This window comes from uncultured Alsobacter sp. (assembly GCF_945952055.1).
In the GTDB taxonomy this organism is placed as follows: domain Bacteria; phylum Pseudomonadota; class Alphaproteobacteria; order Rhizobiales; family Beijerinckiaceae; genus Alsobacter.
On the sequence record NZ_CAMFHB010000049.1, the window covers coordinates 1 to 47180 of the forward strand.

The following is a 47180-nucleotide window of genomic DNA, read 5'->3' on the forward strand; positions in this document are numbered from 1 at the left end:
CGGTGACGCCGGCGCTGCACACGCCGCTGATGTCGGTCACCAACGCGATCTCCTCGGTGATCGTGGTCGGCGCGCTGCTCGCGGTGGGCGTGGACGCGGGAGCCCCGGGCGACGACGGACCGCTCTGGGCCCGCATGCTGGGCTTCGTGGCGCTCATCCTCGCCAGCGTGAACATCTTCGGCGGCTTCCTGGTCACCCAGCGGATGCTCGCCATGTACAAGAAGAAGGGCTGAGGCCGATGAGCGCGAACGTCGCAGCCCTTCTCTACCTCGTCGCCGGCGTCCTGTTCATCATGGCGCTGCGCGGCCTGTCCTCGCCGGCCTCCAGCCGCCAGGGCAACCTGTACGGCATGGTCGGCATGGCCATCGCCATGGTCACGACGCTGATCCTGTCGCCGCCTCACGGCGTCATGGGCTGGGCCCTGCTCATCGTCGGCCTCGGCATCGGCGGCGGCGCCGGCGCGGTGGTGGCCAAGCGCATCCCCATGACGGCGATGCCGCAGCTCGTCGCGTTCTTCCATTCGCTGGTCGGCCTCGCCGCCGTGATGGTCGCCGCCGGCGCGCTGTATGCCCCGGCCGCCTTCGGCATCGGCGCGCCCGGCCAGATCCACGGGGCCAGCCTCGTGGAAATGGTGCTCGGCGTGGCCATCGGCGCCATCACGTTCACCGGCTCGGTGATCGCCTTCCTCAAGCTCGACGGACGCATGAGCGGCAAGCCGATCATGCTGCCGCAGCGCCATCTCATCAACATCGCGCTGGCGCTGCTGCTGCTGGTGCTGATCGTGATCTTCGTCCGCACCGAGAGCCACACGGTCTTCTGGCTGATCTGCCTGGCGAGCTTCCTTCTCGGTGTGCTCATCATCATCCCGATCGGCGGCGCGGACATGCCCGTCGTCGTGTCGATGCTGAACTCCTACTCGGGGTGGGCTGCGGCCGGCATCGGCTTCACGCTCGGCAACCTCGCGCTCATCATCACGGGCGCGCTGGTCGGCTCCTCCGGCGCGATCCTGTCCTACATCATGTGCAAGGGCATGAACCGCTCGTTCATCTCCGTCATCCTGGGCGGGTTCGGCGGCGAGACCGCCGCGGCCGCCTCGGGCGTGAAGGAGACGCGCCCGGTCAAGCAGGGTTCGGCCGACGACGCCGCCTTCATGATGAAGAACGCGTCGAAGGTCATCATCGTGCCGGGCTACGGCATGGCGGTCGCCCAGGCGCAGCACGCGCTGCGCGAGATGGCCGACAACCTGAAGAAGGAAGGGGTGGAGGTGAAGTACGCCATCCATCCCGTCGCCGGCCGCATGCCGGGCCACATGAACGTCCTTCTCGCCGAGGCCAACGTGCCCTACGACGAGGTGTTCGAGCTCGAGGACATCAACTCGGAGTTCTCGCAGGCCGACGTGGCCTTCGTCATCGGCGCCAACGACGTCACCAACCCCGCGGCGAAGACCGATCCGACCTCGCCGATCTTCGGTATGCCGATCCTCGACGTCGAGAGGGCCAAGACCGTGCTGTTCATCAAGCGCGGCATGGGCTCGGGCTACGCCGGCGTCGAGAACGAGCTGTTCTTCAAGGACAACACGCTGATGCTTTTCGCCGACGCCAAGAAGATGGTCGAGGACATCAACAAGGCGATGGCGCACTGAGCCGGCAGCGTCGGCAGCAGCAGTCATGGGATCGGGGCCGCCTTCGGGCGGCCCTTTTTCGTTCGAGGGGCCGGTCGTCGCGACGGCCCTGACGGCGCGCGCGTCAGTCCTTGCGGGCCAGCACCACGAGGTGCTCGACCATGGCCTGGCTGATCGCCTCGAAATTGGCGGTGAGGCTTTCGAAGGACCCGATGAAGGACAGCACGCGAGGATCCTCTTCGCCGACGCTGTTCTTGAGCGCATCGAGGAACTGCGAGTGGGCCGTGATGACGTTGGCGGTGGCGTCAAGCAGGGCGGCCGTCCGGGTGGAGAAGCCTTGCCGGTCGATATCAGGTGTCATGATGCGAAGCCCAGGCTGCAATCATGGGAGAACACCGCACGCGCAATCCTTCCGTTCGGGGGTCTTGAACCACGAGAGGTACCGTCATTATACCACTCGCGACGAAAATGAGGATCAATCCTGTAACGCCCACCGAAACATCTTGATCATCCGACGGTGACTTGTCCACCAACGACATGACAAAAGTTAATACACGCGGCTCACGGGCATTTGAATGTAAGGTCACCTAACAATCGGTGATTGCGCAACTGACAGGGACTCGTCGGCGGTCCTATACTGAATGCGAAAGCGGGGCAGGAAGAAACGCATGGCGCGGATCGATGACGATGAAATACGCGCAATGGCGTGTCTCGACCGCCTGAAGCTCCTGCTCGACCGCTATGGCCGCCGGGTGGGCACCCCTTATTTCGTCGCGCGCGGCAAGGATGAGGGCGGGCATCACCTGAGAGTGACGCTTCTGCCCGTGGCGTCCCATCGCGGCGCCGTGCCGCCGCCGCCAGCGCCGGCCAAGCGTGGCCGCGACGATCTAACCGATCTCATCTCCGAGTTCCAGACCCTGTCCGAGGTCGTCGGCGCCCAGCACCAGCAGATACTGGACCTCATCGACGTCCTGGCCGGCATGGACGCCAAGGACACGAAGCCCGCTGCCTCGAATGACGATCTCTCGGCCGTTCTGGAGGAGTACAGGGCCTCGGCCAGGCGCCAGCACCTGAGGGTGGTCCGCACCGAGCAAGAAGAGGCCAGCGACTGAAGCGCCGGCCTCCGAACCGCGGGCTGCGGGTCAAGCCAACCGATGAGCGTTGTCGCGCGCGTAGTCGGCGAGGGTCCGCCCGGGACGCCCCGAAAGGCGCTCGACCCCGTCCGTGACCGCTGCGGTCCAGCCTTCGCGAACCGGATAAAAGATCGCGGCGAGGAACGTCGCATAGGCGGACGGCACGCCGCCGGCCACGAGATTGGCAACGAACGTCGGATCGTCGGTCGGCTCGTAGCGGATCGGGCGTCCGGTCGCCTCGGACAGCACCGCCGCGGCCTCCGCGTAGGACAGGGCCGCCGGACCCGTGAGATCGATGGCCTGCCCGTCGAATTGGCTCTGGGTGAGGGCGCCGGCCGCCGCCAGCGCGATGTCCCGCGCGTCGATGAAGGCACTCCGCCCATCGGCTGCGGGAACCGCGATGCGGCCCTGACGGATGTCGTGCACCCAGAACAGGTGGAAGTTGTCGGCGAACCAGTTCGGCCGAAGGATGACGTGGGGGACGCCCGACCCCTCCAGCCTGCGCTCGACCTGTCGCAGCGGGATCGCATCGTCGGTGTTCACGCCGAAGGCGGTCTGCAGCACAACCTTGGCGCCACGCTCCACCGCCGCGTCGATGACCGGGTTCAGGACCGCGGGCGCATCGACGGTGCCTGTGGGCGCCAGGACGTAGACCGCGTCGGCACCGTCCAGCGCGGGGCCGAACGTGGCGGGGTCCGCATAGTCGAAGCGCACCGGGATGGCGCCGGCCACCGGAGATCCCTTTCGCGATGCGGCCCGCACCGTTGCGCCGGCCTCGGCAAGGGCCCGCACCAGCGGCACGCCGACATTGCCCGTGCTTCCCAGAACCAGAATGGTCTTGCTCATCGACTGCTCCCACGTTTCAAGGACGAGGTTTCTATCGGAAACCAGTTTCCGATAGAGAGCAGGTAGCCTAGGGTGAGCGGTGCCGCAAGAACGCACCGGAACGTGACCAAGTCACCGGGCGGTAACTGGAAGGAGCAGGCCATGCCTGCAGGCAAGCGCTTCGACTGCTACATGGACGGCTGTCCGACGCGCATGGTGCTCGATCGGATCGGCGACCGCTGGGCCGTCCTGATCCTCGCGCTCCTGGCGGCCGGACCGCGCCGCTTCAATCAGTTGCGAAGGGACGTTCCCGGAATCTCGGCGAAGATGCTGTCCCAGACACTGAAGGGGCTGGAACGTGACGGCCTGGTCGAGCGCGAGGTGTTCGCGACGGTGCCCGTGACGGTCGAGTACCGGATCAGCGAACTCGGCCTGACGCTGCGCGCCATCATGGCCGACCTGACGCGCTGGGCCGAGGCCAACATCGAGCGGGTGATGGAGGCCCAGCGTCGCTACGACGCGGCGGCGTAGGCGGTCAGCGGCGCAAAGGCACGTCAGGCGCCCAGACATACCCCTCGTCGTCGAGGATGTGGCACTCCCGCAGGCCATGGGGCTTGTCCATGGCGCCGGCCAGGACCGTGAAGCCGTGGGCCCGCGCCGCCGCCTGGGCCGCGTCGGGATCGCAGCCATGGAGCCGCAATTCGGCGCCGACGCCGCGGGCATCGCCGGCGGCCAGGCTTCCGTGCAGCGGATGGTCGAGATAGGTGTGGTCGGCGTGCAGCATCCACTTGGCGCCGCCATGCCTCAGCACCGCGAAGTCCGCGTCGGCATAGACCACCGCGGCGCCGAGGACCTCCCTGGCGAACACCAGGGCCCGATCCATGTCGCGGACCAGGAGGTTCACGGAGAGCCCGGACAACGTCGCCCCGTAGGCCGGGGCGGGCATGAAGGGCTCGCCCGTGCGCTTCTTCATGACCTCACGCGTCCTTCGCCATCTCGCGCAGCTTGAACTTCTGGATCTTCCCGGTCGAGGTCTTGGGAAGCTCGGTGAAGACGATGTGGCGCGGGCACTTGTAGGCGGCGAGATGCTGCCGGCACCAGGCGATCAGGTCCTCCGCCGTGGCCATGTGCTCCGGCTTGAGTTCGATGAAGGCGCAGGGCGTCTCGCCCCACCTGTCGTCGGGCTTGGCGACCACGGCCGCGGCCTGCACGGCGGGATGCTTGAACAGCGCGTCCTCGACCTCGATGGAGGAGATGTTCTCTCCGCCCGAGATGATGATGTCCTTCGAGCGGTCCTTGAGCTGGATGTAGCCGTCGGGATGCTTGACGCCGAGGTCGCCGGAGTGGAACCAGCCGCCCGCGAAGGCCTCCTGCGTCGCCTTCGGGTTCTTGAGATAGCCCTTCATCACGACGTTGCCGCGGAACATCGCCTCGCCCATGGTCTGGCCATCGGCGGGCACCGCTTCCATGGTGGCGGGATCGATGATGTCGAGGGCCTCCAGCGCGAGGTAGCGGACGCCCTGCCGCGCCTTCCTGGCGGCCTGCGCGGCCGGCTCGAGGTCGTTCCACTCCGCATGCCAGTCGTTCACCACGGCCGGCCCGTAGGTCTCCGTCAGCCCGTAGAGATGCGTGACGTTGAAGCCGGCCGCCTTCATCGCCGCCAGGACGGCTTCCGGCGGTGGCGCCGCGGCCGTGAAGAACTCGACCACGTGCGGCAGAGGCTTCTTCTCCGCGGCCGGCGCGTTGAGCAGCGTCGACATGACGATCGGCGCGCCGCACAGATGCGTCACCTTGTGCGTCGCGATGGCGTCGTACATCGCTGCGGCCCGGACCTGCCGCAGGCAGACATGGGTCCCGGCCACGACCGAGATCGACCAGGGGAAGCACCAGCCATTGCAGTGGAACATGGGCAGCGTCCACAGGTAGACGGGATGCTTGCCCATGCCGCAGGTCACGACATTGCCCTGCGCCAGCAGATACGCGCCGCGGTGATGGTAGACGACGCCCTTCGGGTTCCCCGTGGTGCCGGACGTGTAGTTGAGCGATATCGCATCCCACTCGTCGAGCGGATGGCGCCGGGCAAAGACCGGTTCTCCCTCGGACAGGAACGCCTCGTATTCGAGCTCTCCGAGCCGTTCGCCGGGGCCGGTGAACTCGGGATCGTCGTAGTCGATCACCAGTGGCTTCACCTTGGCGAGCTCGAGGGCGGGCTTCACGATCTTCGCGAACTCCCGGTCGGTGATCAGCACCTTGGCTTCGCCGTGGTCGAGGGAGAACGCGATGATGGCCGCGTCCAGCCTGGTATTGAGCGTGTTCAGCACCGCGCCGGTCATCGGCACGCCGTAGTGGCACTCCAGCATGGCGGGCGTGTTGGCGAGCATCACGGCCACCGTGTCGCCGCGTCCGATGCCGCGCCTGGCCAGCGCCGAGGCGAGACGGCAGGCGCGCGTGTGGAAGTCCTTGTAGGACCGGCGCAGCGCGCCATGGACGATCGCCGTGCGCTCCGGAAACACCTGCGCGGCCCGCTCGAGGAAGGTGAGGGGCGTCAGCGGCTGGAAATTCGCCGGATTGCGGTCCAGATCGGTGTCGTAGGGCGACGCGGCCATGAATGAGGTCCCTCCCGGTGTTGGCGGAACCCTAGAGCATGCTGCGAGAAGGTGGAATCCGGCTTTTGGCGAGAGGCATGCGTCCACGCCGACGGCCGGTGGCGATCGGACGAAGGTCCGAGGGCTCCGGACTTTTCCGTTCATCGAAAGTCGCTCTGACGCGCGACGGTCCGCAATGCTACGCAGCAGCACAATGAAGGGATGAGACACCCGTCTACCGGCAAGGGAGAGCGTCATGTCCGCAGCCACCGCCTATCACGAGACCTATGCTCGCTGGCGCAAGGAGCCGGAGGCGTTCTGGGGCGATGCTGCGTCCGCCATCGACTGGATCCGCCAGCCCGATGCCGTGTTCGATGCCGCCGAGGGGGCCTATGGCCGCTGGTTTCCCGGCGCCCTCTGCAACACCTGCTGGAACGCGGTGGACCGGCATGCCGCCTCGCGGGGCGAGCAGGCGGCGCTGATCTACGACAGCCCGGTGACGGGGGCGAAGCGCACGCTGACCTACCGGGACCTGCTCGGCGAGGTCGAGGCCCTCGGCGCCGTGCTGCAGGACATGGGCGTCGCCAAGGGCGACCGCGTCATCGTCTACATGCCGATGATCCCCGAGGCGGTGATCGCCATGCTCGCCTGCGCCCGCATCGGGGCGGTCCATTCCGTGGTGTTCGGCGGGTTCGCGGCCAAGGAACTCGCGACGCGCATCGATGATGCGAAGCCGAAGGCCATTCTCACCGCCTCCTGCGGCATCGAGCCGAACCGCGTGGTGGCCTACAAGCCGCTCCTCGACGAGGCGATCGCGCTCTCCTCCTCCAAGCCCGATGGCGTTCTGCTGTTGCAGCGCGCCCAGGCGGCCGCCGGCATGGTCGAGGGGCGGGACCTCGACTGGGCGCAGGCCGTCGCGGCGGCGAAGGCGGCGGGACGGAAGGCGCCCTGCGTTCCCGTGGCCTCGACCGACCCGCTCTACGTTCTCTACACGTCCGGGACCACCGGCAAGCCGAAGGGCGTCGTCCGCGACAATGGCGGGCACATGGTGGCTCTCGCCTGGTCGATGGCGAACATGTACGGCGCCAGGCCGGGCGAAGTCTTCTGGGCGGCGTCCGACGTCGGCTGGGTCGTGGGCCACAGCTACATCGTCTACGCCCCCCTGCTGATCGGAGCGACGACCGTGGTCTACGAGGGCAAGCCGGTCGGCACGCCCGATGCCGGTGCGTTCTGGCGGATGATCTCCGAATACGACATCCGGATCCTGTTCACGGCACCGACCGCGTTCCGGGCGATCAAGAAGGAGGATCCTCGGGCCGAACTCCTCGCACGCTACGACATGAGCCGCTTCCGGGCCCTGTTCCTGGCGGGCGAGCGGGCGGACCCGGACACCGTGGCCTGGGCCGAGCGCATCCTCGGCGTTCCCGTGATCGACCACTGGTGGCAGACGGAGACCGGCTGGCCGATCGTCGGCAACCCGCTCGGACTGGGCGGGCTGCCGGTGAAGCACGGGTCCCCGACCGTGCCGATGCCCGGCTGGGACGTGCAGGTGGTCGACGAGGGCGGCAAGCCCGTCCCGCCCAACACCATGGGATCGATCGTCGTGAAGCTGCCTCTGCCGCCCGGCGCCCTGCCGACGCTCTGGCAGGCGGACGACCGGTTCAAGGAGAGCTATCTCTCCGCCTTCCCGGGCTTCTACAACACCTCGGACGCCGGCTTCGTCGACGAGGACGGCTACCTGTTCATCATGGGGCGCACCGACGACATCATCAACGTCGCCGGCCACCGGCTCTCGACCGGGGGGATGGAAGAGGTCCTGGCGTCGCACCCGGACGTCGCCGAATGCGCCGTGATCGGCATCAAGGACGCGCTCAAGGGCGAGCAGCCCTGCGGGTTCGTGGTGCTCAAGAGCGGCGTCAACCGGTCGCCGCTCGAGATCGAGAAGGAGATCGTCCAGCTGGTGCGCGACAAGATCGGGCCCGTGGCTGCCTTCAAGATCGCGATCACCGTCAACCGGCTGCCCAAGACCCGTTCGGGCAAGATCCTGCGCGGCACGATGAAGAAGATCGCCGACGGCGACACGTGGTCAATGCCGGCCACCATCGACGACCCGGCCGTCCTCGACGAGATCGCCTCGGCGCTCCACGGCAAGGGCGTGGTCTGACGGTTGCGCGTCGCGCGGGAATCGCGACGCCCGGCGCGGCGCGAGTTCAATCGGCCGTTCGTTTCGGCAGGCTCTCCGGCATGCTTGGCTTGCGGGCGTCAGCAACCCTGCGCCCGGAGATCCGCCATGCGCCGTCTCGTCCTCGCCTTCTCGATCCTCGCGATTGCCGCCACCCCGACGCTTGCCGCCAAGCGCGAACCCTGCTCCGGCAAGAAGGGCGGGGTCGATCGCTGCGAGGCGGGCAAATTCGTCTGCAAGGATGGCTCGAAGAGCACGTCCAAGAAGGTCTGCGAGCGCTGAGGGCGCCTGCGGCGACCGCGTTGCCCGGTCAGTCGCCTCGCCACTTCCGCGCGGCTTCCTCGGAGCGGGCCCTGTCCTCGGGCTTCATGTCGCGCAAGATCTGGTCGAGGAACCCATCGGCGACACCGCGCTCGTTGGCGAGCAGGTGCCACTTCCCGGCCTCGATCAGGTTCTTCGAAACGCCGCGGCCCGAGGCGTAGAGGCGCGCCAGCCTGTTCTGCGCCACCGCATTGCCGCGCTCGGCCGCGCGCTGGAAGTAGCGGGCGGCCGCCTCCTCGTTCTTGGGGACCACGTCCCCGTTGAAGAGCATGATGCCGTAGTCGACCTGTGCCGCGGCGCTGCGGTTCGCCGCCGCGCGGGCCATCCACAGCAGCATCTCGCTGGGGTCTTTCTCGACCCCGCGCCCCTGCCTGTAGAGGAGCGCCATGGCGTACTGCGCCTCGGACTCCGAGGCATCGGCAGCGAAGCGCATGAGCGACGCCGCGCGGCGGTCGCTCTCCGGCTTGTTGTCCTCGAGGAGCAGGAGCCCCATGGCGTAGGCGGCGGCGGGAACCTTGTCGGCCGCGGTGGCGAGCAGACGGCGCCCGCCGGCGCTGTCCTTCGGCACGCCGCGGCCGTCGAGCATCTGCATCGCGAGGGCGTAGGATGCCTGGGGATCGCCCCGCTGCGAAGCCAGCCGGTACCAGTCGGCGGCCTTGCTCCAGTCCTGCCGGACGCCGAAGCCGTTGGCGTAGAGCTCGCCGATCAGGGTCATGGCCGCCGAGTCGTTCGGGTCCGCCTCGATGCGCCGGGTGGCTTCGCGAAAGGCCGTCAAATACAGCCCGCGCTGGTAGGCGGCGTAGGCGAAGTCGACGTCGGGACGGGTGCTCGCCTCCGGGGCCTGCAGTTCGGCGGGGGCGGCCGGAGGCGCCAGGGACTGAGGCGCCGTCGGGGAGGCAGGCGTTCCCGTCTGGGCTCTGGCGAGCCCCGCGAGGAGCAGAAGGCCGGCGGCCGCGAGACCTGCCCGACGTCTCATCGCTCGATCACGGGAGCCGCCTCGATCGCGGCCAGCGCCTCGCGCACACCCGCCTCCGGTCCATCCGGATGGTTGAAGACGGCGTCACCGACGGCGACGAACTCGCACCCGGTGGCCGCCATCGGCTCGACGCCCTCGAGGCTTTCGACATGGGCGACGCAGGGGGTCTCGAAGACTTCCGCCCACCATCCGGCCCGCTCGAGGACGGCGGGGAAGGGCGGTGCGGTGCCATCGCGACGGGGTTCGCCGAACATCACGTAATCGACGCCGGCCTCCGCCGCTTCCATCGCATCGTGCCGGGCCCGCAGGCCCCCGACACCCACGATGCGTTCCTGCGGCCGGAGCGTCTCCAGCGCGTCACGAAGGCCTTCCAGCCCGGTGAGGTGAACGCCGTCGGCGCCGGACCGGGCGACCAGGGCCGGTGCGTCCTCCAGCAGCACGGCGGAGCCGTGCTCCTGCGCCACCGGGACGATCGGCTTGAGAAGCTTGATCACCGTGCGGTCGTCCAGCCGGGGAAGGCGGACGATGATCGCGTCGATGCGACCGCCGCGGGCGGCCGCGGCAAGCTGGTCGGCGAGCGCGCCCGGCCACTCCGCCCCTTCGGAGGGGGCGGGGGTGACGAGCACCAGGCGGGCGCGTTCGCTCATGTCGATGCCTCGAAGAATCGGCGCAGGATTACTCTGCCGCCTTCGCCGTGGCAAAGGTCGGATCGAGCTTTCCGGCCGAATAAAGCTTCGCCATGTCGGCGAGCGTGTGGATGCGGCCGATCTTCGACGCCTTGCCGGCGGTGCCGAACTCCTCGAGCCGCTGCTTGCACAGCTTGGTCATGGCGTCCATGGCGGGCTTGAGATACTTGCGCGGGTCGAACTCGCCGGCATGCTCGGAGAGCACCTTGCGGATCTGGCCGGTCATGGCCATGCGGTTGTCCGTGTCGATGTTGATCTTGCGGACGCCGTTCTTGATGCCGCGCTGGATTTCCTCGACCGGAACGCCCCAGGTCTGGGGCATCTTGCCGCCGTACTGGTTGATGATGTCCTGGAGATCCTGCGGGACCGAGGACGAACCGTGCATCACGAGATGCATGTTCGGCAGCAGCCGGTGGATTTCCTCGATGACGTGCATCGCCAGGATCGCGCCGTCGGGCTTGCGCGAGAACTTGTAGGCGCCGTGCGACGTGCCCATGGCGATCGCCAGCGCATCCACCTTGGTGGCCCGCACGAACTCGACGGCCTCCGCCGGGTTGGTCAGCAACTGGTCGTGCGAGAGCTTGCCCTCGGCGCCGTGGCCGTCTTCCTTGTCGCCCATGCCCGTTTCGAGCGAGCCCAGAACGCCCAGCTCGCCCTCGACCGAAATGCCGCCCAGATGGGCCATGTCGACCACCTTGCGGGTGACGCCGACATTGTACTCCCAGTCGCCGGGGGTCTTGCCGTCTTCCTTCAGCGAGCCGTCCATCATGACCGAGGTGAAGCCGGCCTGGATGGCGGTCATGCAGGTCGCGGCGTTGTTGCCATGATCGAGGTGCACGCAGACGGGGATGTGCGGGTAGATCTCGGTGACCGCGTCCATCATGTGCTTCAGCATGATGTCGTTGGCGTACTGGCGGGCGCCGCGCGAGGCCTGGATGATGACCGGCGCATCGACGGCGTCGGCGGCCGACATGATCGCCAGCGCCTGTTCCATGTTGTTGATGTTGAAGGCCGGAACGCCGTAGCCGTGCTCGGCGGCGTGATCGAGAAGCTGCCTCAGCGTGATGCGTGCCATCGTGGTCTCCCTCGGCTCCCTGGGTGCCGTCCCCTATACAACCGCGGCCCTGACTAGAGCATTTTCATCTGCGGCAAAATCACCCGGAAGGCAAAGTCCTTCGCCCAGGCTCTCGTTCCTTCGACGAACTCAAGTCAACCTTACCGACGGAAACAAGGCCGGGCCGCGCGTGAGTAACGCGCGGCTGGGGCGGGATTGGGGCATCGCGCCAGGCGGCGCCCCGTGCGGAGCTCCCGCATCGGGGCCGCATCGGTCACTCCGAGCTTTCGAGCGCCGTGAGCCTGCGGTCGAGCTCGGCGATCTCGAGCGACCATTGCCCCGCCATCGCCTTGCCCATGAAGATCAGGCCGGAAACCTCGGCGGAGTGCCGCCTTCCGACCCCCTCGAGCCTGTCCAGGCTCTCGTCCATCGCGTCGAACCGGCGGTGGATCATGTCGAGCCGGGCCACCGTCTCCTGCCGCATGGCGGCCAGTTCGGCTTCGATGCGCGCAAGACTGTCGCGCTCGGACGTACCCGCAAGGCCGGTCATGCAGTGCTCCTGAAAAACGAGGTTCTGAAACACTGCAAGACTAGACGCGACCCGATGTCGCTTCAAGAACGAAAAGCGAACATTCTCACCGCTTGCGCAGAACCTCGACCCCCGGCAGCGGCTTTCCCTCGAGCCATTCGAGGAAGGCACCGCCCGCCGTGGACACGTAGGAGAAGTCGTCGGCCACGCCCGCATGGTTGAGCGCCGCGACGGTATCGCCGCCCCCCGCCACCGACAGGAGCTTGCCCGCGCTCGTCAACCGTGCCGCCTCGCGGGCTACCGCCACCGTGCCGGCATCGAAGGGCGCCAGTTCGAAGGCACCGAACGGCCCGTTCCACACCAGGGTGCTCGCCGCGGCGAGCCGCGCGGCGACCGTCGCGACGGAGACGGGTCCGATGTCGAGGATCATCTCGTCGGACCCGACCGCGTCGACCGACACGACCTTGTTGGCCGCGTGGGCCTTGAATTCGCCCGCCACCACCGCATCCACCGGCAGGACGATGTCGCACTTGGCCTGCGCGGCCGTTTCCAGGATCGACCGGGCGGTGTCCAGCAGATCCTTCTCGCACAGCGACTTGCCGACGGCCTTGCCCTGCGCGGCCAGGAACGTGTTGGCCATGCCGCCGCCGATCACCAGGATGTCGACCTTCTTCACGAGGTTGCCGAGGAGTTCGAGCTTGGTCGAGACCTTGGCGCCGCCCACCACGGCCAGGACCGGCCGCTTCGGCGCCTCGAGCGCCTTCGACAGCGCCTCCACCTCCTGCTGCATGGTGCGGCCCGCATAGGCGGGGAGCACGTGGCCCAAGCCCTCCGTCGAGGCGTGCGCACGATGGGCCGCGGAGAACGCGTCGCTGACCCAGACGTCGCCGTTGGCCGCGAGCGCCTTCACGAAGGCCGGATCGTTCTTCTCCTCCTCCTTGTGGAAGCGGGTGTTCTCCAGGCAGAGCACGTCGCCCGGCTTCATGGCGTCGACCGCGGCCTTGGCGGCGTCTCCGATGCAGTCGTCGGCGAAGGCCACCGGCCGGCCGAGATGCGCGGCGAGGGCCTGGGCGACCGGCGCCAGCGTCTCCTTGTGATCGCGTCCCTTCGGCCGGCCGAAATGCGCCAGCAGGATCACCTTGCCCTTCTTGTCCGCGATTTCGCGGATCGTCGGCAGGATCCGCTCGATCCGGGTCGCGTCGGTGACCTTGCCGTCCTCCATGGGGACGTTGAGGTCCACGCGCAGCAGCACGCGCTTGTTGGCGAGGTCGGCGTCGTCGAGGGTGCGGAAGGCTGTCATCTCAATCCAAATCTCACGAGGGCTACACCGGCGCCCCATGTAGCAATCAGGGCGACAACAAGCATCCACCACGTTGGCAGCATCGCGATGCGACCGCGCAATTCCGCGACGTCTGATCTCATGACGGCCATATCGGACCTGATCGCCGTCAGATCTGCAGATTTCGGCAGTTGTGCAACGGTGCCTTCAATCCTTGCGCACATCACCTCGAGCCGCTGGAGCGAGGCTTCTTGGCGTTCGGACCGCGTTTCCAGGGCCTTGAGGCGCATCTCGATCATCGGATCCTCGGCGGCGATCATGGCATCCTCGAAACGTTCGGGTGAAAAGCGATCCTTGAAACAGGAGCCATGATAGCAACCCGGTCAGAAAAAATGAATGCGCGGCCGTGCCGGCGTGAAAACGAAAACGGCGCCGTCCGTGAGGACGACGCCGTTGGAAGACCGTAAAACCGCGCTGCGCGTCAGATCAGCTTGCCGAGGGCGACGGCCGTGTCGGACATGCGGTTCGAGAAGCCCCACTCGTTGTCGTACCAGGACAGGATCGACACCAGCGTGCCCTCCATGACCTTGGTCTGGTCCATGTGGAAGATGGACGAGTGGCTGTCGTGGTTGAAGTCGATCGAGACGTTCTTGTCGTTGGTGTAGCCGAGCACGCCCTTCAGCGGGCCGTCGGCCGCCGCCTTGATGGCCGCGTTGATCTCGTCCTTCGACGTCGCGCGCTTGGCGATGAACTTCAGGTCCACGACCGACACGTTCGGGGTCGGCACGCGCAGGGCGAAGCCGTCGAGCTTGCCGTTGAGCTCCGGCAGCACCAGGCCCACGGCCTTGGCCGCGCCGGTCGAGGTCGGGATCATCGACAGCGCGGCGGCGCGGCCGCGGTAGAGATCCTTGTGCATCGTGTCGAGCGTCGGCTGGTCGCCCGTGTAGGAATGGATCGTCGTCATCATGCCGCGCTCGATCCCGACCGCGTCGTGCAGGACCTTGGCGACCGGGGCGAGGCAGTTCGTCGTGCACGACGCGTTGGAGATGACGAGGTGATCCTTCGTCAGCTTGTCGTGGTTCACGCCGAAGACGACCGTGAAGTCGGCGCCGTCGGCCGGGGCCGAGACGATGACGCGCTTGGCGCCAGCGGTGAGGTGGGCCGCGGCCTTGTCGCGGGCCGTGAAGATGCCCGTGCACTCCATGGCGATGTCGACGCCGAGGTCGCGGTGGGGGAGGGTGGCCGGATCCTTGATCGCGGTCACCTTGATCGGCCCGCGGCCGACATTGATCGTGTCGCCCTCGACCGTGACCGTCGCCGGGAAGCGGCCATGCACCGAGTCGTAGCGCAGCAGGTGGGCGTTGGTCTCGACCGGCCCGAGGTCGTTGATCGCCACGACCTCGATGTCGGTGCGACCGGACTCGATGATGGCACGAAGCACGTTGCGGCCGATGCGACCGAACCCGTTGATGGCTACACGAACCGCCATGGCTTTCTCCTCACGTCATCCTGGAACACCGGCAAACGCGGCGCTCGTCGCCGCGTTGCGTCGAAAACGACAATCGCGCCCTAGAGGCGGGCTGCCGCCTGCTCGGCCACGGCCTCGGCCGTGATCCCGAAGTGCTTGTAGAGCTCCTTGTAGGGCCCGCTGGCGCCGAAGCCGGTCATGCCGACGAAGATGCCGTCCGACCCGACGATCTGGTCCCATCCCATCCGCACGCCGGCCTCGATGGCGACCTTCACCGGCGCGTCGCCGACGACGGCCGAACGGGAGGCCGCGGGCTGGCTGGCGAAGAGCTCCATGCACGGAACCGACACGACACGCGCCGCGATCCCGCGTTCCGCAAGGAGCTTGTGGGCCGCAACGGCGATCTCGACCTCGGATCCGGAGGCGAAGAGGCTCACCTGCGCCTCGCCGCCTGCGGCGGCGACGATCTCGTAGGCGCCGGCCGCCGAGCGGTTCTGCGCCGACCCGTCGGTCCGGAAGGGGACGAGGTTCTGGCGGGTGAGGGCGAGCACGCTCGGAGCGCCCTGCGATTCCAGCGCGAGCTGCCAGCATTCCGCCGTCTCGACCGGGTCCGCGGGGCGGAACACGAGCAGGTTGGGCATGGCCCGCAAGGCGGCGAGATGCTCGACCGGCTGGTGCGTGGGGCCGTCCTCGCCCAGGCCGATCGAGTCATGGGTCATGACGAAGATCGACCGGATGCCCATCAGCGCGGCGAGGCGGATCGCCGGACGGCAATAGTCCGTGAACACCATGAAGGTGGCGCCCGCCGGGATCAGGCCGCCGTGCAGGGCGATGCCGTTCATGGCCGCGGCCATGCCGTGCTCGCGGATGCCGTAGTGGATGTAGCGGCCGGCGAGCGTGCCGGGCTGAACCACCGCGAGGTTCTTCGTCTTGGTGTTGTTGGAGGGCGTCAGGTCGGCCGACCCGAGGACCAGCTCGGGCACCGCCTCGGTCACCACCTCGAGGACCAGCTCCGACGCCTTGCGGGTGGCGATGGTCTGCGGCTCGGCGGACAGCTTGGCCTTCAGGCCTGCGACCGCGGCCGGGAACGACTGCGGCAACGCTCCCGCCATGCGCCGCTCGAATTCGGCGCGCTGCGCCGGATCCAGCGCTGCGAGCCGCTTCTCCCAGGCGGAGCGCGCGTCGCGCGACCGCGCACCCGCCTCGCGCCACACGGCCAGGACGTCCGACGGCACGGAGAAGGGTTCCGGCGACAGGTTGAGCGCAAGCTTGGCGCCGGCGAGTTCCTCGGCGCCCAGGGGCTCGCCATGGGCCTTGGAGGTGCCGGCCCGCTTGGGGGCACCGTAGCCGATGATGGTCTTGCAGGCGATGAGGCTCGGACGGTCCGAGGCCTGCGCACGCTCGATGGCGGCGGCGAGCGCCTCGGCATCGTGGCCGTCGACGCGCTCGGCCCGCCAGCCGGCGGCCTCGAAGCGCTTCACCTGGTCTACGCTGTCGGACAGCGACAGCGGCCCGTCGATGGAGATGCCGTTGTCGTCGAAGAGCACCGTGAGACGCGACAGGCGCAGGTGGCCGGCGAGGGCGATCGCCTCCTGGGAGATGCCCTCCATCAGGTCGCCGTCCGAGGCCAGCACGTAGGTGCGGTGATCGACGATCTGCGAGCCGAACTCGGCCGCCAGGATGCGCTCGGCCAGCGCCATGCCCACGGCCGTGGCGATGCCCTGCCCGAGAGGACCGGTCGTGGTCTCGACACCGGGCGTGTGGCGGAATTCAGGGTGCCCGGGCGTGAGTGAGCCCAGCTGGCGGAAGCGCTTGAGCTCGTCGAGCGTCACGGCCTCGTAGCCGGTGAGATGCAGCAACGCGTACAGCAGCATCGAGCCGTGGCCGGCCGACAGCACGAAGCGGTCGCGGTCGGCCCAGCCGGGATTCTGCGGATCGAACTTCAAGAACCGCGTGAAAAGGACCGTCGCGATGTCGGCGGCGCCCATGGGCAGGCCAGGATGGCCGGACTTCGCCTTTTCGACCGCATCCATGGACAGGCTGCGGACTGCATTGGCGAGCGCGACGTGATGTTCGCGAAAAGTCATGATCGAAGGCCCCAAAAAGGTTGGCGGACTGATAACACCTCGCCGGGTCGAGTCAATTGATCCACTCGGCGGACGCCCACTCGCGTGCCGCGCCACCCGTCCGCGCGTCCGTTCCGGCACGAGGATAGGGCGGACTTTGCGTCCTCCCGATGACGTCGACGAATACAGGACCGGCCGGCACGCCGCGGGCGACTCTTGCCGCAGCCTGTGAAAGCATTCTTGTCCGTCCGCCGGACAGTATCGCCAGCAACTCTCACGTAAGGCGGGCAGTTGTGACGAATATCAACTTCACGTGTCGCTGTGCATGATGTTTGAGTCACCATTGACGCCTCCCTTAAGCAGGCGATAAATGTTTAGCGACAACGCTCTGGAGGGGCTGTGATTCTGAAGGGTGCGCTGGCCGCCGTACACCACGATGGCATCGGCGAGGTTGACTTGAACTCTGCTGTCGTCGACCAGGCGCTTGCTCGCCTGGGCGCCGCGCTCGGCGTCCTCGAGGCCGCTGCCTCGCGCCGGCTCGAGGCTGAACGCTCGAAGAGTTCCCTGGAGACCGAACTGGCCCTCATGCAGGACGACCGCGCCCGGCTGGCCGTCGAGCTCGATGGCGCGCTGGCCCGTGCCGGCCGCCTGGACGCGACCGTCGAAGAACTGGCCCGCCGGATCGATCGCGCCATTCACAACGTCCGTGGCGTCCTCGATGGCGATGCCGGCCCCGGCCAAGAAGAAACCTAGGGAAAGCCCGCTCCATGGCCCAGGTCACGGTCACCATCGCCGAGAAGGTCTATCGCATCGCTTGCGACGATGGGCAGGAGGATCACCTGCGCAGTCTCGCCGCCGAGGTGGACGGCAAGATCGGCCAGATGCGCCAGACCTTCGGCGAAATCGGCGACAACAGGCTGACGGTGATGGCGGCCATCACGTTCGTCGACGAGCGCGAGGAACTGCGCGCGCGCATCGCCGCCCTCGAGACGGAGGTCGCCCGCCTGGGCGAGGCGAGGCAACTCGTCGAGGAGGCGGTCGGGCGGACCGAGCGGGACGTGGCGGCGGCCGTCATGGATGCCGCGCAGCGGATCGAGGCCGTGGCCCAGCGGCTGGCCTCGCCCGCCGCGGCCTGACGGACCCTACGCCGTTGAGCTCGCCGCACCGCTTCACGCTGCGCGTTTACTACGAAGACACGGATTTTTCCGGCGTGGTCTATCACGCCTCCTATCTGCGTTTCCTCGAGCGCGGGCGCACCGAGTTCATCCGCGATATCGGCATCGACCAGGCCGCGCTCCACCGCGACGAGGCCTTCGCGTTCATGGTCCGGCGCATGACCATCGACTGGCTGCGCCCGGCGCGGATGGACGACGTCCTGGTCGTGGAGTGCGAGCCCTTGCGCCTGAAGGGCGCGTCGCTCGACCTCGCTCAGCGCGTCATGCGCGGCGACGAAGTGCTCCTGACCGCCCAGGTCCTGGTGGCTGGAGTTGTGGCGGGACGTCCCGCACGCCTTCCTCGTGTGCTCGCCGAACGCCTTTCGGCCTTCGCAAGCGCGGCAAGCGACGGCACGACCAGCGAATTGAGCCGGGCGTAACCCTCCATTAACCCTGACGAGGCCTTAACTCGTCCCTGAGAGTGCTCGGATCCCGGGGAGACCCGGCCCGCGCCCTTGTTTCGCCGGATTCGGACGCGACTGACACGTGCTCTGCCGACAGGTGTCCGACCCGCGTCCGGGAAATGCCCCGGCGGCCAGGCCGTGCGCCGACGCAAGACGGCGTCGCAGGACGAAAGGATCATGCCGATGAACCCGACCGACGTCGTCACGCAGGGCCTTGGTGCCGCAGGGGGAGAGATCTCCCTGATGTCGATGTTCTGGGGCGCGCACTTCGTCGTCAAATTCGTGATGCTCGGCCTCCTGGCAGCCTCCGTCTGGTGCTGGGCCATCATCGTCGACAAGACGCTGCTGTTCGCCCGCACCCGCAAGGCCATGGACCGCTTCGAGGAGGTCTTCTGGTCGGGCCAGTCCCTGGAGGAGCTCTACCGCGTGCTCGCCGACCGGCCGACGGCCAACATGGCGGCGGTGTTCGTGGCGGCCATGCGCGAGTGGAAGCGCTCATTCGAGGGGCCGAGCCGCTCGGTCATGGGCCTGAGCCAGCGCATCGACAAGGTGCTCGACGTTTCGATCCAGCGCGAGGTGGAGCGGCTGGAATCCAAGCTGCTGGTGCTGGCCACCATCGGGTCATCGGCGCCGTTCATCGGCCTTTTCGGCACGGTGTGGGGCATCATGACGTCGTTCCGCTCGATCGCGGCCTCCAAGAACACGTCGCTCGCCGTCGTGGCGCCCGGCATCGCCGAGGCGCTCTTCGCCACCGCCATAGGCCTCTTCGCCGCCATTCCGGCGGTCATCGCCTACAACAAGCTGCAGGCCGAGGCGGCCAAGCAGCAGGGCCGCCTGGAAGGGTTCGCCGACGAGTTCTCCGCGATCCTGTCGCGGCAGATCGACGAACGCATCGCAGCCTGACCCCGACGAGGAGCCGATCCCCGTGGCCATGAGCACAGCCGCCGCAGGCACACAAGGGCGCCGCCGTCGAGGCGGGCGCCGCCACCGCCCGATGTCCGAGATCAACATGACGCCGTTCATCGACGTCATGCTGGTGCTCCTCATCATCTTCATGGTGGCCGCGCCGCTTCTCACGGTGGGCGTGCCCCTTGACCTGCCGCAGACCACCGCAGCGGCGCTCAACGTCGACAAGCAGCCGCTCAAGGTGTCCGTGGCCAAGGACGGCAAGATCTATCTCATGGAGACGCCCATCAAGCTGGACGAGATCGTGCCGAAGCTGCAGGCCGTCGCCAAGACGGGTCAGGAAGAGCGCATCTACGTCTTCGGCGACGACACGATCGCCTATGGCCGGGTGGCCGAGGTCATGGCCACCATCACGGCCGCCGGTTACAAGCGCGTCGCGCTCGTGACGGCGCCGGCCCAGAAGAAGTGACCAGGGCGGCAGGACCGGAACGGTGATCAGCCTTCCCCGCGTCAGGATCGATTGGACGGAACCGGGCATCGTCGTGTCCGGCGCGGCCCACGTCGCCCTGCTGCTCGCCGCGGTCATCTCGTTCTCCGACACGAAGCCCTTCGACGACGCCCAGGAGGCGGTCGCGGTCGAGGTGCTGTCCCCCAGCCAGTTCTCGCAGATCACCAAGGGTGAGCAGACGGCGAAGGAGGTCAGGCCCGAGCCCAAGCCGCGCGCCGACAAGGTCGCCGACGCCCAGGAGACCAAGCCCGAGGCGGTGGAGCTGAAGCGCGACGTGCCGGCGCCCCCGCCGCGTCCGCAGGAGACGCCGCCCGAGCCCAAGCCCGTCGCGCTGCCGACGCCGCCGCAGCGGCCCAAGGACGTTCAGGACGACCAGAAGGCGAAGGCTGAGGCGGACGCACGCGCCAAGGCGGAGGCCGACAAGGCGGCAGCCGCCGCCGCGGCATCGGCGGCCAAGGCCGAGGCCGCGGCAAAGGCCAAGGCTGAAGCCGACGCCCAGGCCAAGGCGGAAGCGGCGCGCGAGGAGGCCGAGGCCCTGGAGAAGGCGCGTGCCGCCAAGGCGCAGGCCGAAGCGAAGGCGCGGGCCGAAGCCGCGGCGAAGGCCAAGGCGGACGCCGAAGCCAAGGCTCGGGCCGAAGCCGAGGCCGAGCAGAAGCGCAAGGAGGCGGAACTCGCCCGCCAGAAGGCCGCCGAGGCGCAGAAGCTGGCGGCCTTGGCCGAACAGACCAAGGAGCCGCCCAAGCCGGCCGCTCCCAAGCCCGTGCAGCCCAAGCCCGACTCCAAGTTCGACGTCGCCAACATCGAAAAGCTCCTGACCTCGAAGGAGGCGCCGCAGCAGGCGCCCTCGACGGCCAAGGAGGTGAACCGCACCGCGTCGCTGGGTGCCCCGCGCGCCACCGGCGTGAAGCTCTCGCCGTCGCAGCGCGACGGCCTGTCGGCCCTCATCCAGGAGCAGATCGCACGGTGCTGGAGCCCGCCGGCGGGGCTGTCGAATGGCGACATGGCCAAGCCGCGCATCCGTATCCAGATGAACGCGGACGGAACGCTCGGTGCCGAGCCCGCGCTCATCAACTCCTCCAACGATCCGAGCTTCCGCCCGCTCGCCGAAAGCGCCATGCGTGCCGTGAAACGTTGCGCGCCGTTCCGCATTCCTCCCCAGTACGCCGCTGCCTTCGAGGATTGGCGGGACTGGACGCTGATTTTCGACCCGAAGGAGATGCTCTGACATGGAAATGTCGAACCTCTCCCCCACATGGGCACCTACGCCCGTTTTCCCGAATTGACCGACCACGGCAGGACCGATGTTGCGCAAGCCCTCCCTGATCCGTCCCGACCGCCGCCTCGTTCTCGCCGGGCTCGCGGCCCTGGCCGTTCCCGCGCCGGCGCGCGCCGAACTCGTGATCACCATCGACCGCGGCAACTTCCAGCCGCTGCCGATCGCGATCACCGACTTCGGCGGATCCGACCCCAACCTCGGCACGCAGATCTCGGGCGTGATCACCAACAACCTGCGGCGCAGCGGCGTGTTCACGCCCATCGACAAGAAGGCCTTCGTCGAGAAGGTGTCGAGCCCCGACGTGGCCCCCAATTTCGAGAGCTGGAAGGTGATCAACGCCCAGGCGCTGGTGACCGGCCGCATCACGAAGGACCCGTCCGGGCGCCTCAAGGCCGAGTTCCGCCTGTGGGACGTGCTGGCGGGCCAGCAGCTGACCGGCCAGCAGTATTTCACGGACCCCAACAACTGGCGGCGCGTCGCCCACATCATCTCCGACGCGATCTACTCGCGGCTGACCGGCGACAAGGGGTTCTTCGACAGCCGTGTCGTCTTCGTCGACGAGACCGGCCCCAAGGACAACCGCAAGAAGCGGCTCGCCCTGATGGACCAGGACGGCGCCAATGTCCGCTACCTGACCCGCGGCGACGATCTCGTCGTCACGCCGCGCTTCTCGCCCAACAGCCAGGAAGTGACCTACATGTCCTTCGGGGCGGGCGACCCCAAGGTCTACCTGCTCAACATCGAGACCGGGCAGCGCGAGGTCGTCGGCAACTTCCCGGGCATGACCTTCTCGCCGCGCTTTTCACCGGACGGCCAGAAGATCGTGATGAGCCTGTCGCAGGGCGCCTCGTCCAACATCTTCGTCATGGACCTGCGCTCGCGCACGACGACGCGCCTCACCGACACCAACGCGATCGACACGTCGCCGTCCTATTCGCCCGACGCCGGCCAGATCGTGTTCGAATCCGACCGGGGCGGCCAGCAGCAGATCTACCTGATGAGCGCGGGCGGTGGCGCCGCCAAGCGCATCTCCTTCGGCGAAGGCCGCTACTCGACCCCGGTCTGGTCGCCGCGCGGCGACTACATCGCCTTCACCAAGCAGAAGGGCGGCACCTTCGCCATCGGCATCATGAAGCCGGACGGCTCGGGTGAACGCATCCTGACCGAAGGCTTCCACAACGAAGGGCCCACCTGGGCCCCCAACGGCCGCTACCTGATGTTCTTCCGGGACGCGGGTGGCAGCTCGGGCGCGCGCATCTTCATGGTGGACACCACCGGGCGCGTCGAGCAGCCCGTGCCGTCGCCCTCGTTCGCCTCGGACCCCGCCTGGTCGCCGCTGCTGAACTGAGCGGCCGGCGGGTCCTGCGTCCTCCGACGCGCCCGCCCCGCAGGCTGCTCAGAGCCTGTGAACCTTTTGGCGGTCCAGTGAGCACCTCCCTCTCCGCGTCATGGCCGGGCTTGGCCCGGCCACCCACGACTTTCGCGCGGTCCCGGCAAAGTCGTGGATGCCCGGGCCAAGCCCGGGCAGGACGGCGGAGAGATGGCTGCGCGCTGGAAAAGTCAGATGCAACGCCGCACCGGGAATTGACTCTCACCCTCCGAGCAGCCGCCGCAGGCGGCGTGTCGAAGGACGCAGGACCGTTCCGTGCCTCGCCTCAGGCCCGGGCGCCGATGCGCTGGAGGCCGGCGCGGGCGGCGGCGTTGCCCTGGTCGATCGTGAGCGCGCGCTGGTAGTTCTCCTGCGCCTTGGCCCGGTCGCCCTTGCGCTCCCAGGCGAGGCCGAGGCCGGCCCAGCCGTCCGCGCTGCGGTTGTCGACGTTGAGGCCCGCGTTGAAGTCCTCGATCGCCTGGTCCAGCTTGCCGGTCACGACCAGGCTCTGTCCGCGCGCCAGATACGGCGCCGCGGCGAAGGGATCGCGGTCGATGGCGGCGTCGAAGTCGTTGATGGCCTGCGGGTGCTGGCCCTGGCGCTGATAGATCAGGCCGCGCGCATGGTAGGGCTGCGCCGATTCCGGGCTCAGGCGGATGGCCTGGGACAGGTCGGCGAAGGCCTCGTTGAAGCTGTTCTGCGCGCGGTAGAGGTTGGCGCGGCCGAGATAGGCCGGCCCGTAGTTCGGATCCGCCTGGACCGCGCGGTTGAAATCGACCAGCGCCTGGTCGTTGCGGCCCGTCTGGCGAAGCGCCAGGGCGCGGTTGGTGTAGGCCGCCGCCAGGCCCGGATTGATCTCGACCGCCTTGGTGAAATCGCCGATCGCGTCGCTGAAGCGGCCGATGCGGGCGTAGGCGGCGCCACGGGTGTTGTAGGCGTTGGCATCGTTCGGGCTCGCCTTGATCACCTCGGTGAGCGACGAGATGTTGGTCTGCTGCGCGCCCGACCGGTCTTCCGTGATCTCGGCCACCCCGGCGCCGGCTCCGCCGCGCGACACGGTCTCGCATCCCGCCAGGAGCGTCGCCGCCACCACCATCATCAGGGCGGCCGTGCCGCGGCGCGGGAGGGTCGGAAGGGTCGGCAAGTGGGTCGCCTGTCGCATCTGAAGTCCACTCCGGGTTCGTGTTCGCCCCGCTGGTCCGGCCTTTGGCCTCGCCGGAAAATGGGGCGAAAAACAGGAAGCGCCCAACGACCGTGAGGTCGGGGCGCCGTGTGGCCTTCGCCGTCAGGTCGCGGCCTTGGCCGCGAACCAGGTCAGCGCGCGGCGACCTTCGGCTTCGGGGCCGGCAGCAGGCCTTCGCGCTGGGCGCGCTTGCGGGCGAGCTTGCGAGCACGGCGAACGGCCTCGGCCTTTTCGCGAGCGCGCTTCTCGGACGGCTTCTCGTAATGACCCCTGAGCTTCATCTCCCGGAAGATGCCTTCACGCTGCATCTTCTTCTTGAGAGCCTTCAGAGCCTGGTCGACATTGTTGTCACGAACGAGAACCTGCACGCGTCGTTTCCCGGTTGCCTGTGTTCATGGGGACGTCCAACTCGCGCAGGTGCGAGCGGACAGAGCGAGGTCTGCTAGCAGAAACTCCGGGGCATGTCCACGACGAAGCTGCGGATTCTCCCGCAAACACCGAAGTTTCCCGTCCTAGCCGGGAAAAACGCGCGTGGCATGCCCCATCTTCCGACCCGGCCGGGCTTCGGCCTTGCCGTAGAGGTGCAGATGGAGGCCGGGCTCCGCCACCAGGCGTTCCCACCCGTCGGCCTCGTCTCCGATGATGTTGGACATCTCGATCCGCCCGAGGCGCCGGGCCGATCCGAGGGGCCATCCGGCCACCGCGCGGACGTGCTGCTCGAACTGTGACGTCTCGGCACCCTCGATCGTCCAGTGTCCCGAATTGTGAACCCGCGGCGCGATCTCGTTGATGAGCACGCGCTCGCCGTCCGGCCCGGCGAGCACGAACATCTCCACCGCCAGGACGCCCACATAGTCGAGCGCCGTCGCGATGCGGGCGGCGTGCTCGATGGCCGCGTGCGCGGCCGTTCCACCCAGCGTCGCCGGCAGGCGCGTCGCCGCCAGGATGTGGTGGCGGTGCTCGTTCTCGCAGACGTCGTAGGCCACCACGTCGCCGCTGGCCCCGCGCGCCGCGATCACCGAGACCTCGCGCAGGAAGGGCACGAAGGCCTCCAGGATCGACGGCTGCCGCCCCACCGCCTCCCAGGCCTGGGACAGGTCGGTCTCGGGCCGGATGAGGGTCTGGCCCTTTCCGTCGTAGCCGAAGCGGCGGGTCTTCAGGACGCAGGGGCGGCCGAGCGCCGCCACGGCGGCCTCGAGCGTCGCGAGGTCGTCCACCGCCGCGAAGCCCGGCGTGGGCAGACCGATCGCGTTGATGAAGGTCTTCTCCTGGATCCGGTCCTGCGTCACCGCGAGGGCGCGCGGCCCCGGCAGGACGGGAACGCGGGCGGCCAGGAAGGCGGCCGTCTCGGCCGGCACGTTCTCGAACTCGTAGGTGACCACGGACACGGCGGCGGCGAAGGCGGCGAGGGCGGCCTCGTCGTCGTAGGCGGCCACCGTGTGCGCGCCGGCCACCTCGAAGGCGGGGTTGTCGCCGGCGGGCGCGAAGACGTGGACCTTCAGCCCGAGCGGCGCGGCCGCGAGCGCGAGCATGCGCGCGAGCTGGCCGCCGCCGAGGATGCCGATGGTGGCGCCGGGCTTCAGCATGTCAGCTCTCGTCGACGGGGCGTTCGGCGACGGCCGCGGTCTGCCGGGCCCGATAGGCCTCGAGCCGCTCCGTGAGCGCCGGGTCGCCGAGCGCCAACACGGCGGCCGCCAGCAGCCCCGCGTTGACCGCCCCGGCGCGGCCGATGGCCAGCGTGCCCACCGGAATGCCGGCCGGCATCTGCACGATCGACAGCAGGCTGTCCTGGCCCGAGAGGGCCTTCGATTCCACCGGAACGCCGAAGACCGGCAGGCTGGTGAGGGCCGCGGCCATGCCCGGCAGGTGCGCCGCACCGCCGGCGCCGGCCACGACGACCTTGAAACCCTTGGCGCGGGCGCCCTTCGCGAACGCGAAGAGCCGGTCCGGCGTCCGGTGCGCAGAGACAATCAGCGTCTCGTGCCCGACGCCGAGTTCGTCGAGCACCGCGGCCGCGTGGCGCATCGTCGCCCAGTCGGACTGGCTGCCCATGATGATGGCCACAGGCTTTTCGCCCGACATCCGTGCCTCCGTTTGACCGGTTCGCCGGCCCGCCGATAAAAAAGAGCGCGGAGTATAGTTTGCGGCCGACGCGGTGCAAGGCGCCTGCGGCGGTCCCGCACAGGACACGGCAAGGACCCGGCTTGAGCAGCGCTGACGCCCTGGGAGCGCCATCGGAAACGGCGGATGCCGGCGATGTCGAGGAACTGCGGGCGGCCCTGGCCGAGGCCAAGGCCCGCATCGTCCAACTCGAGACGCTGGCCCATGTCGACGAGCTCACCGGGCTCTTGAACCGGCGAGGGTTCCGCCGCGAGATCGAGCGGGCCGCGTCCTACTCGCAGCGCTACGACGTGGCCGTGGTGCTGGTGATGATCGACCTCGACGGCTTCAAGGCCATCAACGACACCCACGGCCACCCGGCCGGCGACGCGGCGCTGGTGCACGTGGCCAAGCTCCTGTCCTCCAGCGTCCGCGCGTCCGACATCGTGGCCCGTCTCGGCGGGGACGAGTTCGCACTGCTGCTGTGGCACGCGGACATGGCGGCCGCCGCGGGCGCCATGATCAAGCTGCAGGCCAAGCTCGGCGCCTCTCCCCTGATGTTCGACGGTGCGCAGATCGGGGTGCGGGCCAGCGTCGGCCTGTCCGCCCTGACCGCCACCCGCCCGATCGAGGAGGCCATCGCCGAGGCCGACCGTCATCTCTATGCGGCCAAGCAGTACCGTCACGCGGGGGGCCAGGAGCCCGGCCAGCCGGGCGGCCGTTGATTTCAGGGATTGCCGGCCCGCCGGGCGGTCGTTGCGTGAGAGCGCGTGAAGCTCTGCCAGTCCAGCTTGCTTCCCCCTCTCCGCGTCCTGGCCGGGCTCGGCCTGGCCATCCACGACTTCAGGATGGCCCCGGCAAAGTCGTGGATGCCCGGGCCGAGCCCGGGCAGGACGGCGGAGGGGTGGTCGCGCAGTCGAAAGGCGGTCTTTGCTGCGGCGGAGGGCGATTCACGAACGCCCGGCCCGCCGGGCGATCGTTGATCGGCCGTCAGGCGATGATGTCCGGCGTCACCTGGTCGGCCAGCGCGATGATCTTGTCCTTGAGATAGAGCTTGCGCTTCTTCAGCCGCTGGATCTGCAACTGGTCGGCGGCCGCCATGCCCTCCAGCGCGTCGATCGCGGCGTCCAGGTCCCGATGTTCCTGGCGCAGGCGCGCCAGTTCGGCCGCCAACTGGGCATCCTGAACGTCAATCGCGTCGTTCGACATGGCTTAGGCTTGGCTCTCGCAGGCGGCCCGCATTCCGCCCGAACGCACTATGGCTGGGCCGCAAGGGTGCGGCAAGCCGCCTCGTCGGATCGCATGCCGTGCCCCTTGGTCACCCAAATTTTGCCGTCTCTTTGGTTTGCCATTCCGTTGCGCCAGACGGTGTGTCACACTCATGTCGCGAAAGACCAATGGAGGTTTCGCAATGGCCTTGCAGTCCCATTTGGTGGAACTCGAGCGTCGGCATCAGGCTCTCGAGAAGGAAATCGAGCAGGAGATGCATCATCCTTCCACCGACGATTTGCGACTAGCCGAACTCAAGCGACGCAAGCTCCAACTAAAAGACGAAATAGAGCGCCTGCGACAAGCTACAGTTAAACCAACGTTGCATTAAACTCGCGATTGTTACGGGGACAGCGTAACCAGAATCATCGCCGCCGCGGGATCCGAAACGGATCGCGGCGGCTTTTGCTTTCAGGGGCCGGCGCCCGAATCGACGCAGCCCCGGCGGGCCACGGGCACCGAATCCGCCGACGCAAACCGCCGCCCCGATGCGGCCATCGTGGTTGTGCATAGGCTCGCGGCGTCCCATGTGGTAGACGCAGCGCCGGGCGCGATGCCCGCACCACACACCAGACGGCCGCCAATGACCACCGCTCCCCTCGACATGCCGCGTCCCGCGGCGCCGCACGCCATGACGCAGGCCGAGCCAGGTCGCCTTCCGTCGCTCGTGGGCCTCACGCGCGCCGGCCTGGGTGAAGCGCTGCTGGCCGCCGGCGTACCCGAGCGCGAGATCCGCATGCGCGTCGGGCAGCTCTGGCACTGGATCTATTTCCGCGGCGCAACCTCGTTCGAAGCCATGACCAACGTGGGCAAGGGCCTGCGCGCGACGCTGGCCACCCGCTACAGCCTCGCCCGCCCGGAGGTCGTGACCGAGCAGGTGTCGGTGGACGGCACGCGCAAATGGCTCATGCGCATGCCGTCGACCGGGCCGCACGACCGCGGCGCGGAAATCGAGGCCGTCTACATCCCCGAGTCCGATCGCGGCACGCTGTGCGTCTCGTCCCAGGTGGGCTGCACGCTGACCTGCACGTTCTGCCACACCGGCACGCAGAAGCTCGTCCGCAACCTGTCGGCCGCCGAGATCGTCGCCCAGCTCATCGTGGCGCGCGATCGCCTGGGCGACTGGCCGGGCGGCGTCCGCCCCACCGACGGCCTCGTGCCGGATGCCGAGCGGGCGGTGTCCAACATCGTCTTCATGGGCATGGGCGAGCCGCTCTACAATTTCGAGAACGTCCGCGACGCCACCGAGGTCCTGTCGGACGGGGAGGGGCTTTCGCTGTCGCGGCGCCGGATCACGCTGTCGACGTCCGGCGTGGTGCCGATGATCGAGCGGGCGGGCGACGAGATCGGCTCGATGCTCGCCATCTCGCTGCATGCCGTGCGCGACGAACTGCGCAACGAACTCGTGCCGCTCAACAAGAAATATCCGATCGCGGACCTGCTCGACGCCTGCCGGAACTATCCCGGCCTGTCCAACGCGCGCCGCATCACCTTCGAATACGTGATGCTCAAGGGCGTCAACGACAGCCTGGCGGAAGCGCGCGAACTGGTGCGGCTCCTGAAGGGCATCCCGGCCAAGATCAACCTCATCCCCTTCAATCCCTGGCCGGGCACGCGCTACGAATGCTCCGACTGGGACCAGATCGAGGCCTTCTCGGAGGTGGTGTTCAGGGCCGGCTACGCATCGCCCGTCCGCACCCCGCGCGGGCGCGACATCCTGGCGGCGTGCGGGCAGCTGAAGAGCGAGACCGAGAAGCTGCGGGCCCGCGCCCGCCTCATGCTGGAGAGCGGCATCGGCGCCGAAGGCTTCTTCATGGGCGCGAGCGACGACTGATCGCCATGCGCCGCTTCTTCATCGTCATCATCGGCCTCGTCCTCTCCGTGGCGGCCGGCATGCTCTTCCTGGCCATCGGGGGCCTCATGTTCCCGGCCACGCGCGAGATTGCCGCCGACCTGACGATCACGGGCGTCCTGTCGACCCTCGGCGCGCTGGCCGCGGCCGATTCACCCGACCGCGTCTGGGGCGTGTTCGTGGTGGCGTTCTGGACGCTCACGGCAGCACTGCTCGTCCTGCCGCCGGTCCTGACCGGCCTGATCGGCGAGGCGGCGGGCGTGCGCAGCTACGTCTGGTACGCCGGCGGGGCGGGCTTTCTCACCGCGGCGTTGGCGTGGTGGGGCCACGCGTCGGGCCTCGGCCCCGATCCCAGCGAAATGCGCGTCCTGACGCTTCTCTTCCTGACCGGCGCCGTCGCGGGCTTCGTGTACTGGCTCGTGGCCGGCAAGGATGCCGGCCGCAGCGTCGCCTGATCCGCCAGCCTCCACCCCCCGTGGCGGGCCCGTCTCGACACGCCTTGACGCAGCGCGCGGCTTGGCGTTGATCTGCCATCCGATTTCCCGGGAGGTCCCATGATCCGCTCGCCCCTGATGACCGTGACGGTCGACGCCGTGATGAAGGCCGCCAAGGGTCTGCGCCGCGACTTCGGCGAGATCGAGAACCTGCAGGTCTCGCGCAAGGGACCCGGCGATTTCGTGTCGGCGGCCGACAAGAAGGCCGAGAAGGTCCTCCACGAGGCTCTGCTGAAGGCGCGGCCCGACTACGGCTTCGTGATGGAGGAAAGCGGCATCGTGGAGGGCAAGGACCCGGCCCACCGCTGGCACATCGATCCGCTGGACGGGACCACCAACTTTCTCCACGGCCTGCCGCACTGGGCGATCTCGGTCGCGCTGGAGCGCGAGGGCACCATCGTCGCGGGCGTCATCTACGACGTCGCCAAGGACGAGCTCTTCATCGCCGAGCGCGGCAAGGGCGCCTTCCTCAACAACAAGCGGATGCGCGTCTCGGGCCGCACCGACGTGGTGGACTGCGTCGTCGCCACGGGCATTCCCTCGATCGGGCGGCGGGACCATCCCGGCTACCTGAAGCAGCTGCGCCTGGTGATGATGCAGACCTCGGGCGTGCGCCGCTTCGGCTCCGCCGCGCTGGACCTCGCCTATGTGGCGGCCGGCCGGTACGACGCCTATTGGGAGCAGGGCCTGAACTCGTGGGACATGGCCGCGGGCGCCCTCATGGTTCGCGAGGCCGGCGGCTTCGTGGGCGATGCCTACGGCAAGGACGAGGTGCTGGGCGCCGACACCATCGTGGCGGGCAACGAGACCATGCACCGGGCCCTCCTCGCCATGCTCAAGGAGGCCCGGTCTCAGGCCTGACCGGGCCGAGCCTGCCGGATCGCAAGACCTTTTCGGTCGTTACGCTTGATTGCCGCGGGCCGGGCGGCGAACATGGCTAGACCGCAGGCACGTGAGTCTCATGGCGACGATTCTCGACACGCACCGCCTCTCGACACCGCGCATCTACCTGGTGCGCATGCTGGTGTTCGTGATCCTGTCCGGATTGCTCGCCACGATCCTCTATCGGTCCATCGTGGTCGCGTTCTTCGCCAATCCCGGCCTCAACGGCGTGATCGTCGCCGTGCTCGGCATCGGCATCATCCTGGCGTTCCGGCAGGTGATCCGGCTGTTCCGCGAGGTCCGCTGGGTCAATGCCTTCCGGATGGCGGAGCCGGGCCTCGTGCCCCAGCAGCCGCCCGTGCTGCTGATGCCGATGGCCACGCTGCTTTCGAAGGGGCGCGCCGGCATCTCCACCCTCACGCTGCGCTCGATCCTGGATTCGGTGGGGGTCCGCCTCGACGAATCGCGCGACATCAGCCGCTACCTTACCGGCTTGCTCGTGTTCCTCGGCCTGCTCGGCACCTTCTGGGGTCTGCTCGAGACGGTCTCGTCGGTCGGCAAGGTCATCGAGACCATGAAGTCGGGGGCCGATGCCGCCAACATGTTCGAGGACCTGAAGCGGGGCCTCGCCGCGCCGCTGGCCGGCATGGGCATCTCCTTCTCGTCCTCGCTGTTCGGCCTCGCCGGCTCGCTGGTGCTGGGCTTCCTCGACCTGCAGGCGGGCCAGGCCCAGAACCGCTTCTACAGCGAGCTCGAGGACTGGCTGTCCACCATCGTCACCGAGAGCGGTGCCGAGCTTCTCCCGCCCGGCGAGATGGGCCAGGACCTGCGGGCCACGCTCGAACGGCTCGCCTCGGCCACCGAGGGCGTCGGCAGCCGCTCCACCAACGCGGCTCTCGCCAACCTGGCGGAAGGCATCCAGGCGCTCGTCCACCACATGCGCAGCGAGCAGCAGCTCATCCGTGACTGGGTCGAGGCCCAGGCGGCGCGCGAAGTCGAACTCAAGCGCACGCTCGACCGGCTCGCCGGGGGACCCGGCTCGTGATCGGTTCGCGCGGGCGGCGGTCCTGGCGCGGGGTCGACTACTGGCCCGGCTTCGTCGACGCGCTCTCGACGCTGGTCCTGTCGATCGTCTTCCTGCTGTCGGTCTTCATGCTGGCGCAGTTCTTCCTCAGCCAGCAGGTGACCGACAAGGACACCGCGCTGACCAGGCTCACGCGCCAGCTCGCCGAGCTGAACGACCTGCTCGCGCTCGAGAAGATCAACCGCAAGACCCTCGAGGACAATCTCTCGCTGCTCTCCGACACGCTGAAGAGCACCGAGGCGGACAAGACGCGCCTGCAGGGCCTGCTGGACAGCAGCGCCGCCAGCGCCGCCAGCGCCGGCGGCCAGGCCGCCGCCGTGGTCAAGCAGCTCGACGCAGAGAAGCAGGTCTCGGCCCGCGCCCTGGCCCAGGTCGAGATCCTCAACCAGCAGATCGCCGCGCTGCGCCGCCAGCTCGCCGCGCTGGAGAGCGCGCTGGATGCGTCCGAGCAGCGCGACCGGGAATCCCAGGCGCGCATCGCCGATCTCGGCTCGCGGCTGAACGTGGCGCTCGCCCAGAAGGTCCAGGAGCTCGCACGCTATCGCAGCGAGTTCTTCGGCCGGCTGCGCACGCTTCTCGGCAACCGCTCGGACATCCGCGTGGTGGGCGACCGCTTCGTGTTCCAGTCGGAGGTGCTGTTCGACGTGGGGCAGGCCGGCGTCAATCCGGCCGGGCAGGCCGAGCTCGACAGGCTCGCCAGCGCGCTCGTCGATCTCGACAAGGAGATCCCGGCCGACATCCCGTGGGTGCTGCGCGTCGACGGGCACACGGACAAGCGTCCCCTCTCGGGCCAGGGCCAGTTCAAGTCGAACTGGGACCTGTCCGCGGCCCGCGCCATCTCCGTCGTGCGCTACATGGTCGACAAGGGCGTCCCGCCCCAGCGGCTGGTCGCGGCCGGCTTCGGCGAGTTCCAGCCCCTCGAGCTGGGCGACAGCGACGAGGCCCTGCGCCGCAACCGCCGCATCGAGCTCAAGCTGACCGAACGGTGAGCGCGCCCGTCACGCTGCGCGACCTGCGCGAAGGTGACTTCGGTGCCATCCTGGATCTGTGGACGGCGGGCTGGTCGCGCACGTTGCCCGACACCGACTTCGCCGCGCGCCGCCCGTGGATGGACGAGCGCCTGCGCCAGCACCTGGCCGAGGGCGCCGTCGCCCGCGGCATGGAGCGGGAAGGCCGTCTGGTCGGGTTCGTGGTGGTCAATCCGGTGACGGGCTACCTGGACCAGATTGCCGTGGCACCGGATGCCTGGGGCAGCGGGCTGGCCCGGGCGCTTCTCGACGAGGCGCGGCGGATCTCCCCTGCGGGTCTCGGCCTCCACGTCAACCAGAACAACCCCCGCGCCGTCCGCTTCTACGAGCGCGAGGGTTTCGTGCGCGTGGGCGAGGGCCTCAACCCGCGCTCGGGCCTGCCCATCTGGGAGTACCGCTGGACGCCGTGAGGCGCCTGCGGGCAGGTCCTGGAGGCCGTGCGGCCCTACTCCGCCGCCCGCTCCATCCCCAGCGCGGCCGCCCCGGCCTCGAACTGCAGTCGCGCCAGGCGGGCGTACAGGCCACCCGCGTTGACCAGGGTGGCGTGGGTGCCTTCCTCGACGATGCGCCCGCCGTCCATCACCAGGATGCGGTCGGCCTTGAGCACGGTGGCGAGGCGGTGGGCGATGACGATGGTCGTGCGGCCCTCCATGAGCCGGTCCAGAGCCTCCTGGACCAGGGTCTCGCTCTCGGCGTCGAGCGCCGAGGTCGCCTCGTCGAGGAGCAGGATCGGAGCGTCGCGCAGGATGGCCCGCGCGATCGCGAGCCGCTGGCGCTGGCCCCCGGACAGGGTCACGCCGCGCTCGCCGATCCGCGACCCGTAGCCCTGCGGCAGCGCGCGGATGAAGCCGTCTGCGGCGGCCAGCTCGGCGGCCTTCTGCACCTCGGCATCGCTGGCGTGTGGCCGGCCATAGCGGATGTTCTCCTCAACCGTCGCGCCGAACACCACCGGATCCTGCGGCACGAAGGCGATCCGCTCGCGCAGCGCCTGGGGATCGACGTCCGTCACCGGCAGACCATCGACGACCACCTGCCCCGACTGCGGATCGTAGAAGCGCAGGATGAGCTGGACGATGGTGCTCTTGCCGGCGCCCGATGGCCCGACGATGGCCACCCGCTCGCCCGAGGCGACCGAGAAGCTGAGCCGGTGCAGCACCGGATCCTCGGCCCGCGTCGGATAGGCGAAGGTGACGCTCTGAAAGTCCACCGTGCCCAGCGCGGGCGTGGGAAGCGGCTTGGGATCGCGCGGCGCGCGGATCTTCGGCTCGATCGACAGGATCTCCGCGATGCGCCCGGCGGCGCCCGCGGCCGAGCTGACTTCGCTCCAGACCTGCGAGAGTTCGCCCAGCGCCCCGGCGCCGAACACGGCGTAGAGGACGAACTGCGAGAGGCGCCCTGCCGTGATGCGGTCCGCCATGACGTCCTGCGCGCCGTACCACAGCACGGCCACGACGCTGGCGAAGATGAGGAAGATCGCGACCGCGGTCAGCATGGAGCGGGCCAGCGTCGCGGCGCGGGCGGTCTCGAAGGCGTCTTCCGCCGCGCGAGCAAAGCGCGCCACGGTGGAACGCTCCGCCGTGAAGGCCTGCATCACGCGGGTGGCGCCCACGGCCTCGGTGGCGTAGGCGGAGGCGTCCGCCAGCCTGTCCTGGGCGAGGCGCGAGCGCTGGCGCACCGAGCGACCGGAGGCGACCAGCGGCAGCACGATGACCGGGATGGCGAGCAGCACGAGGCCGGAGAGCTTCGGGCTGGTGATCACCATCATGACGATGGCGCCGATGAAGAGCACGAGGTTGCGCAGCGCGACCGAGGCGCTGGCGCCGAAGGCCGACTTGATCTGCGTGGTGTCGGCGGTGAGCCGGGACACGATCTCGCCGGACTTCACCGTGTCGTAGAAACCGGGGTCGAGGCGCGTCAGGTGGTCGAAGACCGCGGAGCGCACGTCCGCCATCACCCGCTCGCCCAGCGTCATCACCAGGTAGTAGCGCGCGGCGCTGGCGCAGGCGAGCACGCCCACGACGGCGATCATGACGCCGAAGTACTGGTCGATCAGGGCGGCCTGGTCGGCCTGGAAGCCGTAGTCGATGATCCGCCGCACGGCCATCGGGATGATCAGCGTCGCGCCGGAGGCCATGACCAGCGCGATGAGCGCGGCCACGATCCGCCCGCGGTAGCGCAGGGCGTAGGGCAGGAGGGGCAGCAGGGACCGCAGGGACGTGCGGTCGGCACGCGCATCGCTCCCGGTGGTCCCGGAGGCGGCGCCGGCCGGGCCGCCCGGGGCGGAAGTGCCGGCGGTAGCGGGGGAAACGCTCATCGACAGTCCTTCGATCGTGACCCGCCCCTGGGGGCAGGCGCATGCGGCGACTTGTGCCGGATGGCAGGCTGCGCTATAGGGCGCCAACTCATCCGATGGGCTCTATAACGCTATCGGGCCGCGACGGCGACCTCGAAGGACTACGATCATGAAGGCTGACATCCATCCCGACTACCACACCATCAAGGTCGTGATGACGGACGGCACCGAGTTCTTCACGCGCTCCACCTGGGGCAAGGAAGGCGACACGATGCAGCTCGACATCGACTCGAAGTCGCATCCGGCCTGGACCGGCGGTCAGCAGCAGCTGATGGACCGCGGTGGCCGCCTGTCGCGCTTCAACAACAAGTTCGGCGGCTTCGGGCTCGCCCGCAAGTAAGCGGCTCCGGCCGGGCCCGGCCCGGCCGATCCCCTGCCACGACGCAAAAAAGCCCCGGCTTGCCGGGGCTTTTCGTGTTTCCTGAGCGGCAAAGCCGGTCAGCGGCGGAACGCGCTCTGCAGCATCGCGAGCTGGCGCTCGACCGGGTTCGGCGGCGCCGGCACTTCCTCGGCGCGGCCTTCCATCAGGTCGTCGAGGTGCATCACGCGCGCCTGCAGGCGCATGGACTGGTTGATCAGGTCCTGCAGCGTCGCCGGCAGGGCCTCCACGGCATCGGGGCCGTTCACGGTGTTCTGATGGGACAGGCGCACCTTGTCCTTCTGGCGGCGGGCATCGTCGCCCGTCAGCTCTCCCTCGGCCACCGCGCGCTGGAGCAGCAGCCAGGAGGCCACCTGCATGAGGCGCGTGGTCAGCCGCATGCTCTCGCTGGCATAGGCCAGCGCAAGCATCCGCGGCAGGCCCTTCGACTCGTCGCGGCCGGGACCATCCAGGTAGGCCGCGGTCGCCTCCACGAGGGCCATGCCCTCGCGGAACAGCGCCCGGAAGGCATCTGACTTCACGAAGGAGTGCGCAAAGGACACGGTGGCGTCGGGCATGGCGTCCGAAACTTCAGTCTGCAAGGCGATTCACTCCCGACGCGGCAATGGTCCCGTGCGTCTCGTGGTCGGCACGGCACGTGTCTCTCAACGTCTCGACCCTACATCGGGACGCTTCGTCACGCTTTCGCAACGTCTCGTTAACCCTAACACGACGGGCAGCGGTTGTAAGGGTCCTAGGCCGACAGCCCAGGGGCGCAGCAGGAGGGCAGGCGGATGATCGACTTCACCTGGGGCCCAACGGGCGCCGCGCGGCAAGGGGACGGTCGACGATTGGTTGTGGTCGTCGACGTGCTGAGTTTCAGCACCGCGGCCAGCGTGGTCGTCGACCGGGGCGGATCCGTCGTGCCCTTCCCCTCGGGCGACCGCTCTGCCGCACGGGCGCTCGCCGCCGAGAGGGGCCTGACGCTGGCCGGGCGCCGCGACGAGGGCGGCCTCAGCCTGTCGCCCGCGAGCCTCCTGGCCGCGCCCGCCGGAACGCGCCTGCTGCTCCCCTCGCCGAACGGCTCGCGCATCTGCGCCGAGGCCTCACGCCACGGGGCCACCGTGGCCGTCGGCTGCCTGCGCAACGCCAGTGCCGTGGCCCGCTACGCCCGCGAGCGCTTCGCTGCTCAGGACGTCTGCATCGTGGCCGCCGGCGAGCGCTGGCCCGACGCAACCCTGCGACCTGCCATTGAGGACGAACTGGGCGCGGGCGCCATCCTGGACGGGCTGGAAGGCTCGTTCACGCCGGAGGCCGACCTCGTGCTGAGCACCTACCGCGCCGTGAGGGAGCGGGTGGCCGATCTGGTGAGGTCATCCATCTCGGGGCGTGAATTGCGGGATCGGGGTTTTGGCGCGGATGTCGACATGGCGCTCGAGCGCGATGCCAGTCCTGGTGTGCCGATCCTCGTCGACGGCGAACTCGTCGCCGCACGGACGATCGGCTGAGCGCAGCGCATTGCACCGACCGCCGGCCCGGGGCCACCTCGCCGACGCGCAACGCAAAGCTACTCGGGATCGAAGGGGCGCGGGTCCGCAACCTCCATGCCATGCCGGCGCAGGACCACGGCGTGAGCTGCAAGGGTCGAGAGCACGATGCGCCCGCGCGGCACCATGCATGGCGCGCAACCCATCCCCCAATGACGCACGGCCACTCCGGCCTTGCACCGGTCGGATCCATTGCTCATGCTCGCTCCCGGCCGCCTGGAACGCTCCGCAAACGGGGCGCGATGCTGCGGACCTTGATCGCGCGCCCGCGACGCACGCGCCTGGGGAGGATACGACGTGGAAAAGCCGGCGACCGTTCTTGTCGTTGGGGCGACTGCCCTTCTGGCCCTTGGCCTTTTTTCGGGAGCGGGCGGCGCCCGGGCCGCCGGCGAGCTGGCGCCGTCCGGCCCGGCAACGGCCCCGGTGCAGCTGGCGCAGGCCGGATCGGCCATGCGACCCGTGTCCTGGTCTGAAAATCAGGTGGCTCGCGGCGAGAAACTGTTCAAGGAAGTCTGTGCCGATTGCCATGGGGCAAGCCTGCGAGGCGGGATGAACGGCGGTCCACCCCTGACCGGCTCGGCCTTCACCCAGAAATACCTGGACGGCACGCCGGTCTCGGCCTTGTTCGCATTCAGCAGCAACCTGATGCCTCCGGACGGACCCGGGCAATACTCCCCGGCCGAGTATGTCGACCTGATCGCCTTCATCCTGCGCGAGAACGGGATCGAGTCGTCGGGGGCGCCCATGCCCACGAACCCCGTCGCGCTCGACAAGATGATCGTCCAGAAGTGAGGCGCACGACCGCGGGTCGGGCGCGCGTCCCGGATCGCCGCCCGCGATGATCGGACCCGAGCTCACCGTCCAGCTCGTGGCCATGCGTCTCCTGGCAGGCGTGCTCATCGCCGTCGTCCATGGCTCGGCCGTGGCGTATGCGGCGGTCATGCTGGGCGACCAGGGTCCTCGGCACGACGGCCGCACGCAGGTGTTGAGCGGGCGTCACGTCAGCCTTCCGGGGCTGGGGGCGCTCATGCTGACGGGGTTCGGCTGGGCGGCGCCGGTGGCCATCGACGGCGACCGGCTGAGAGGCGGCCGGCTGGCCCTCGTCCTTCCGCCGCTCGCCGGGTCGGCCGCCCTCCTGCTGCTCGGGTTCACCCTGCTGCTGTTCGCCGGGCCGGCCTTGCGCTCGCTCGACGTCACGTCCGGGGTTGCCATCGCCGCCTTCGTGCGCGTGGCGGGTCGGCTTTGCGTCTGGATCGCCCTGTTCAGCCTCGTGCCCGTCCCGCCGCTCGCGGGCGCCCATCTGCTGGAGGCGCTCGGCCTGCGGCTTCCTGCGTGGACCAGTGCGGTCATGGCGGTGGCGCTGACGCTGGCGTCCCTGGCGGGGATCACGGCGTCGATCCTCACGCCGGCCTATCGGGTGATCGCGCCACTCGTCCTGGGCGGCGCCGTTGCGCTCACGGACTGAGCGGCGCACCGGAATAGCGCCGCAGGATCGCCGCCGTGGTGCCGCTCGCCTCGAGGTCGTGAAGGGCGCCGCCGATGGCCCGCTTGAGGGTCAGGTCACCCTTCCACAGGCCGAAGACGAGACCGTACCGCTGCAGGCTCGGCGGGGCCCAGGCCACCGGCCAGCGCTGCTCGTCGGCGAGGCGGCTCGCCAGCAACGCCTCGGTGACACCGGCGTCGAAACGGCGCGCGGTCAGTCCGGCCACCAACTCGTCGGCGGTCCGCACCACCACGATCCGCGCGCCGCGATCGCGCAGCAGACTGGCGAGGCCGATGCGGTCGAAGCCGGAGACGGGGGCCAGGACGCCGATGGTCCGGTCCGTCCAGTCGTTCAGCGGTTGCGGCGAGATCACGGCCCAGCCCGTGCGGGCGTGCGGCGGTGAGGTCTCGAGGAACGAGCGCGTCTGCTGCGAATCCACCACCCCTCCGGCGATCACCTGGCACTGCGCCCGGGTGAGCCCCCAGTTGCGGGGGTTGAAATCGCGTCCGATGGCGTCGTTGACGTTCAATGCGAGGTCGACGCCGAGGCGTGCGGCCACGGCTTTCAAGAGCTCGATGTCGATGCCCGGGCGATCGGGGTTCCCGGTCACCAGGGGCGGATAGGTGGCGGGTGTGCAGGCGCGCAGGGCGCCGCTGGCCCGGACCTCGTGCAGCGCATTGTCCGGCGGCAGGAACGTGACGGCCAGCAGGAGTCCGACGATCACCCCGATGGCACCGAAGTTTCTCGCCAGGCGACGCGGATCCGGCATGGCCGCCTCAGGCCCGTCCGAAGTCGTACAGCGCGATGGAGAACAGGATGACCGCGGCTGCCACGACCACGCCGATGCCCATCCACATCGGGAACTGGTGATAGCCGATGAGGACACCCCGCAGGGCATCGACCGCATAAGTCAGAGGATTGTAGGTGACGATCGTCACCAGCCATTCCGGATAGGTGACGTAGGTCTGGTCCTTGGACAACGAGGGATCGAGCGGGAACATCGAGCTCGACGTGAAGTAGAGCGGCATGATGACGGCGTTCGAGAACACGCCGAAGCCTTCGAACGTGCGGATCCGGTTTGCAATCACCACCCCGAGCGAAGTCACCGCGAACGACAGGATCGCCATCAGTCCGAGGGCCTGAACCGCGCCCAGGATCGTGAGGGGAATGTCGGCGAAGCGTGCCAGGAGGAGGACCAGGCACCCATGCATGAGCGCCACCGTGCTGCCGCCCAGGATCTTGCCCAGCAGAATCGTGGTGCGCGACAGCGGCGAGGTCAGAACCTCGCGCATGAAGCCGAACTGCCGGTCCCAGACGACCGATACGGCCGACTGGACGGACGTGAACATGACGTTCAGGGCCACGACCCCGGGGAAGATGAACTGCAGGTAGGTGAACGGGACCACGAAGGAGGCCTGGCCGTAGACCTCCCCTCGAAAGTACGGATTGAGCCCGATCCCGAGGATGAGCACCCACAGGATCGGCCGGCTCGCGCCACCGATCAGCTGGCCGCGGTCTCGGATGGCGCGGATCACCTCGCGCAGCCACAGGCCATAGAGCCCCCCGAGCTGCGCGGCGAGCCACGAACGCCGGACACCGGCACCGTCTCCCCGGCTCATCGGGTATGCTCCCCGCCGCGCTTGCCGAACGCCAGCGTCACCTCGCGGCCATCGGCGGCGCGGTCGCGCAGCTCCCGTCCGGTCAGTGACAGAAATGCGGTCTCCAGGCTGGGGGTCTCCGTCGAGATCGCCCGCACGCGCTGGCCGAACTGGTCGAGAAAGCTCTCGATGAACGCCTCGTCCGCGCGCAGGGCGATCTCCCCGCCGCGTTGGTGCGCGATCCTGTCGGCGAAGCGCTCGAGGATGGCGTCCCGATCGGACTCGGACCGCGGCGTGCAGACCAGCATCTGCTCGCCTTGCTGACGGCGCAGCGCGGCGGGCGTATCGATCGCCAGGACCTTTCCCTTGTCGATGATGCAGACCCGGTCGGCGTCCTCCACCTCCTCGATGTAGTGGGTGGTGACCAGCACGGTGAGCTGGCGCTCGGCCTTGAGCCGCCGCACATACTCCCACATCCGGGCACGACTCTGGGCGTCCAGGCCGGCAGTCGGCTCGTCGAGCAGCATGATTTCGGAGTCGTGGATCAAGGCCCGCGCGATCTCCAGGCGGCGCTTCATTCCCGACGAGAGCGCCCGAGCAGGCTTGTCGGCCCAGTCGGTGAGATCGACCATGGCGAGCATCTCGGTGATGCGCTGGCGCCGTAGCGACCGGGGCACGCCGAACACGAGCCCGTGGATCTCGAGGTTCTCGCGCACCGTGAGACGGTCGTCGAGGCTCGGCTCCTGGAAGACGATGCCCAGCCGGCTGCGAGCCTCGAGCGGCGCGCGCGCCACGTCGAACCCGGCAACCTCGGCCACGCCACTGTCAGGGGCGAGGATCGTGCACAGGATGTGCATGAGCGTCGTCTTCCCGGCGCCGTTGGGACCGAGCAGGGCGAAGATCTCGTTGCGCGGCACGGTGAAACCGACGCCGTCGAGCGCCAGCGTGCGTCCGTAGCGCTTCGACACCGCGGCGACGCGGATCGCTGGTCCCGCCATGGGCGTCATCGTGGCTTGCCCCCGGCCTGGGCGGCGAACTTCGCGGCGATCGCGGCCAGGGAGCCGTCGGACGTCAACGCCGCGATGGCCTGGTCGATCGCGTTGCGCAGGAACGTGTTCTGGCGAAGCATCAGACCCCCGACCCCGAGGGTCGTTGGCGGAAGGGGATCGGGGGCAATGACCCTGAACGACGCGACGGCCGCGTTGGTCTTCTGCAGGGCTCGGAAGCTCGGATCCCAGACGAGGGCCACGTCCGCCGCGCCGCTCGCGAGGCCCTCGAGCGCCATCTGGTCGGTACCATAGGGGAAGATCGGCCAACGCTTCGCCGGTGCGAGGCTCAGATTGTAGCTCGCCAAGCGCACGTGGGCGCTGGTTCCGCCGGTCGCCGCGATGGGCCGCCCGGGCGGAAGGTCGCCCAAGCTCCGCAGGTCGGGCTTTGCCGTCACGAACAGATAGGAGACCTGCGTGTAGGCGCGCGTGAGGCCCACCCAAGGCGGGTAGCCGCCCGGGATGAGCTTGAAACCCATCACGACATCGCACTGCTGCAGCAGGATCGAGTACAGCCGCGTCAGATCCTCGACCTCGAACGTGTTGGGGATCACGTAGCGCTGTGGCTGGAGAAGCAGCGCGCGGGCAATCGCCTCGGCGACATCGCCGTCCTGCTCGAAGCCGGGATCGCGCGGATCGACGCAGTAGCGAAACTGCGAGTCGTCGACCCGGCGCCCCATCGTCCACTCGCCATAGGCATAAGGCTGGTCGTTATAGAACTCCGGCTCCAGCTGCGCGTGCGCCTCCCGGGGACCCGCGACGGCCAGAAGGCTCGCGAGGCACAGCCCGGCAGCGCGCAGGACAACGCGGAACACGGACAAACCCGCTCCTCGTGGACGGTGAGACGGACCGGTCGTCCGGTCCGTCTCGTGGGAGTTCACGCCGGGCGCCCTTGCGCCGTCATTCCACCGCGAAGACGTAGACCTCGTGGGGGTTGTGCGCCGGCAGCGCGATGTCGGGCGTGATCAGCTTCAGGCGTCCCAGCCCCGACGACCAGTTGGTCACGACCGCGATGTACTGCTTGCCGTCGGCCATGTAGGAGATCGGGAACGACTCGATCGAGTTGGGAAAGGTCGGGCTGGTCCACAGCAACTGACCAGTCGTGTCGTCGAAGGCCAGAAGCTTGCGGTCGAGCGTTCCCACGAAGACGAGGCCGCCGCCGGTCGGCAGGGTCGACGTCGTCACGGGCGCGTACTGACGATACATCCAGGCATCGGTGCGGTCGTCGAGCTTGACGGCGCGGACCTGGCCGATCTTGCCGTCGCTGTTGGGAACCGGCACCCGGTTGTAGGTCGCAAGGCCGCCGCCAGTGTAGACCTGCCCCGGATCGAGCGGGTTGAGAACCGTGTTCGAGCAGAACTCCACGGTGGGCATGTAGAGCATGCGGGTCTTCGGGCTGTAGGACGTGGCCTGCCAGGCACGACCGCCGGGGTCGGCCGGGCAGTTGAACGTCGTCTGGCCGATCTGCGGGATGACGGCCGGATTGATCGTCTTCGCGCCGGTCTTGGGATCGATCGACTGCACCACGTTCTGCGGCACGGTCTCCTTGTGCCACAGCCATTCGCCGTTGGTCCGGTCGATGGCCTCGATGATGCCGAGCTTGCCCGTCGTCACCACGGTCTTGCGCGTCTGGCCGTTGACCGGAAGGTCCAGGATCAGGCGCTCGTAGACGTAGTCGAGGTCGAGCGTGTCGTTCTGCAGGTACTGATGGTACCACTTGAGCTTGCCGCTCGTCGGATCGATGGCGAGCGTGGAGTCCGTGTACAGCGCGTTGTTGGTGTACTTCGCGTCGGCATTCTTCGGCAGGAGGCCGTTGAGGACGGCCGGCCACGGATAGGGCTGGCCCACGCCCGCGAAGAACAGGTTCTGTTCGACGTCATAGGACCCCGCGATCCAGGCGGACGCGCCGTAGCGAGCCTCCACCGGGACGCCGTTCCAGCTGTTGCCTTCGGGCGTGTCGCCGCGTGCGATCGTGTTGACGCGCCACAGTTCCTTGCCGGTCTTCGTGTCGTGACCGGAGAAGAAGCAGCCGCCCGGCTGCGCGTTGGAGCAGTTCGTCATCCCCTGGATGAGGACGCCGTTGGCGACCAGCGGGCCGCTGGTGTAGCCCCAGCCCTTCTTCACGTCGGCGACCTGCTGGTCCCAGACGAGCTTGCCCGTCTTGGCGTTGATGGCCAGGATATGGGCGTCGCGGGTCGCAACGTAGAGGTTGTCGCCGTAGATGGCCTTGTTGCGCACGCCGTTGGGCAGCACGCCTTCGGGCAGCCGATGCTGGTACTGCCACAGCAGTTGGCCCGTGGCGGCGTTGATCGCCTGGATCAGATGGGTCGAGTTCTGGATGTACATGACGCCGTCGTGCACGAGCGGCGTTTCCTGCGTCGTGCCGCCGGGCGTCATGCCCCATGACCAGACGAGTTTCAGGTTCTTGACATTGGACTTGTTGATCTGGTCGAGCGGGCTGTAGCCCCAGCCGTCGTAGGTCCGGCGCCACTGCAGCCAGTCCCCGTCCGGAGGGTTCTTCAGCATGTCGTCGGTCACCGTGGTGACCCGGCTCGCCAGATTGTTTGCCGCAGGCGTCTGGGCGAGCGCCATCGTGGCAGTCACGACCGTGAGCGATGTGGCAAGAATCGTCGAACGCAGCAGCGCTTGCGCGATCATTGCTTCCCCCCATGTGTGTTCGGTTCGCCCAATGGCGAACTCTGTTTCTGCACGTCTCGATGCTTTGTAGACGCGCGTTAACTTCATAGCACGGCGCCAGTGCTCGTCCTACGCGGAGGACGCTAAGGCGCCATGCAGGAAGCGCAGTTGAGCCCACTGATTACTGAGTTCCGGGGCTGCGGGCCGGCTTGCAAACGCCTCCTCGCACCACCCCACAAAAAAGGCCGCCCCGAGAGGCGGCCTGAAGGTTGAATTACAGGGAGGCGTCAAACAGAGTGGACAGGAGCCACTCGTCCGGATCATTCCGGACACCCAGATTCATAGACGCGAAAGCCTAACGCAGCGTTAAATCGGTAGAGGTTGATGAGTTGTGGCAACTTGTGGTTTGCCAAATCTCAGATCACGAACGCGAGATCTTCTACTTCAGCGCTTGAAGAATGCATCGGCGGCGGCGCGGGAGGCGAGCTTCGCGGCGCGGGCTTCTTCCAGGCGGGTGATCTCGGAGCGCAACAGGGCGACGCGCTCGTCGAGTTCGTCGACCGACAGCATGGCGACGTCCTGCCCGAGCTCGTGCGAGGTCGGCCTGGGTCGGGGTTCGGCTTCGGCGAAGGGGTCGGCCATGGTCTTCACTCCTTTCGCAGGTCGTCCGCCGGAGGGAGCCTCGCGACGACTGCCCCGTTGGCTTAGGGTGCGCAGCCTTCAGGATAGGGACAACACGCGCCGCGCCTCAAGCCGCGACGCTGCCGCAAGGAGACCGAGCATGACCGCGACCATGGCGCCGACCGCCACGATGACCGCCATCGAGATCCGGGCGCCCGGGGCCCCGGAGGTGCTGGTCCCAGGCATCCGGCCCGTGCCGCAGCCGGGGCCGGGCGAGATCCTGGTGCGCGTGGCGGCGGCCGGCGTCAACCGGCCCGACGTCATCCAGCGCAAGGGCTTCTACCCGCCGCCGCCCGGAGCCTCCGACATTCCCGGCCTCGAGATCGCCGGTACCGTGGTCGCCTGCGGGCCGGGCGCGACGCGCTACGGCGTGGGCGACACGGTGTGCGCGCTGGTGGCGGGCGGCGGCTACGCGCAATACTGCCCGGTACACGAGGACAATGCGCTGCCGATCCCGGCCGGGCTGTCCTTCGTCGAGGCGGCGGCCGTCCCCGAGACGTTCTTCACCGTCTGGACCAACGTCTTCGAACGCGGCCGGCTGCGGGCGGGCGAGCGGTTCCTCGTCCATGGGGGCACGTCCGGCATCGGCACCACGGCCATCATGCTGGCCAAGGCCTTCGGCGCCACCGTCTACGCGACGGCGGGCAGCGACGAGAAATGCGACGCCTGCCGCGCCCTCGGCGCCGACGGCGCGTTCAACTACCGCACGCAGGACTTCGTGGCCGAAGCGAAGGCCGCGACGGGCGGGGCAGGGGTCGACGTCATCCTCGACATGGTGGGCGGGGACTACATCGGCCGCAACTACGAGGCCGCCGCCGTCGACGGCCGGATCGTGCAGATCGCCTTCCAGGGCCCGTCCACGGCGCAGGTGGACTTCCGCCGGCTGATGTTCAAGCGCCTCACGCACACGGGCTCCACCTTGCGCAGCCGCAGCGTGGCGGAAAAGGCCGAGATCGCCCGGGCGCTGGCGGACAAGGTCTGGCCGCTGCTGGCGGCGGGGCGCTGCAAACCCGTGATCCACGCCGTGCTGCCCCTCGACCAGGCGGCCGCGGCCCACGCGCTCATGGAAAGCAGCACCCACATCGGCAAGATCGTGCTCGAGACGGGGCAGGCCTGAGAGCGCGGAGGATAGCCGCAAGCGTCAATTGCATCGCTTCTCGCAAAGGCCTATATACGGCGCCAATCCCCTTTCAGTCTGGCGACTTGGGGCTCCGGCCGGAAGGCCCGGTCGGAGCGCGAGGCGCCTTGGCCTCGTTCCGGCGAGGGAGCCCAGGAGAAGGACCCATGAGCACTGGACCGCTGATGCCGAAGGCGACGGCCGTATGGCTCGTCGACAACACCTCGCTCTCGTTCGAGCAGATCGCCGACTTCTGCAAGCTCCACCCGCTCGAGGTGAAGGGCATCGCGGACGGCGAAGTGGCCGCGGGCATCAAGGGCCTCGATCCCGTCGTGGCCGGCCAGCTCACCCGCGAGGAGATCGCGAAGGCCGAGGGCGACACGGGCTACCGCATGAAGCTTGCGGTCTCCACCGTCCGCCTGCCCGAGCAGAAGCGCAAGAAGGGCCCGCGCTACACGCCGCTGTCGCGCCGCCAAGATCGCCCGAACGCCATCCTCTGGCTGCTGCGCAACCACCCGGAGCTGAAGGACGCGCAGATCATGCGCCTCGTCGGCACCACCAAGACCACGATCCAGCAGATCCGCGACCGCACCCACTGGAACGCGGCCACCCTGGCGCCGATGGATCCCGTGACGCTCGGCCTGTGCTCGCAGATCGACCTCGACTTCGAGGTCGCCCGCGCCGCCAAGGACCGCCCGGCCGTCGTGGAAGAGGCGAGCCAGACGCTGCTGCCGGCCGAGGTCACCACGGCCCGCGAGCCGGTGGCCCAGCCCTTCGCCAACCTTCAGGCGCCCAAGCCGAAGGAAGAGGAGGCGCTCGACGTCGAGTCGGTGTTCGCCAAGCTCAAGCAGCTCAAGACGAACGAGTAACGCGCACTTCTGCACGCGCAAGGTGAAGGCCGGGCTCCAGCCCGGCCTTTTGCGTTTGACCGGGCGGTGTTTTGCCGTTTACCGGGCGTTAACCATGCGAATGATCGTTCGAAAGCCACATTCCTGGGAAAGCTTCCGGCAAGGTTGATGGAACCTTCGCTTAACCATGCCCGCCTTATGCGTCGGTCTCGGGAGTGCTGGGGGCCAGAGACTTTCGGCCCAAGGCATGCTGCGAAGCGGTGAGAACCGTCCTTTCGACCGACAGCATGCGATCACCATGACGAGATCGATGAGGAGTTCCCCATGCCGGGACTGATGCGCATCACCCATGCTGCGAAGCTCGCCTTCGCCCTTTCCGCCGCGCTGACGCTCGCGGCGTGTTCGTCGAACAAGGCGGCAGACGGGGCGGGCGGCCCGGGTGGCGCCGGCCTGGCGGGCGGCGGCGTGGCGACGCCGGGCTCCGCCCAGGACTTCGTCGTGAACGTCGGCGATCGCGTGTTCTTCGAGACCGACTCCACCGACCTGACCTCCACGGCCACGGCCACGCTCGACAAGCAGGCCGCCTGGCTCAGCCAGTACCCGCGCTACTCCATCACCATGGAAGGCCATGCGGACGAGCGTGGCACCCGCGAGTACAACTTCGCGCTCGGCGCGCGCCGCGCGCAGGCCGCCCGCGACTACCTCGCCACGCGCGGCATCAGCGCCTCGCGCATCAAGACGATCTCCTACGGCAAGGAACGTCCGGTCGCGGTGTGCGACGACATCTCCTGCTGGTCCCAGAACCGCCGCGCGGTCACCGTCCTGGGCGGCGCCGCCGGCATGTGACGCCTCCGGGGTCGCCGGGGCGGGGTGAGGCACCCCTTCCGGCGGCCCCCTTCATGCGCGAAGCCCCGCCATACTCCAGCGCGGCCGCGGACATATTTTGGTCTCCGCGACGCTTCATGTTAGGAGGCGTCCATGCCAGACCCCGTCCGACAGGCCGCCATGATCCGTCGCTTCGTCCCGTTCGGCCGCGCCCTGCGCGCGCTCCTGCCCCTGATCGCGCTGACGATCCTGCCTCTGGCGCCTGCCAGGGCCCAGGACGCCGCCGAACTGCTGCTGCAACAGGGCCCCCTCCAGCGCCAGGTCCCCACGCTCCCGCGCCAGATCGCACACCTGCCCCTCCCGCACCAGCGCCCCCCCGCCCCCCTCCAGACG

At 68.6% G+C, this 47180-nt stretch carries 54 protein-coding genes; 29 read left to right on the forward strand and 25 right to left on the reverse strand.

From position 1 onward, the window contains the following. Both Q0Q47_RS25525 and Q0Q47_RS25530 read left to right on the forward strand, forming a co-directional pair. Positions 1-233, forward strand: a 233-nt coding sequence (locus Q0Q47_RS25525; RefSeq protein ID WP_293866875.1) for a proton-translocating transhydrogenase family protein, incomplete at its 5' end; no start/stop codon positions are given. A 5-nt stretch (positions 234-238) separates the two neighbouring features. After that, positions 239-1642 (forward strand): NAD(P)(+) transhydrogenase (Re/Si-specific) subunit beta, encoded by a 1404-nt coding sequence (locus Q0Q47_RS25530; RefSeq protein ID WP_293866878.1) that lies wholly within the window; start codon positions 239-241, stop codon positions 1640-1642. Between the two features lie 103 nt (positions 1643-1745). On the opposite strand, the gene Q0Q47_RS25535 is transcribed toward Q0Q47_RS25530, so the two are convergent. Continuing rightward, positions 1746-1982, reverse strand: a complete 237-nt coding sequence (locus tag Q0Q47_RS25535; protein WP_293866881.1) for a hypothetical protein — start codon at positions 1980-1982, stop codon at positions 1746-1748. A gap of 307 nt (positions 1983-2289) precedes the next feature. Between Q0Q47_RS25535 and Q0Q47_RS25540 the strand changes: the two genes are divergently transcribed. Next, entirely contained in the window at positions 2290-2733 is a 444-nt protein-coding gene (locus tag Q0Q47_RS25540; protein ID WP_293866884.1) for a hypothetical protein, read from the forward strand. Between the two features lie 30 nt (positions 2734-2763). Here Q0Q47_RS25540 and Q0Q47_RS25545 read toward each other — a convergent pair whose 3' ends face one another. Beyond that, positions 2764-3600: an NAD(P)H-binding protein gene (locus Q0Q47_RS25545; protein ID WP_293866887.1), complete on the reverse strand. Its 837-nt coding sequence runs from the start codon at positions 3598-3600 to the stop codon at positions 2764-2766. 141 nt (positions 3601-3741) lie between these two features. Here Q0Q47_RS25545 and Q0Q47_RS25550 point away from each other — a divergent pair, with 141 nt between their 5' ends. Continuing rightward, positions 3742-4110, forward strand: a complete 369-nt coding sequence (locus tag Q0Q47_RS25550; protein ID WP_293866890.1) for a helix-turn-helix domain-containing protein — start codon at positions 3742-3744, stop codon at positions 4108-4110. Positions 4111-4114: 4 nt separating this feature from the next. Here Q0Q47_RS25550 and Q0Q47_RS25555 read toward each other — a convergent pair whose 3' ends face one another. Then, positions 4115-4552, reverse strand: coding sequence for a VOC family protein (locus Q0Q47_RS25555; RefSeq protein ID WP_293866893.1), 438 nt, complete (start codon positions 4550-4552; stop codon positions 4115-4117). A gap of 4 nt (positions 4553-4556) precedes the next feature. Next, positions 4557-6185, reverse strand: a complete 1629-nt coding sequence (locus tag Q0Q47_RS25560; protein ID WP_293866896.1) for an acyl-CoA synthetase — start codon at positions 6183-6185, stop codon at positions 4557-4559. Positions 6186-6420: 235 nt separating this feature from the next. Between Q0Q47_RS25560 and Q0Q47_RS25565 the strand changes: the two genes are divergently transcribed. Both Q0Q47_RS25565 and Q0Q47_RS25570 read left to right on the forward strand, forming a co-directional pair. After that, complete coding sequence (locus Q0Q47_RS25565; RefSeq protein ID WP_293866899.1) at positions 6421-8328, forward strand: propionyl-CoA synthetase; 1908 nt, start codon at positions 6421-6423, stop codon at positions 8326-8328. Between the two features lie 126 nt (positions 8329-8454). After that, positions 8455-8628: a hypothetical protein gene (locus tag Q0Q47_RS25570; protein WP_293866902.1), complete on the forward strand. Its 174-nt coding sequence runs from the start codon at positions 8455-8457 to the stop codon at positions 8626-8628. 28 nt (positions 8629-8656) lie between these two features. On the opposite strand, the gene Q0Q47_RS25575 is transcribed toward Q0Q47_RS25570, so the two are convergent. The 8 genes from Q0Q47_RS25575 to tkt form a co-directional block, all read right to left on the reverse strand. Continuing rightward, positions 8657-9643, reverse strand: a complete 987-nt coding sequence (locus Q0Q47_RS25575) for a tetratricopeptide repeat protein (protein ID WP_293866905.1) — start codon at positions 9641-9643, stop codon at positions 8657-8659. Further along, complete coding sequence (locus tag Q0Q47_RS25580; RefSeq protein WP_293866908.1) at positions 9640-10290, reverse strand: thiamine phosphate synthase; 651 nt, start codon at positions 10288-10290, stop codon at positions 9640-9642. The genes Q0Q47_RS25575 and Q0Q47_RS25580 overlap by 4 nt, the downstream gene beginning before the upstream one ends. A 28-nt stretch (positions 10291-10318) precedes the next feature. Then, a complete protein-coding gene (gene fba, locus Q0Q47_RS25585) occupies positions 10319-11404 on the reverse strand; it encodes a class II fructose-bisphosphate aldolase (protein WP_293866911.1) in 1086 nt (361 codons plus the stop codon). 253 nt (positions 11405-11657) lie between these two features. Further along, on the reverse strand, positions 11658-11933 hold the full coding sequence (locus Q0Q47_RS25590) for a hypothetical protein (protein WP_293866913.1): 276 nt from the start codon (positions 11931-11933) through the stop codon (positions 11658-11660). 85 nt (positions 11934-12018) lie between these two features. After that, positions 12019-13212, reverse strand: a complete 1194-nt coding sequence (pgk, locus tag Q0Q47_RS25595; RefSeq protein ID WP_293866915.1) for a phosphoglycerate kinase — start codon at positions 13210-13212, stop codon at positions 12019-12021. Further along, positions 13209-13511: a hypothetical protein gene (locus Q0Q47_RS25600; RefSeq protein ID WP_293866917.1), complete on the reverse strand. Its 303-nt coding sequence runs from the start codon at positions 13509-13511 to the stop codon at positions 13209-13211. The genes pgk and Q0Q47_RS25600 overlap by 4 nt, the downstream gene beginning before the upstream one ends. A gap of 161 nt (positions 13512-13672) precedes the next feature. Next, positions 13673-14680, reverse strand: a complete 1008-nt coding sequence (gap, locus tag Q0Q47_RS25605; protein WP_293866919.1) for a type I glyceraldehyde-3-phosphate dehydrogenase — start codon at positions 14678-14680, stop codon at positions 13673-13675. A gap of 80 nt (positions 14681-14760) precedes the next feature. After that, entirely contained in the window at positions 14761-16746 is a 1986-nt protein-coding gene (tkt, locus tag Q0Q47_RS25610; protein ID WP_293866923.1) for a transketolase, read from the reverse strand. 378 nt (positions 16747-17124) lie between these two features. Between tkt and Q0Q47_RS25615 the strand changes: the two genes are divergently transcribed. The 7 genes from Q0Q47_RS25615 (at position 17125) to tolB (ending at position 22381) form a co-directional block, all read left to right on the forward strand. Further along, on the forward strand, positions 17125-17478 hold the full coding sequence (locus Q0Q47_RS25615) for a DUF4164 domain-containing protein (RefSeq protein WP_367278316.1): 354 nt from the start codon (positions 17125-17127) through the stop codon (positions 17476-17478). Between the two features lie 14 nt (positions 17479-17492). Further along, the gene (locus Q0Q47_RS25620; RefSeq protein ID WP_293866926.1) at positions 17493-17861 is read left to right on the forward strand and encodes a cell division protein ZapA; all 369 of its coding nucleotides are present in this window, start codon (positions 17493-17495) and stop codon (positions 17859-17861) included. A gap of 14 nt (positions 17862-17875) precedes the next feature. Further along, positions 17876-18319: a tol-pal system-associated acyl-CoA thioesterase gene (ybgC, locus tag Q0Q47_RS25625; RefSeq protein ID WP_293866929.1), complete on the forward strand. Its 444-nt coding sequence runs from the start codon at positions 17876-17878 to the stop codon at positions 18317-18319. A gap of 207 nt (positions 18320-18526) precedes the next feature. After that, positions 18527-19246, forward strand: coding sequence for a protein TolQ (gene tolQ / locus Q0Q47_RS25630; protein WP_293866932.1), 720 nt, complete (start codon positions 18527-18529; stop codon positions 19244-19246). A gap of 28 nt (positions 19247-19274) precedes the next feature. After that, a complete protein-coding gene (locus Q0Q47_RS25635; RefSeq protein ID WP_293866935.1) occupies positions 19275-19718 on the forward strand; it encodes a biopolymer transporter ExbD in 444 nt (147 codons plus the stop codon). 22 nt (positions 19719-19740) lie between these two features. Next, positions 19741-20982, forward strand: a complete 1242-nt coding sequence (tolA, locus tag Q0Q47_RS25640) for a cell envelope integrity protein TolA (protein WP_293866938.1) — start codon at positions 19741-19743, stop codon at positions 20980-20982. Positions 20983-21058: 76 nt separating this feature from the next. Next, complete coding sequence (gene tolB, locus Q0Q47_RS25645; protein ID WP_293866941.1) at positions 21059-22381, forward strand: Tol-Pal system beta propeller repeat protein TolB; 1323 nt, start codon at positions 21059-21061, stop codon at positions 22379-22381. A 307-nt stretch (positions 22382-22688) separates the two neighbouring features. Here tolB and Q0Q47_RS25650 read toward each other — a convergent pair whose 3' ends face one another. The 4 genes from Q0Q47_RS25650 to purE all read right to left on the reverse strand — a co-directional run bounded on the left by Q0Q47_RS25650 (position 22689) and on the right by purE (position 25667). Then, on the reverse strand, positions 22689-23501 hold the full coding sequence (locus tag Q0Q47_RS25650; protein WP_293867023.1) for a tetratricopeptide repeat protein: 813 nt from the start codon (positions 23499-23501) through the stop codon (positions 22689-22691). A 215-nt stretch (positions 23502-23716) separates the two neighbouring features. Next, positions 23717-23953, reverse strand: a complete 237-nt coding sequence (rpsU, locus tag Q0Q47_RS25655) for a 30S ribosomal protein S21 (RefSeq protein WP_254743751.1) — start codon at positions 23951-23953, stop codon at positions 23717-23719. Positions 23954-24097: 144 nt separating this feature from the next. After that, positions 24098-25171 carry a 5-(carboxyamino)imidazole ribonucleotide synthase gene (locus Q0Q47_RS25660; protein WP_293866949.1) on the reverse strand — a complete coding sequence of 358 codons (1074 nt, stop codon included), beginning with the start codon at positions 25169-25171 and terminating at the stop codon, positions 24098-24100. Position 25172: 1 nt separating this feature from the next. Then, a complete protein-coding gene (gene purE, locus Q0Q47_RS25665) occupies positions 25173-25667 on the reverse strand; it encodes a 5-(carboxyamino)imidazole ribonucleotide mutase (RefSeq protein ID WP_293866952.1) in 495 nt (164 codons plus the stop codon). A 122-nt stretch (positions 25668-25789) separates the two neighbouring features. On the opposite strand from purE, the gene Q0Q47_RS25670 reads away from it, so the two are divergent. Continuing rightward, positions 25790-26410 carry a GGDEF domain-containing protein gene (locus tag Q0Q47_RS25670; protein WP_293866955.1) on the forward strand — a complete coding sequence of 207 codons (621 nt, stop codon included), beginning with the start codon at positions 25790-25792 and terminating at the stop codon, positions 26408-26410. Positions 26411-26675: 265 nt separating this feature from the next. On the opposite strand, the gene Q0Q47_RS25675 is transcribed toward Q0Q47_RS25670, so the two are convergent. Beyond that, the gene (locus tag Q0Q47_RS25675; RefSeq protein ID WP_293866958.1) at positions 26676-26894 is read right to left on the reverse strand and encodes a DUF465 domain-containing protein; all 219 of its coding nucleotides are present in this window, start codon (positions 26892-26894) and stop codon (positions 26676-26678) included. Between the two features lie 202 nt (positions 26895-27096). Here Q0Q47_RS25675 and Q0Q47_RS25680 point away from each other — a divergent pair, with 202 nt between their 5' ends. From Q0Q47_RS25680 to Q0Q47_RS25710, 7 genes are all read left to right on the forward strand, one after another. Next, on the forward strand, positions 27097-27285 hold the full coding sequence (locus Q0Q47_RS25680; RefSeq protein WP_293866961.1) for a DUF465 domain-containing protein: 189 nt from the start codon (positions 27097-27099) through the stop codon (positions 27283-27285). 273 nt (positions 27286-27558) lie between these two features. After that, positions 27559-28788, forward strand: coding sequence for a 23S rRNA (adenine(2503)-C(2))-methyltransferase RlmN (gene rlmN / locus Q0Q47_RS25685; protein WP_293867026.1), 1230 nt, complete (start codon positions 27559-27561; stop codon positions 28786-28788). A gap of 5 nt (positions 28789-28793) precedes the next feature. After that, entirely contained in the window at positions 28794-29261 is a 468-nt protein-coding gene (locus Q0Q47_RS25690) for a hypothetical protein (RefSeq protein ID WP_293866964.1), read from the forward strand. Positions 29262-29360: 99 nt separating this feature from the next. Further along, positions 29361-30161, forward strand: coding sequence for an inositol monophosphatase family protein (locus Q0Q47_RS25695; RefSeq protein ID WP_293866967.1), 801 nt, complete (start codon positions 29361-29363; stop codon positions 30159-30161). Positions 30162-30261: 100 nt separating this feature from the next. Beyond that, positions 30262-31227: a flagellar motor protein MotA gene (locus Q0Q47_RS25700; protein ID WP_293866970.1), complete on the forward strand. Its 966-nt coding sequence runs from the start codon at positions 30262-30264 to the stop codon at positions 31225-31227. Then, entirely contained in the window at positions 31224-32255 is a 1032-nt protein-coding gene (locus Q0Q47_RS25705) for a peptidoglycan -binding protein (protein ID WP_293866973.1), read from the forward strand. Before Q0Q47_RS25700 ends, Q0Q47_RS25705 begins: the two co-directional genes overlap by 4 nt. After that, positions 32252-32704: a GNAT family N-acetyltransferase gene (locus Q0Q47_RS25710; protein WP_293866976.1), complete on the forward strand. Its 453-nt coding sequence runs from the start codon at positions 32252-32254 to the stop codon at positions 32702-32704. Before Q0Q47_RS25705 ends, Q0Q47_RS25710 begins: the two co-directional genes overlap by 4 nt. 35 nt (positions 32705-32739) lie before the next feature. Here the strand turns inward: Q0Q47_RS25710 and Q0Q47_RS25715 are convergent, their stop codons facing one another. Continuing rightward, positions 32740-34608 (reverse strand): ABC transporter transmembrane domain-containing protein, encoded by a 1869-nt coding sequence (locus tag Q0Q47_RS25715; protein WP_293866979.1) that lies wholly within the window; start codon positions 34606-34608, stop codon positions 32740-32742. Between the two features lie 148 nt (positions 34609-34756). Between Q0Q47_RS25715 and rpmE the strand changes: the two genes are divergently transcribed. Beyond that, positions 34757-34987, forward strand: coding sequence for a 50S ribosomal protein L31 (gene rpmE, locus Q0Q47_RS25720; protein WP_293866982.1), 231 nt, complete (start codon positions 34757-34759; stop codon positions 34985-34987). A 98-nt stretch (positions 34988-35085) separates the two neighbouring features. On the opposite strand, the gene Q0Q47_RS25725 is transcribed toward rpmE, so the two are convergent. Beyond that, positions 35086-35583: a DUF1465 family protein gene (locus tag Q0Q47_RS25725; protein ID WP_293867029.1), complete on the reverse strand. Its 498-nt coding sequence runs from the start codon at positions 35581-35583 to the stop codon at positions 35086-35088. A gap of 216 nt (positions 35584-35799) precedes the next feature. On the opposite strand from Q0Q47_RS25725, the gene Q0Q47_RS25730 reads away from it, so the two are divergent. The 3 genes from Q0Q47_RS25730 to Q0Q47_RS25740 all read left to right on the forward strand — a co-directional run bounded on the left by Q0Q47_RS25730 (position 35800) and on the right by Q0Q47_RS25740 (position 38017). After that, positions 35800-36513 (forward strand): 2-phosphosulfolactate phosphatase, encoded by a 714-nt coding sequence (locus Q0Q47_RS25730; RefSeq protein ID WP_293866985.1) that lies wholly within the window; start codon positions 35800-35802, stop codon positions 36511-36513. Between the two features lie 336 nt (positions 36514-36849). After that, a complete protein-coding gene (locus Q0Q47_RS25735) occupies positions 36850-37344 on the forward strand; it encodes a cytochrome c (protein ID WP_293866988.1) in 495 nt (164 codons plus the stop codon). 46 nt (positions 37345-37390) lie between these two features. Then, positions 37391-38017, forward strand: a complete 627-nt coding sequence (locus Q0Q47_RS25740; RefSeq protein ID WP_293866991.1) for a hypothetical protein — start codon at positions 37391-37393, stop codon at positions 38015-38017. Here Q0Q47_RS25740 and Q0Q47_RS25745 read toward each other — a convergent pair. From Q0Q47_RS25745 to Q0Q47_RS25770, 6 genes are all read right to left on the reverse strand, one after another. After that, positions 38007-38804: an ABC transporter substrate-binding protein gene (locus Q0Q47_RS25745; RefSeq protein ID WP_293866994.1), complete on the reverse strand. Its 798-nt coding sequence runs from the start codon at positions 38802-38804 to the stop codon at positions 38007-38009. The genes Q0Q47_RS25740 and Q0Q47_RS25745 overlap by 11 nt on opposite strands. A 7-nt stretch (positions 38805-38811) precedes the next feature. Beyond that, a complete protein-coding gene (locus Q0Q47_RS25750) occupies positions 38812-39654 on the reverse strand; it encodes an ABC transporter permease (RefSeq protein WP_293866997.1) in 843 nt (280 codons plus the stop codon). After that, the gene (locus tag Q0Q47_RS25755) at positions 39651-40631 is read right to left on the reverse strand and encodes an ABC transporter ATP-binding protein (RefSeq protein ID WP_293866999.1); all 981 of its coding nucleotides are present in this window, start codon (positions 40629-40631) and stop codon (positions 39651-39653) included. The genes Q0Q47_RS25750 and Q0Q47_RS25755 overlap by 4 nt, the downstream gene beginning before the upstream one ends. A gap of 5 nt (positions 40632-40636) precedes the next feature. Beyond that, positions 40637-41494: an ABC transporter substrate-binding protein gene (locus Q0Q47_RS25760; RefSeq protein WP_293867002.1), complete on the reverse strand. Its 858-nt coding sequence runs from the start codon at positions 41492-41494 to the stop codon at positions 40637-40639. Positions 41495-41579: 85 nt separating this feature from the next. Further along, positions 41580-43337, reverse strand: coding sequence for a PQQ-binding-like beta-propeller repeat protein (locus tag Q0Q47_RS25765; protein WP_293867005.1), 1758 nt, complete (start codon positions 43335-43337; stop codon positions 41580-41582). A 423-nt stretch (positions 43338-43760) separates the two neighbouring features. Then, positions 43761-43958, reverse strand: a complete 198-nt coding sequence (locus Q0Q47_RS25770) for a DUF1192 domain-containing protein (protein ID WP_293867008.1) — start codon at positions 43956-43958, stop codon at positions 43761-43763. A gap of 139 nt (positions 43959-44097) precedes the next feature. Between Q0Q47_RS25770 and Q0Q47_RS25775 the strand changes: the two genes are divergently transcribed. The 4 genes from Q0Q47_RS25775 to Q0Q47_RS25790 all read left to right on the forward strand — a co-directional run. Beyond that, positions 44098-45114: an NAD(P)H-quinone oxidoreductase gene (locus tag Q0Q47_RS25775; RefSeq protein WP_293867011.1), complete on the forward strand. Its 1017-nt coding sequence runs from the start codon at positions 44098-44100 to the stop codon at positions 45112-45114. A 167-nt stretch (positions 45115-45281) separates the two neighbouring features. Beyond that, a complete protein-coding gene (locus Q0Q47_RS25780) occupies positions 45282-45983 on the forward strand; it encodes a DUF1013 domain-containing protein (protein WP_293867014.1) in 702 nt (233 codons plus the stop codon). A gap of 315 nt (positions 45984-46298) precedes the next feature. Then, complete coding sequence (gene pal, locus Q0Q47_RS25785) at positions 46299-46808, forward strand: peptidoglycan-associated lipoprotein Pal (protein ID WP_293867032.1); 510 nt, start codon at positions 46299-46301, stop codon at positions 46806-46808. Between the two features lie 132 nt (positions 46809-46940). Continuing rightward, positions 46941-47180 (forward strand): hypothetical protein (locus Q0Q47_RS25790; RefSeq protein WP_293867017.1); only part of this gene is annotated, 240 nt, incomplete at its 3' end.

Excerpts from the sequence above, each read along its gene's own strand:
- Q0Q47_RS25530 (WP_293866878.1), top strand. The coding sequence starts at position 239 with ATGAGCGCGAACGTCGCAGCCCTTCTCTACCTCGTCGCCGGCGTCCTG.
- Q0Q47_RS25555 (WP_293866893.1), bottom strand. The coding sequence starts at position 4,552 with ATGAAGAAGCGCACGGGCGAGCCCTTCATGCCCGCCCCGGCCTACGGG.
- gap (WP_293866919.1), bottom strand. The coding sequence starts at position 14,680 with ATGGCGGTTCGTGTAGCCATCAACGGGTTCGGTCGCATCGGCCGCAAC.
- Q0Q47_RS25715 (WP_293866979.1), bottom strand. The coding sequence starts at position 34,608 with ATGAGCGTTTCCCCCGCTACCGCCGGCACTTCCGCCCCGGGCGGCCCG.
- tolB (WP_293866941.1), top strand. The coding sequence starts at position 21,059 with ATGTTGCGCAAGCCCTCCCTGATCCGTCCCGACCGCCGCCTCGTTCTC.
- Q0Q47_RS25680 (WP_293866961.1), top strand. The coding sequence starts at position 27,097 with ATGGCCTTGCAGTCCCATTTGGTGGAACTCGAGCGTCGGCATCAGGCT.
- pal (WP_293867032.1), top strand. The coding sequence starts at position 46,299 with ATGCGCATCACCCATGCTGCGAAGCTCGCCTTCGCCCTTTCCGCCGCG.
- Q0Q47_RS25650 (WP_293867023.1), bottom strand. The coding sequence starts at position 23,501 with ATGATGGTGGTGGCGGCGACGCTCCTGGCGGGATGCGAGACCGTGTCG.
- Q0Q47_RS25780 (WP_293867014.1), top strand. The coding sequence starts at position 45,282 with ATGAGCACTGGACCGCTGATGCCGAAGGCGACGGCCGTATGGCTCGTC.
- fba (WP_293866911.1), bottom strand. The coding sequence starts at position 11,404 with ATGGCACGCATCACGCTGAGGCAGCTTCTCGATCACGCCGCCGAGCAC.
- Q0Q47_RS25695 (WP_293866967.1), top strand. The coding sequence starts at position 29,361 with ATGATCCGCTCGCCCCTGATGACCGTGACGGTCGACGCCGTGATGAAG.
- Q0Q47_RS25750 (WP_293866997.1), bottom strand. The coding sequence starts at position 39,654 with ATGAGCCGGGGAGACGGTGCCGGTGTCCGGCGTTCGTGGCTCGCCGCG.
- pgk (WP_293866915.1), bottom strand. The coding sequence starts at position 13,212 with ATGACAGCCTTCCGCACCCTCGACGACGCCGACCTCGCCAACAAGCGC.
- Q0Q47_RS25675 (WP_293866958.1), bottom strand. The coding sequence starts at position 26,894 with ATGTCGAACGACGCGATTGACGTTCAGGATGCCCAGTTGGCGGCCGAA.
- Q0Q47_RS25580 (WP_293866908.1), bottom strand. The coding sequence starts at position 10,290 with ATGAGCGAACGCGCCCGCCTGGTGCTCGTCACCCCCGCCCCCTCCGAA.
- Q0Q47_RS25570 (WP_293866902.1), top strand. The coding sequence starts at position 8,455 with ATGCGCCGTCTCGTCCTCGCCTTCTCGATCCTCGCGATTGCCGCCACC.
- purE (WP_293866952.1), bottom strand. The coding sequence starts at position 25,667 with ATGTCGGGCGAAAAGCCTGTGGCCATCATCATGGGCAGCCAGTCCGAC.
- Q0Q47_RS25690 (WP_293866964.1), top strand. The coding sequence starts at position 28,794 with ATGCGCCGCTTCTTCATCGTCATCATCGGCCTCGTCCTCTCCGTGGCG.
- Q0Q47_RS25565 (WP_293866899.1), top strand. The coding sequence starts at position 6,421 with ATGTCCGCAGCCACCGCCTATCACGAGACCTATGCTCGCTGGCGCAAG.
- Q0Q47_RS25560 (WP_293866896.1), bottom strand. The coding sequence starts at position 6,185 with ATGGCCGCGTCGCCCTACGACACCGATCTGGACCGCAATCCGGCGAAT.
- Q0Q47_RS25575 (WP_293866905.1), bottom strand. The coding sequence starts at position 9,643 with ATGAGACGTCGGGCAGGTCTCGCGGCCGCCGGCCTTCTGCTCCTCGCG.
- Q0Q47_RS25755 (WP_293866999.1), bottom strand. The coding sequence starts at position 40,631 with ATGGCGGGACCAGCGATCCGCGTCGCCGCGGTGTCGAAGCGCTACGGA.
- Q0Q47_RS25765 (WP_293867005.1), bottom strand. The coding sequence starts at position 43,337 with ATGATCGCGCAAGCGCTGCTGCGTTCGACGATTCTTGCCACATCGCTC.
- Q0Q47_RS25725 (WP_293867029.1), bottom strand. The coding sequence starts at position 35,583 with ATGCCCGACGCCACCGTGTCCTTTGCGCACTCCTTCGTGAAGTCAGAT.
- Q0Q47_RS25550 (WP_293866890.1), top strand. The coding sequence starts at position 3,742 with ATGCCTGCAGGCAAGCGCTTCGACTGCTACATGGACGGCTGTCCGACG.
- Q0Q47_RS25545 (WP_293866887.1), bottom strand. The coding sequence starts at position 3,600 with ATGAGCAAGACCATTCTGGTTCTGGGAAGCACGGGCAATGTCGGCGTG.
- Q0Q47_RS25620 (WP_293866926.1), top strand. The coding sequence starts at position 17,493 with ATGGCCCAGGTCACGGTCACCATCGCCGAGAAGGTCTATCGCATCGCT.
- Q0Q47_RS25740 (WP_293866991.1), top strand. The coding sequence starts at position 37,391 with ATGATCGGACCCGAGCTCACCGTCCAGCTCGTGGCCATGCGTCTCCTG.
- Q0Q47_RS25635 (WP_293866935.1), top strand. The coding sequence starts at position 19,275 with ATGAGCACAGCCGCCGCAGGCACACAAGGGCGCCGCCGTCGAGGCGGG.
- tkt (WP_293866923.1), bottom strand. The coding sequence starts at position 16,746 with ATGACTTTTCGCGAACATCACGTCGCGCTCGCCAATGCAGTCCGCAGC.
- Q0Q47_RS25660 (WP_293866949.1), bottom strand. The coding sequence starts at position 25,171 with ATGCTGAAGCCCGGCGCCACCATCGGCATCCTCGGCGGCGGCCAGCTC.
- Q0Q47_RS25700 (WP_293866970.1), top strand. The coding sequence starts at position 30,262 with ATGGCGACGATTCTCGACACGCACCGCCTCTCGACACCGCGCATCTAC.
- Q0Q47_RS25540 (WP_293866884.1), top strand. The coding sequence starts at position 2,290 with ATGGCGCGGATCGATGACGATGAAATACGCGCAATGGCGTGTCTCGAC.
- tolQ (WP_293866932.1), top strand. The coding sequence starts at position 18,527 with ATGAACCCGACCGACGTCGTCACGCAGGGCCTTGGTGCCGCAGGGGGA.
- Q0Q47_RS25770 (WP_293867008.1), bottom strand. The coding sequence starts at position 43,958 with ATGGCCGACCCCTTCGCCGAAGCCGAACCCCGACCCAGGCCGACCTCG.
- Q0Q47_RS25590 (WP_293866913.1), bottom strand. The coding sequence starts at position 11,933 with ATGACCGGCCTTGCGGGTACGTCCGAGCGCGACAGTCTTGCGCGCATC.
- rlmN (WP_293867026.1), top strand. The coding sequence starts at position 27,559 with ATGCCGCGTCCCGCGGCGCCGCACGCCATGACGCAGGCCGAGCCAGGT.
- Q0Q47_RS25600 (WP_293866917.1), bottom strand. The coding sequence starts at position 13,511 with ATGATCGCCGCCGAGGATCCGATGATCGAGATGCGCCTCAAGGCCCTG.
- rpmE (WP_293866982.1), top strand. The coding sequence starts at position 34,757 with ATGAAGGCTGACATCCATCCCGACTACCACACCATCAAGGTCGTGATG.
- Q0Q47_RS25775 (WP_293867011.1), top strand. The coding sequence starts at position 44,098 with ATGACCGCGACCATGGCGCCGACCGCCACGATGACCGCCATCGAGATC.
- Q0Q47_RS25535 (WP_293866881.1), bottom strand. The coding sequence starts at position 1,982 with ATGACACCTGATATCGACCGGCAAGGCTTCTCCACCCGGACGGCCGCC.
- Q0Q47_RS25730 (WP_293866985.1), top strand. The coding sequence starts at position 35,800 with ATGATCGACTTCACCTGGGGCCCAACGGGCGCCGCGCGGCAAGGGGAC.
- Q0Q47_RS25745 (WP_293866994.1), bottom strand. The coding sequence starts at position 38,804 with ATGCCGGATCCGCGTCGCCTGGCGAGAAACTTCGGTGCCATCGGGGTG.